Genomic DNA, 49164 nt, shown 5'->3' with positions numbered 1-49164 from the left:
TGCTTTCTTACGTTCTACCTTGGTGGTCCAGTTGATGGGCGTATCCTTACCCAACTGGCCGATACCGATTGGCAGCACGATAACGGTATTGGTGCCTTTCGGGTAGTAATAGAGACGCATTTCGGCGCTATTGATAACAATCCCTTCATGCACAGTATCCGGCAGGATCAGCTGTTGCGGGATGTTCATCACGGTACCGCCTTTCGGCAGATAGGCGTCGATACCCGGGTTCGCTTCCATCATGTTGGAGAGGCCCATCTGGTATTGCGCAGCGAAGTATTCCAGCGGCTGAGTGTTGTTTTCAGGAATGGTAATAACCTGATTTTGCCCTACCAGACGGCTGCCATCGGTCGGCAGAGGGTAGGTGACAGCAGACGCGGTTTTGCAAAAGCCCACGACGGCAAAGGCCGCCGCCAAAAGCGTTGTTAATTTCATTTTCATGTTGTGCGAGGTTCGTGCCACTGGCCGTTGGGTTAATGATACATTCTACGAATGGGAGCGCATTATATGTGCATTCCCGCGCACAGGGAATTCAGATGTGTACGAAATCACATTTTTTTCCCGCTGCACTCAGTTTAGCCCTTCGTTTCGGGGCAAGAATCTAATTCGGAATTGTGGCATAATAGGATGTTTGTCACACATTTCAGGATATCTCCGTGTTAGTTACCAGCAACGTCACCATGCAGTTCGGCAGCAAGCCGCTGTTTGAAAACATTTCCGTCAAATTTGGCGGCGGCAACCGTTACGGCCTGATCGGCGCCAACGGGAGCGGTAAATCCACCTTTATGAAAATTCTCGGCGGCGATCTTGAACCGACGCTGGGCAACGTCTCCCTCGATCCTAACGAGCGCATCGGTAAGCTGCGCCAGGATCAGTTCGCGTTTGAAGCCTTCACTGTCCTGGATACGGTTATCATGGGCCACGTGGAACTGTGGGAAGTGAAGCAGGAGCGCGATCGCATCTACTCTCTGCCGGAGATGAGCGAAGAAGACGGCTATAAAGTGGCCGATCTCGAAGTTAAATATGGCGAAATGGACGGCTATTCTGCCGAGGCGCGCGCAGGCGAGCTGCTGCTGGGGGTGGGTATTCCGCTGGAACAGCATTACGGCCCGATGAGCGAAGTGGCCCCCGGCTGGAAACTGCGCGTGCTGCTGGCTCAGGCGCTCTTCTCCAACCCGGATATCCTGCTGCTCGATGAACCGACCAACAACCTGGACATCGACACCATCCGCTGGCTGGAGCAGACGCTGAACGAACGCGACAGCACCATGATCATCATTTCCCACGACCGTCACTTCCTGAACATGGTCTGCACCCATATGGCGGATCTGGACTACGGCGAGCTGCGCGTCTATCCGGGCAACTACGACGAGTATATGACCGCCGCGACCCAGGCCCGCGAACGTCTGCTGGCGGACAACGCCAAGAAAAAAGCGCAGATTGCTGACCTGCAATCCTTTGTAAGCCGCTTTAGCGCCAACGCCTCGAAGTCTCGTCAGGCCACCTCCCGCGCTCGCCAGATTGATAAAATCAAACTGGAAGAGGTGAAAGCCTCCAGCCGCCAGAACCCATTTATCCGCTTCGAGCAGGATAAAAAACTGTTCCGCAACGCGCTGGAAGTGGAGTCGTTAACCAAAGGCTTTGACGAAGGTCCGCTGTTTAAAAACTTCAACCTGCTGCTGGAAGTCGGGGACAAAATCGCCATCATCGGCGCCAACGGCGTGGGTAAATCCACCATGCTGAAAACCCTGGTCGGCGAGCTGGAACCGGACAACGGCACCGTGAAATGGTCAGAGAATGCGCGCATTGGCTACTACGCGCAGGATCACGAGTACGAATTTGAAAACGACCTCACCGTTTTCGACTGGATGAGCCAGTGGAAGCAGGAAGGCGACGACGAGCAGGCGGTGCGCAGTATTCTCGGGCGTCTGCTGTTCAGCCAGGACGACATCAAGAAGCCGGCGAAAGTGCTCTCCGGCGGCGAAAAGGGCCGGATGCTTTTCGGCAAGCTGATGATGCAGAAACCCAATATTCTGGTGATGGACGAACCCACCAACCACCTGGATATGGAATCTATCGAGTCGCTGAATATGGCGCTGGAGATGTACCAGGGGACGCTGGTGTTTGTCTCTCACGACCGTGAATTCGTGAGTTCGCTGGCGACCCGCGTCATTGAGATCACGCCGCAGAAGGTCATCGACTTCTCCGGTAATTACGAAGATTACCTGCGCAGCAAAGGCATCGAGTAATGTTCTGACGCCTTCCCCGGCACGGGGGAGGCGTTTTTGATTAAACGTTAAATGGCTTTTGTCCTATTTCCCTGGGGCAGGACTTAGGTATACTGTTTTGACGTGTAGGATGCACGCTGTAATAAACACAAGGAGCGTATCGTGATGGAAAGGAATATCCTCAAAACATTTATTATTCCCGTCATTATTTTTATTTATGCTTTATGGCAATATTCGCGCGTAAGCTATCTGGTGAATTTCGCTTTCTATTACCAGGATAGCGCCATTATTTTTCGCTATAGCATGTCCTGCCTCGCGCTTATCTTTGCTCTGCTCGCCGCCGTAACGATTATCTATGCGATGGGGCTGTGTTATTTTAGCGCCCGCGCCGCACGTAAATCGCAGGATATATTAATCACCAAATTTTCCCGTTGCCGCCGCCTGTTGCCCTTTTTAATGGTGGGCGAAATGGTCTTTTGCGGGCTGGCGATAGTGTGCGTGGCGCTGTCGGAAATAGCCTGGTTTACTGATAATTTCAGAATGAACGGCGGCGGGTTAAAAATTGTCCTTATCGCGTTGTTTACGCTTCTGACTATTCTCTGGATGCTGTTTAAAGGCATTCTGTCTATTAAAAAATGCTTCTCTCTTTTTCAGCATGACGACTCGCATATTTATGGGGTGAATGTTTTACGCGACGATGCGCCAGAGCTCTGGTTGTGGATCGAGGCGCTGGCGCAACGGGCCGGGCTTATCGTGCCGGACAATATCGTTATCGGTTATTTCGATTGTTTTTACGTTACCGCGAACGCTATTCAGCTGGAGCAGGGGGCCAGGCTCACGGGCAATACGCTCTATTTGCCGTTGGGCTACGCCGCGCTGATGGATAAAGACGAGATCGCGGCGGTAATCGGCCATGAATTAGGCCATTTTACCGGTAATGACACACAGTACAGCCTGCGTTTCGCGCCGCTTTACGCCGGTATGACCAGCAGCCTTCATGAGATAGCGACGGGGGCGCAGGTTGGTTCCTGGGTCGATAAAATCGTGCTTATGCCGTCGCTGGATATGGGGGCGTGGTTTCTTGAACGCTTTCATGAAACGGTGAGCCACTGGAACCGTATTCGTGAATATGCCGCGGATGAAGCGGGGGCGAGAGCGGCGTCGCCCGCGGCGCTTGCCAGCGCGCTGCTGCGTATTACCGCGTTAAGTCAGGTGGTGGATAAACATACTACTGCGGCGGTGAGCGGCGACGTCTCGCTGGTGGGTTGGGTTGAAAATCTGCTCGCCGATCGGCAGAGCGCCGCGCCGCTTTCGGTAGAGGCGGGGCTGGAAACGGCGCTGGAACACCCTATGGACAGCCATCCCGCGACCCGGGCGCGAATCGAGAAGCTTGGCGTCCCGCTCGATGCTACGCTGTTCGAACAGGCGGCTCGCCCGGTAACGCAGGATGGCTGGCGGTCGCTCTGCGCCATGTTCAATGACCTCGCGCAGCTGTGTCTGCCGCTGGCGCAAACGGTCGAGGCGGAAATTAGCCAACAGAACACGGCCTGGCGAGAGACGCTGGAAACCCAGGTGCAGCGGTCTCAGGCAACGCTCGAATTTTGGGGAAATAAGGCCGGGGCATGGTTCTCACTGATATTAGGCGGCCTGTTTGTCTGTGGCGCGCTGGGAATGCTCTTTTTATCGTTATCCCACACCGAGGCCTTTTTTTCGCTTATCGGCCTCATCCTGCTTTTACCCGGCTCGCTGTTGCTTTTTGCAGGCAGAAAGCAGCTCAAACTGGCGGCGCACCCTCTCTTTTCTTTAAGCGAGGGGCATATTGATAGCCATTTAATCGCCAGCCCGCTGCCGCTGTGTAAGGTGGACTCTTTCCAGGTGCGTGGGTCCTCGGAAACGTTGACGGTGGAGCTCCGTCTGTGCAGCGAATATACACCGGATATTACAACGAAACGCCTGATGCAGCCTATTCGTTTCGACCCGAATAAGCATGCCGTGATCATGATCCTGGGCGGGAATTTTGTCCAGAGCGACGAGAACGGCAAAACAAAAATGGCCTGCTCGCAGGTTGCCGAGCGCATCGTGCAATATCTTTATGCAAGCAGTGCGCGGGACGAGCTGGCGAAATTACAGGAAAGTCATTAAGCCGATGACATCGGTAGGGTCAGCAACGAAATATATTCAGTAAATGAAATGTTAAGCGTTGCGATTGCCTGGAGCAAAGGGAAATGAAACGTATTATCCGCATTTTTGGTTTTTCTTTATTAATTTTACTGTATGGGTTTTGGCAGTGTTTTCGCAGCTTTTCCGGCGTCATGTCAGGCGGGAAAATGGTGCGCTTTATACTTTCGGAATTAGGCATGGCGGCAAGCGGCATGGCTATTGTCATCGGCATTAGCGCGCTGTTGCTCTGTTATCTTTGTGCAAAACTGGCCCGGCGTTCACAAAATACCCTGATTTTTCTTTTTACGCTGTGCCGAAGGTTATTGCCTTTCATGATGGTGGCGATGATTATTTTTGGCGGGCTGGCCTTCATCGCGATCGTTCTCTCTGAGCTAATCTGGTTAGCGACGACGGTCAACCTCCACAGGAGCAGCGGAAAAGCCATTATTTTCGCCCTGTGTATTATAGGTTCAACGCTGTGGCTGCTGTTTAAAAGCGTTGGCGCCTTGCGGAAATGTTTTGCTTTATTTAAAGCCAGCGCCTCAGAAATTGACGGACATAACATTACCGAGCAGCAGGCGCCATTGCTATGGCAGTGGATTCGGCAGCTTGCAAAGCAAGGGCAGGTGGTTACCCCTGATAATATCGTCATTGGCTTTTTCGACTGCTTTTACGTTACGGCGAATGACGTCCGTCTGCGCAACAGTGGGGAGCAACTGAAAGGCAATACGCTCTATTTTCCGTTAACCTTTGCCGCCATGATGAGCCGGGAGGAAATTGCTGCGGTTATCGGCCATGAGCTGGGCCATTTTACCGGAGACGATACGCAATACAGCTTACGCTTTGCCCCGCTTTATGCCGGCATACAAAACAGTCTTGATCAAATCTCACGGACTGCGCGAGGTGTTTCCTGGATCGATCGCGTTGTGCTCTATCCCGCGCTCGAAACCGGCCTGTGGTTCCTGCGTTCATTTCATGAGACCGTGCGATACTGGAGCAGGATTCGCGAATTCGCTGCCGATACTGCTGGCGCACGGACCGCATCTCCAGAAGCGCTGGTTAGCGCCCTGTTACGTATCTCCGCGCTGGATGATGTCATAAACGACTGTTTAGAAGATGTGCTAACCGGCAAAGCCAAAGACAACGATATTCTCGCTGGACTGGTGGCGAGCGCCAGTAACTTGCCTGCCCTGGATGTGCGCCCCTTTATGGAGGAGGCGCTCACCCACCCGACTGACAGCCATCCCCCGACAAGCCAACGTATCGCCGCGCTTAATGTGACGGTAAGCGAGAGGCTGTTAAACAGTGCCGCACGCAAACCTGACGCGCGCGATCATCAGGCCTTAATGGCTTTGATAGCGTCTGATGAAGGGAACATTGTGGCTTCTATGGCGCAGAACCTGATTCAGCGGGTTAAGCAGCACAGGGAAGCCCTGCGTGCCAGGCTTGAAACGGAGGCCGCGCAGCCCTCTGAAACGAAGATGTTCTGGATACGGACAAAGGACACCTGGTTTTTTCTGGCGATAGCCATCATTTTGTTTGCCGCAGGCGGCTTTATTACTCTGACAGCGCGTGGCGGGTTCGAATATATCGGCTGGGGAATGGTGGCGTTCAGCGTCATGTTTAGCTTGCTGGCGAGAAAACATTACGTTGACTCGCGAAAGCCGCTCTATCTGTTTAGTGAACAGGGTATTCAGTGCCAGAGTGTTGACGGCATATTTAAATGGACCTGGATGGAAGACGCGTTTGAGTTCGAGGAGATGCTGGGGTCGCTCTGTATTGTATTCCGTTGCCATTCCCATGTGCCGCTGCCAAAGGTCCTCAGCCGGAAAAGCGGCATCAGGCCCGGTAAAAACAATACCTATATCATCACTATCCCTGACCCCATGTTCACGGGGGAAAGTGATAAGCGCTTAAAAATCAAGGAACAGGAATTTATCGATCATTTCCGCCAATACTATGATTCCGCCTGCGCCCGGGAAGCATTACAGGAATTTTAGTTGCGATGCTTACGGCGCATCGACAGCACGCGCCGTAAGCATCATTGTTTTCAGGCCATTCCCAGCGCCCGCCGGCCGTGAATATTCAAATCCGCCAGCGTAAAGCGTCCTTCCCAGTCGGTTTCGTAATCTTCACGCGGGAAATCGCCGGGCGACGCGCCTTTTTCCAGCGCCGCTTTCACCTTGTGGGCGTAAGCCAGATTCTTTTCGCACAGCGGCGCGGCGGGAATATACATCACGTTTCCCCAGCCCTGCTGATTATCGACCGGGGCGACAGAGTGAATCACGTCGCAATGCCACCAGACGGAATCCCCGGCCTCCAGCGCCGGAATGCTGGTCAGCGCCTCAATGAGCAGGGGGTGCCATTGCTCTGAAATCGGCAGAACCCGCCCTGGCGCAACGCCGCACAGTTCGTCTTCCGGTACGTCGTCAAGCAGCGGTCGCAGCAGAATGTAGGCCATCGCCTCCGGGATGGGAACGACGTGCAGTAGTCCCTGACCGGGGATCATATCCGACAGAGCCGTCCACCCCTGGAAGGTGCGGAACACCGAGCATTTGGTGGTGTTCTCCACGCTGTACTCTTCAACGTCCGTGCGATGCGCCGCATCCCACGGATCCCAGGCTTCGACGTTGCCGTTAAAGATGCTGCCGAAGACCTGCTGGTAGGCGGGGAGCAGCCAGCGCTCCAGCGCGCCGGAGTCGGTATGCGCGCCCAGTCCTTTCGATGTCGTTCCCGGCGGGCGGCGGCGAATACGGTCCGGGTAAATAACGCTGACATCAGGGTCGAACCAGCGTTTACCGTCGCTTTCAAAGCGCCATAAGCGGTTGAGGAAAGACTGCACGGCAGCCATTTCCTCACTCTGGCGCGCCTGCATCTGCGCCTGCGACCAGTAAATAGGGAAAATTTCAGGCCGGGAGGCGCTCAGGGTGCCGAAGAAGTTATCGCCCGGCCCTTTATACACCTCATCAAAGCGATTGCGATCCAGGTAATCCAGCATCGACTGGTCCCACGCCAGCGCCCGTTCACGTCCAAAGTGGCCTTTGATGACCGCGCAACCGCGTTCTTTAATCAGAGCGCGTTGCGCATCGCTGACTTTGCCCTGCTCAATATCGGTAAAGGGGATAACGGGCCAGACCGGATCGCCCTGCGCTTTTAAGGCGTTGATTTGCGCCACCCGCTGGCTAATACGGGCATGAAGTTTATCAAATGCTCCCTGCACATCGCCGATTTGCTGGCGCAGTTCCTGTTTCAACTGGCGAATTGCCGCCTTGTGGTCGGCAGGCAGTGCCTGGCTGCTGAATGTCATAACGACCTCGCTATCTTTCATTCGAAACTTAATTAACTTACATATGTTAATTTAAGTGAAAAAAAGGTTAATGCAAGTTTAAAAACTTGAGGGCGGACACAAAGCAGGAAGAAAATGAGCCGGAGCGCGCGCTCCGGCCTGGCTCTTAGCAGAAGGGAGGGGTCTGATCCAGTACCGCCTGAATGACATTCAGCGCGCCCTGGTGGTTGTTATCATCGGTGCGATGGCGGGCAATCTGTTTAATCGCGTCGCCGGCGTTGTCCATGGCGAAGGACCACGGCGTCATACGCAGCATCTCCGCATCGTTGCCGCTGTCGCCAATAGTGACGCAATTCTGCGGCGACAGCTTCCAGCGTTTTAACAGGCGCGTGATACCGTTGGCTTTGTGCAGGCCGGGGATAATCAGGTCGACAAAGCCAAAGCCGCTGGTGACCGGCTTCATAATCCCATCCAGCGAGACGTGGAGCCTGTCGATAAGCTGCGGGATATCGCTGTCGGGTAAATTGAGGGAGAACTTAAACAGCGTATCGTCAATTTTGTGGTAATCATCGATGCGTGCCAGCCGGTGGTAGTGTTTCGCCATCAGATCAACAAACGCCTGGGGGGCATTTTCGCTGATGTAGGCGCTCTGCAGGCCACAGGCGACAAAGTTCAGCCCCTTATCCTTTAGCAACTCGCCAATGACCACCTGCGCTTCATGGCGGGTAAGCTCACCGTGAAACAGCTGCTGACCGTGTTCATATACCAGGGCGCCGTTTTCCGCGACGAACGAGATCTCGTTTTTAATTTCAGGGAAGAAAGAGATGAGCTGGTAATACTGATTTCCGCTGGCGACCACGAATTCAATATCGCGCGCTTTGAGTTCGGCGAACTGCGTCAGGAAACGATCGCGGTCATACTGCTTGGCGTCGTCGAGAAAAGTTCCGTCCATGTCGGTGACGATAACTTTTACGGTCATACTTTTGCTCCTGGATTATAAACAACCAGCAACATTGTAATAACAGTGTGACCTGAAGCACAAATTTATTTCATTCGAAAGCAAAAGCAAAACGGCGACGCGAGTTGCCGTTTTTAGTGTTTGCACCCTCTCCCTGTGGGAGAGGGTCGGGGTGAGGGCAAAGCCGCATGCTTTAAAGCGTATGCTCGGTCCTGGCGATAATGTCATCCTGCGTGTCCGGCGACAGGGCAGTGAAGAAGGCGGAATAGCCCGCTACGCGCACTACCAGATCGCGATACTGATCGGGATGTTTTTTTGCCTCCAGCAGCGTTTCGCGCGACACGATGTTGTACTGAATATGCCAGCCTTTATGCTCTTCGAAGAAGGTGCGCAGCAGTATCATCAGCTTCTGCTTGTCGGACTCATTCGCAAGCGTTGTCGGGTTCAGCTTCTGGTTCAGTAGCACGCCGCCGAGAATCGATCCGGTAGGCAGTTTACCCACGGAGCCGATAACCGCCGTTGGCCCCAGGTGGTCGGTGCCGGAAGCCGGGCTGGCCCCTTCCGCCAGCGGAGCATGCGCTTTGCGTCCGTCCGGCGTCGCCATTGTCGCCGCGCCAAACGGCACGTTGGCGGAAATCGACGACGTTCCTGCATAGTAGTTGCCGCCGATCGGACCACGACCGTAACGCGGGTTATGATACAGCTTAATCTCGTCAATATAGGTCTGATAGGCCCGGGCCAGCAGGGTATCAACGCTATCGTCGTCGTTACCGTATTTCGGCGCGCCGTTGATAAGCCGCTGGCGCAGCTGCTCGTGGGTGAGCCCTTCGAAGTCGTCAGCCAGCGCGGCGGCGAGCTGCTGCTGGCCGATGACGCCCTGTTCAAAGACCAGCTTTTTCACCGCCGCCAGGCTGTTGCCGAGGTTGGCGATGCCGACCTGTAAACCGGAAACCCAGTCATATTTTGCGCCGCCCTGCTTGATGCTTTTCGCCCGTTCGATGCAGTCGTCTACCAGCGCCGAGCAGAGAATATCGTGCACGTTCTCTTCCAGCATGGTATCGACCACATACTCAATTTCGATCGATTTACGGGTGTAGTAGCGAATCTGGGTATCCCAGGCCGCCATCACTTCATCAAAGTTATTAAAGTTACCGGCAGAGAGCGCCTTCTCCTGCGGCAGGAACACCTTGCCACTGGTGGCGTCGCGGCCGCCTTCCAGCGCCGCCAGCATGACCCGGGCGAAGTTAATAAAGCTCATCCCGGTGCAGCGGTAGCCCCATTTGCCGCCGACGGCGGTTTCAATACAGCCGATGGCCGCATAGTCGTAGGCATCCTGCGGCTCAATGCCCAGCTTGATAAACTCAGGGATGACAATCTCGTCGTTGTTGAATGCCGGCATCCCGAAGCCGCAGCGGATCACCTGTACGCAGGCGTCCAGGAAGTCGTTGCTCATTCCGGCGTGATAGCGCACGCTCAGGTTCGGCTGGGTGGAGCGCAGGCGACCACAGGATTCCAGGATCGCATAGGAGAGCGGGTTGACCGCATCCATCGGCTTACCGTTGACCAGGTTCTGGCCGCCAATGGTGACATTCTGGTACAGCGGGCTACCCGCAGAGGCTTTGGAGTGCGAGCCGGAGCGGATTTTATTGACCTCCAGCAGCTTCAGCCAGCAGCTGTGCAGCAGTTCAATAGCATGCTCGCGATCCAGCGTCTGATTAAGTTCCACATCGCGGCGGTAGTAGGGATAGAGATACTGATCCATACGGCCAAACGATACCGAGTGGCCGTTAGACTCGATTTGCAGAATCAGCTGGATGAAGTAGCACAGCTGCAACGCCTGCCAGAAGGTCTGCGGCGGCTGATGGGCGATAACATCGCAGTTTTCCGCGATAGTCAGCAGCTCATCCCGGCGGGTTTCGCGCGGCTCTTGCGCCGCCATCGTGCGGGCCAGGTCGGCAAAGCGCTTGATATGCAGGCTCACGGCATCCAGTACGATATCAATCGCTTTCAGGAACTGCTCGCCGTGCAGGTCATCCAGTACCGTCAGGTTGATACGTGAACGGCGCTCCGCGACTTTTTCGCGCAGGCCATCCAGCCCTTTTTCCAGCAGCAGCGGGAAGTTCACCGCCAGATGGGCGTCACCGGAGGTCATATTGCCTTCGGCCTTGATGATGCCGGTTTCCAGCAGGCCTTTTTGCTCATCGGTAAACATGCCGTAGCAGCGGTCCTGCACCGTCTGGCCGCGCCACCACGGGCAAATCTCATGCAGCACGCGCTTATTCTCTTCGCTCACCGCAAACCCCGCGCCCGGCCTGTCCGCCAGGTCATCGATCTCTTTTTCAATCCACGAGACGGTATATTCCGGGAAGATAGGCGCCGCGCGCACTTCACTGGCCTGGTTGCCAACGATCAGCTCGTCGTGCTTGATCCAGATAGTGCGCTCTGCAAGATGATGCGCCAGCGCCAGCGCGCGGCGTACCGGAATCGGCTTATCCAGATGCTGCCGGTACATGGCGGTATAGTGCTGAGCGCGTTCGGTGCACACCGGCGGTTTGACAATATGCACCAGCGCGGTTTTGTGCGCTTTGATGCGATCGCTAAGCGTATCCAGTTTCAGTTGGGTCATGGCGTTATCCTCGTAATATCGCGGTCAAACCTTTCTTACAGGCGTACTCTTGCGCGAAGTCCAGCAGCGCAGGGGCGTCCAGCGGTTTGTCCGGGGCGTGATAGGGTTGGCTGAGTAAGGTGTATTTGTTCATGCCCAGCGTGTGGTAGGGCAGAAAATGGATCTCGCTGACGTGGAGTTCGTCAGCGGCAAAATCAGTAATGGCTTTGACCGCCTCTTCATCGGCATTAAAGCCCTGGATCAGCGGCACGCGGATAATCATTTTTTTCCCCGCCGCCGCAAGCTTCTTCAGGTTGTCCATCACCCGGGAGGCGCTGCCGTCGGTCCACTGTTTAAAGGGGGCGTCGGCGACATGCTTTAAGTCGGCAAGGAACAGATCGACATGCGGCAGTGACGGTTCGATATATTTCCACGGGACGTGCAGGCAGGTTTCGACAGCGGTATGAATGCCTGCCTCGTGGCTGGCTTTAAACAGCGCGGCAGCATACTCCGGCTGCATAAACGGTTCGCCGCCGGAGAGGGTGATGCCGCCGCCGCTGCGGTCATAAAACGGCTTGTCGCGCAGAACGGTAGCCATAACCTCTTCAACGTTTTTAACTTCGCCGCACACGGTCAGCGCCTGGGTCGGGCAGCAGTTGGTCAGGGCATCCAGAAGAGGGGCATCAAGCCTGTCGCGCGCAATCAGCAGGCCATCCAGCGTGCGGTGAATGGCCTGTGGCGCAGCCTGCTGGCAGAGGTCGCACCCGGCAAGACAAAGACGGGCATCGAACAGCACATCCCGTTGCCGTTCGCGGCTCTCCGGGTTCTGGCACCAGCGGCAGCCGAGCGAACAGCCTTTCAAAAACACCACGGTGCGAATACCGGGGCCGTCATGGGTGGAATAACGTTGAATATTAAAAATCATATGCGGGCCTCATCTTGCATATGAAGATTAAATAACTTTCGAATGAAAGTTAGATTGATAAAAATCAACTCTGAGAAGGGTTGTTGGCCGCAAAGGGAAAAGTTTGCGCAATCTCACACTTTGCGTAGCGGGCCGCATACAGGCGTGTCGCTTACATGAGGGAGGTAAAATGGCTGGATTACCCCTCGCATTCGGGCGAAAGCGAAAGTGCTGTCTTCACCTGAACGGAGCATAGTCAGCTCAACGGACTTTTCAGGTGAGGGAGCACCATGGCAAAAAAGAGAACCTCAACGCCTCATGACGCGGTGTTCAAGACATTTTTACGGCATCCCGCCACCGCGCGTGATTTTCTGGAAATTTATCTGCCGCGCCCTTTGCGGGAGATTTGCAATCTGCAAACGCTAAAGCTGGAGGGCAGTAGCTTTATTGAGGAAAATCTTCGGGCGTGCTATTCGGATGTGCTGTGGTCGCTTAAAACGCGTCAGGGTGACGGGTATATTTATGTGCTTATTGAGCACCAAAGCAGGCCTGATGCCCATATGGCGTTCAGGCTAATGCGCTATGCTATCGCGGCGATGCAAAATCATCTCGATGCCGGGCATCGACAGCTTCCGTTAGTGGTGCCGATGCTTTTTTATCACGGTATGGATAGCCCCTATCCGGGATCGCTATGCTGGTTCGATGAGTTCGCCTCTCCTGGACTGGCGAAACAGCTCTACAGCGCCGCGTTTCCGCTGGTGGATATCACGGTGACGCCGGACGATGAAATTCTCCGTCACCGCCGTGTCGCGATGCTGGAGCTGGTGCAAAAGCATATTCGTCAGCGAGATATGATGGATATTATCGACCGGCTGGCGGCAATTTTGATGACGGGTTTAACTAATGACTCTCAGTTAAAAACGCTATTTAATTACATACTTCAGTTTGGGGACGCAGCGCAATTCAGTCTGTTCATCAGCGAGTTCGCCAGCCGCGTACCGCAATATAAGGAGAGCTTAATGACCATTGCAGAACGACTACGGCAGGCAGGCTGGCACGAAGGCCAGCAGCAAGGCATGATACAAGGAATAGAGCAGGGGCAAAAGGAGGGGCAACAGCAGGGACGCCACGCGGAAGCGTTGCGCATTGCCCTTAACATGCTGGCGGACGGTATTGACCGTGAGCTGGTGCTGAAAATAACCGGAATCGCCGAAAGCGAGCTGCCGTTGCCAGGCCATTAAGCCGCCCGCTATCGCTTAGCGGGCCGTCTGGTGGTCTCCGCAGACTTCGCAGGCGCGGTCGCGCGCGAGTTTCATTTCGCGAAACTGGCAGGTCATGGCGTCATAGAGGATGATTTTCCCTGCGGCGGGGGTACCGTAGTGTGTCAGTACCTTAATCGCCTCCATGGCCTGCAGCGAACCGATAATGCCCACCAGCGGCGCCATGACGCCAGCCTCTACGCAGCTCAGGGCATTTTCCCCAAACAGGCGGCTCAGGCAGCGGTAGCAGGGTTCGCCGTCACTCCAGCGAAAGACGCTGATTTGCCCCTCCATTCGGATGGCCGCGCCGGAAACCAGCGGCGTTTTACTGGCGAAGCAGCCCGCGTTGAGCTGGTTGCGAATGGCTACGTTGTCGGTACAGTCCAGCACCAGATCGTGTCGGGCAATCAAGGCGCAAAGGGCGGCGTCATCCAGCAGGGCATTCACCGTGGCAAGGGCAATATGCGGGTTGATACGGCTGAGGGCGGCTCGGGCGGAGTCCACTTTCGGCTGGCCTAACGTGGCATCGCTGTGCAGCGTCTGGCGCTGTAAATTCGACAGCGCCACGGTGTCAAAGTCGAGCAGCGTCATCTGCCCGACGCCGGCGGCGGCAAGATATTGCCCGGCGGCGCAGCCGAGGCCGCCAAGCCCTACCACCAGCACGCGGGCCGCTTTCAGGCGCTCCTGACCCTCAAAGTCGAAACCGCGCAGAATAATCTGCCGGTTATAGCGCAGCATCTCTTCGTCGCTCAGCGTATCCTGCACCTCAACCTCCAAACAGATGATTGAACATCTCTACCTCAACCCATTCACCTGCCTCGACGTTGCCGCGCTCGCGCTCCAGCACGATAAAGCAGTTCCCCTGGCTAAATGAACTGAAAATATGCGAGCCCTGCGGGCCGGTAGAGCTGACCACCAGCTCGCCGTTTTCATCCCGCGCAAGCCTGCCGCGCTGGAAATCAAGACGCCCCGGCGATTTTTTCAGCCGGGTAAGCGCACGGGCGCGCAGCCGCAGCGGGAGGGGGCTGGCGCTGCTGCCGCTCAGTTTCGCCAGCAGCGGCTGCACCAGTTGGTAAAAGGTAAGCGCCGCGGAAACCGGATTGCCCGGCAGGCCGCAGAACCAGCTATGAGGCAGCTTGCCGAAGGCGAAGGGTTTACCGGGTTTGATGGCCAGCTTCCAGAAGGTGATTTCGCCCAGCTCATCGAGCAGCGTTTTGGTGTAATCGGCTTCGCCAACCGATACTCCGCCGGTGCTGATAACCACATCCGCCTGCTGGTCGGCGCGGATAAAAGTCTCCCGCAGCAGTGCCGGGTCGTCAGGTATGATGCCAAGGTTAATCACCTCGCAGCCAAGCTGCTCCAGCATCAGGTGCACCGTCAGTCGGTTGGTGTCGTAGATTTGCCCCTCGTCCAGCGGCTGCCCCGGCAGGCGAAGCTCATCGCCGGTAGAAAAGAGCGCCACCCGCACCTTGCGTACAACCGAGACCTCCGCAATGCCTAATGAGGCGAGAACGGGCAGTTCGGCGGCGGTAAGTTTTTGCCCGGCGCGATAGACGGCGGCCCCGGCGCGGATATCTTCCCCGGCCCGGCGAATGTGCTGGCCTGCCCGTACCGGCGCAATAAAGCGCACCCCGGCGTCGCTCTGCTCCGTCTCTTCCTGCATGACCACCGCCTCGCAGCCCGGCGGCACCGGCGCGCCGGTCATGATCCTCACGCAGCTTCCTGCCGGCCACTCGCCGCTAAAAGGCTGCCCGGCGAAGGCTTTTCCGGCGACAGGCAGCGGCGCGTTAGCCACCAGGTCGGCCAGCCGCACGGCGTAGCCGTCCATTGCTGCGTTATCGAAGCCGGGGACATTCAGCGGCGAGACAATATCCTGCGCCGCCACGCGACCAAAACAGGCCAGCAGCGGTAAGGTTTCGCACGCGGTAAGCTTAGAAACGCGTGACAGCATTTGCTCCAGCGCCGAGTCCAGCGGGATCAGGCCTGCGGTATGGTCCATAATTTCACTCCAGCATCGCAACAAAGCGCCATTATGGCAGAAAAAGCCACCTCCCTGCATGTACTCCTCAAGTACCATTACCCTTCGTCCGCTTTACATCACTGAAACGACTTTCTATATTCAAAAATCGTATGAAGCTGTCGTCACAATAATGATATCTATAGAAAAAGCAGCAGGCTTCCCTTACCGGGCGATAAAAAAATGACAAAAGCAGTTATTGCGATACACGGCGGGGCAGGGGCAATTGCCCGCGCCCGGCTTAGCCCGGAAACCGAGCGGCAGTACATTGCCGCGCTCTCTACCATTGTCGAAACCGGCCAGCACATGCTGGAGGCAGGTGAGAGCGCGCTGGATGTGGTCACCGAAGCGGTGCGTTTACTGGAAGAGTGCCCGCTGTTTAATGCCGGGATTGGCGCGGTATTCACCCGTGATGAAACCCATGAGCTGGACGCCTGCGTGATGGATGGCTATTCGCTGCGCGCAGGGGCGGTGGCCGGGCTCAGCCGGGTGCGTAACCCGGTACTGGCGGCGCGTCTGGTGATGGAGCGCAGCCCGCACGTGCTGCTGGTTGGCGAAGGGGCGGAAAACTTTCTCTTTGCCGAAGGGGTAGAGCCGGTCGAAAAGGATCTCTTTTCGACCCCGGCGCGCTATCAGCAGCTTGTTGAAGCCCGGGCGGCGGGTGAAACAACCCTCGATCACGGTAGCGCGCCGCTGGACGAACGACAGAAGTTCGGCACCGTAGGTGCGGTGGCGCTGGATAAGCATGGCAATCTGGCGGCGGCGACCTCCACCGGCGGCATGACCAATAAACTGCCGGGTCGGGTGGGCGACAGCCCGCTACCCGGCGCAGGCTGCTATGCCAATAACGCTAACGTCGCGGTCTCCTGTACCGGAACCGGCGAGGTGTTTATTCGCGCGCTGGCGGCGTATGACATCGCCGCGCTAATGGAGTACGGCGGATTCAGCCTCCATGAAGCTTGTGAAGCGGTGGTGATGGAAAAACTCCCGGCGCTGGGCGGCGAGGGCGGGCTTATCGCCGTCGATCGTGAAGGCAATGTGGCGCTACCCTTTAATAGCGAAGGGATGTATCGCGCGTGGGGCTATGCGGGAGACGCGCCCAGCGTGGGAATTTATCGTGAATAAGGAGAGCGACGTGTCGCAGCGCCCTGAAACTGACGGCGACGTAGTACTGGATGTCCGTCATTTAAATGTCGCGTTTCGCCATGAGAAACAGCTTACTCAGGCGGTGCGCGACCTGTCGTTCACCCTAAAGCGAGGCGAGACGCTGGCGATTGTCGGCGAATCCGGCTCGGGGAAGTCGGTCACTGCGATGTCGCTGCTGCGGCTGCTTGAGCAGTCCGGCGGCGATGTCAGCTGCGATCGTATGCTGCTGACCCGTCGGGATAAGACCACGGTCGATCTGGCGAAGCTTAGCGCGTCCCGTCTGCACAGGGTGCGCGGCGCGGATATCGCTATGATTTTCCAGGAGCCGATGACCTCCCTTAATCCGGTCTTTCCGGTAGGGGAGCAAATTGCAGAGTCGATTCGGCTCCACCAGGGGCTGGGCAAAGAGCAGGCGCTGGCCGAGGCGCGGCGGATGCTCGACCTGGTACGTATTCCCGAGTCGCAAACGATCTTATCGCGCTACCCCCATCAGCTTTCCGGCGGTATGCGCCAGCGGGTGATGATTGCGATGGCGCTCTCCTGTCGTCCGGCGGTGCTGATTGCCGACGAGCCGACAACCGCGCTGGACGTCACTATCCAGGCGCAAATTCTGCAGCTTATCGCCGTGCTGCAAAAAGAGATGGCGATGGGGGTTATCTTTATCACCCACGATATGGGGGTGGTAGCGGATATTGCCGATCGCGTGCTGGTGATGTACCAGGGCGAAGCGGTGGAAACCGGTACGGTAGAGCAGATTTTTAACGCGCCGCAGCATCTCTACACCAAAGCGCTGCTTGCCGCCGTCCCGCGCCTGGGGGCGATGAACGGCAGCGATCTGCCACGGCGCTTCCCGCTGATGTCGTTACAACATCCTGAGCGCCCGGAACCGGCCACCGAGCAGGATACCGTGGTGCCCGGCGAGCCAATTCTGCAGGTGCGCGACCTGGTGGCCCGTTTTCCGCTGCGCAGCGGCGTTCTCAACCGGGTAACGCGGGAAGTGCACGCCGTGGAAGGGGTCAGTTTTGACCTCTGGCCGGGCGAAACGCTGGCGCTGGTGGGGGAGTCCGGCAGCGGTAAATCCACCACCGGGCGCGCGCTGCTGCGGCTGGTTGAGAGCCAGAGCGGCGCCATCACCTTTCAGGGGGAGCGAATCGATACGCTTCCCGCCGGTAAACTGCAGCATCTGCGGCGGGATATTCAGTTTATTTTTCAGGATCCTTACGCCTCCCTCGATCCGCGTCAGACCGTGGGCTACTCGATTATTGAGCCGCTTCGCGTACACAAAATCATGGGCGAGGAGGAGGCGCAGCGGCGGGTGCTCTGGCTACTTGAGCGGGTCGGATTGCAGCCGGAACACGCGTGGCGTTATCCGCATGAGTTTTCCGGCGGTCAGCGGCAGCGTATTTGCATTGCCCGGGCGCTGGCGCTTAACCCGCGCGTGGTGGTGGCGGATGAGTCCGTCTCCGCGCTGGACGTCTCCATTCGCGCGCAGATCATCAATCTGCTGCTGGATCTGCAGCGGGAAATGGGGATCGCCTTTCTCTTTATTTCACATGATATGGCGGTAGTGGAGCGCATCAGCCACCGGGTGGCGGTGATGTATCTCGGGCAGATTGTTGAAATTGGTCCCCGTCGGGCGGTGTTTGAAAACCCGCAGCACCCGTATACCCGCAAACTTATGGCTGCCGTGCCGGTGGCCGACCCGTCGCACCGCAGGGCGCAGCGGGTGTTACTGTCGGATGAACTCCCCAGCAACATCCACCCGCGCGGCGAGGCGGTGCACCGCGTGCAGTTGCAAAACGTCAGCCCCGGCCACTTCGTCGCCCGTACGACGCCGGGCAATACACAATCGCGTTTTTAGAACAGACAGGGATACTCAGGAGAACATTATGACACCATCAGTATCACGTAAGTGGCGGGTCGCGTTTGCCGTAGCGGCCGCACTCGCCGCCGCGCCTGCAATGGCCGCCAAAGATGTCGTTGTCGCCGTGGCGTCGAATTTCACCACCCTCGACCCCTATGATGCCAACGATACGCTGTCGCAGGCGGTGGCGAAATCGTTCTATCAGGGACTGTTTGGCCTTGATAAAGACATGAAGCTGAAAAACGTCCTTGCCGAGAGCTATACCGTTTCTGATGACGGCCTGGTGTATACCATTAAACTGCGCAGCGGCGTCAAATTCCAGGACGGCACCGACTTCAACGCGGAGGCGGTAAAGGCGAACCTCGATCGCGCCAGCAATCCGGAAAACAGCCTCAAGCGCTACAACCTCTATAAAAATATCGCCAGCACCGAGGCGGTGGATCCGACCACCGTCAAAATCACCTTAAAACAGCCGTTCTCGGCGTTTATCAATATCCTGGCCCACCCGGCGACGGCGATGATCTCCCCCGCGGCGCTGAAAAAATACGGCAAAGAGATTGGTTTTCACCCGGTCGGCACCGGCCCGTATGAGCTGGAGACCTGGAATCAGACCGATTTTGTTAAGGTGAAAAAATTCGCGGGCTACTGGCAGTCTGGACTACCGAAGCTGGACACCATCACCTGGCGTCCGGTCGTGGACAACAACACCCGCGCCGCGATGCTGCAAACCGGCGAGGCGCAGTTCGCTTTCCCGATCCCCTATGAGCAGGCGGCGGTACTGCAGAAAAACAGCAAGCTGGAGCTGGTGGCCAGCCCGTCAATCATGCAGCGCTATATCAGCATGAACGTCACCCAGAAGCCGTTCGACAACCCGAAAGTGCGTGAAGCGATTAACTACGCCATCAACCGCCAGGCGCTGGTCAAAGTGGCCTTTGCTGGTTACGCCACGCCAGCGACCGGCGTCGTACCGCCTTCGCTGGCCTTTGCCCAGAGCTATCAGCCGTGGCCTTACGATCCGGCCAAAGCCCGCGAACTGCTAAAAGAGGCGGGCTATCCGAAGGGGTTCAGCACCACGCTCTGGTCATCGCACAACCACAGCACCGCGCAAAAAGTGTTGCAGTTTACCCAGCAGCAGCTGGCGCAGGTGGGGATTAAAGCGCAGGTGACGGCGATGGATGCCGGGCAGCGCGCGGCGGAAGTGGAAGGCAAAGGGCAGAAGGAGAGCGGCGTAAGGATGTTCTACACCGGCTGGTCGGCTTCAACCGGCGAAGCCGACTGGGCGCTTTCGCCGCTGTTCGCCTCGCAGAACTGGCCGCCAACCCTCTTCAACACGGCGTTTTACAGCAATCCTCAGGTAGACAAAGACCTGGCGGATGCCCTTAAAACCACCAAAGAGGATGAGAAAGCCCGCCTGTACAAAGAGGCGCAGGACCTTATCTGGAAGGAGTCGCCCTGGGTGCCGCTGGTGGTGGAGAAACTGGTCTCCGCGCATAACAAAAACCTGACCGGTTTTTATATTATGCCCGATACCGGCTTTAGCTTTGACGATGCCGACCTGAAATAACCAGCTCATTTCCCCTCTCGGCCAGAGGGGGGAGTGAGGGAAGAAGACATGCTGAATTATGTTTTGAAACGCCTGCTGGGACTTATCCCGACGCTGCTTATCGTGGCGGTGCTGGTGTTTTTATTTGTCCATCTGCTCCCCGGCGATCCGGCGCGGTTAATTGCCGGGCCGGAAGCCGACGAGCAGGTGGTGGGGCTGGTACGCCAGCAGTTAGGCCTCGACAGGCCGCTCTACGTGCAGTTCTGGCACTACATCACCAGCGTGCTGCAGGGTGATTTCGGCGTCTCGATGGCGTCGCGTCGCCCGGTGTCGGAAGAGATAGCCAGCCGTTTTATGCCCACGCTGCTGCTGACCTTCGCCAGTATGATCTGGGCCATGCTGTTTGGCCTCGTGGCGGGCATCGCGGCGGCGGTGTGGCGCAACCGCTGGCCGGACAGGCTCGGCATGGCGCTGGCGGTAACGGGCATCTCCTTTCCCGCCTTCGCGCTGGGCATGCTGCTGATGCAGGTCTTTTCGGTGGAGCTTGGCTGGCTGCCGACCGTCGGCGCGGACAGCTGGCGGCACTATATTCTGCCGTCGCTGACGCTGGGGGCGGCGGTGGCGGCGGTTATGGCCCGCTTTACCCGCGCATCGTTTGTTGAGGTGCTGAATGAAGACTACATGCGTACCGCTCGCGCCAAAGGGGTGCGTGAACGCGGGGTCATCCTCAAGCATGGCCTGCGCAACGCGCTGATCCCGGTGGTGACGATGATGGGGCTACAGTTTGGCTTTCTGCTTGGCGGCTCGATTGTCGTCGAGAAAGTCTTTAACTGGCCCGGCCTTGGTCGTCTGCTGGTGGACTCGGTCGACATGCGCGACTACCCGGTTATCCAGGCGGAAGTGCTGCTCTTTTCGCTGGAATTTATTCTTATTAACTTAGTGGTGGATGTGCTCTACGCCGCCATTAACCCGGCTATCAGGTATAAGTAAGGATGCGATTGTTAAACTGGCGTCGACAGGCAATCTTAAAGGCCATGCCCGGGCTGAAACCGGAGCAGGTACGCGCTCCCTGGCATGAATTCTGGCGGCGTTTTCGCCGTCAGCCGCTGGCGATGAGCGCCGGGCTGTTTGTGCTGTTGCTGATTGTGGTGGCGGTAATCGCCCCGTGGATCGCGCCGTTCGACGCAGAGAACTATTTTGATTACGACCGCCTTAACGAGGGGCCGTCGATGATGCACTGGTTCGGCGTGGACTCCCTCGGGCGGGATATCTTTAGCCGGGTGCTGGTGGGCGCGCAAATCTCGCTGGCGGCAGGGGTGTTCGCGGTGCTGATTGGCGCGGCTATCGGCACCGTGCTGGGGCTGCTGGCAGGCTATTATGAAGGGTGGTGGGACCGTATCATCATGCGCATTTGCGACGTGCTGTTCGCCTTCCCCGGCATCCTGCTGGCGATTGCGGTGGTGGCGGTGATGGGCAGCGGCATGGCGAATGTGATCATCGCCGTGGCGGTCTTCTCCGTCCCGGCCTTCGCCCGTCTGGTGCGCGGCAACACGCTGGTACTTAAGCACCAGACTTTTATTGAGTCGGCGCGCAGCATCGGCGCGAGCGATGCGGCCATCATCTTTAACCATATTCTGCCGGGCACGGTGTCATCGATCGTGGTCTATTTCACCATGCGTATCGGCACGTCGATCATCTCGGCGGCAAGCCTCTCTTTCCTGGGCCTTGGCGCACAGCCGCCAACCCCGGAGTGGGGAGCCATGCTCAACGAAGCGCGGGCCGATATGGTGATGGCCCCGCACGTAGCGCTCTTCCCGGCGGTGGCGATTTTTCTGACCGTGCTGGCCTTTAACCTGCTGGGCGACGGGCTGCGGGACGCGCTGGACCCCAAAATTAAAGGGTGATTAACGCTTCGCTCAGGGCCTTGAGAAACACCGGCAGCACCGGGTTTGGATTGGCCTTCGAGTAGACCAGAAAATTGTGCGCCTGAATATTCACCCCTTCGATATTCATAAACGTGACGTTGGGCATCCCCAGCGTGCGTGAAGAGGCGGGGACGATGGCGCACCCCAGCCCGGCGTTGACCAGCCCTAAAATAGTGTGCGTCTGCGCCAGCTGGTATTTGAAATCCGGCGTGATGTCGTTAAAGGCAAACAGGTCGGTGATGCGGTCGTAGAAATGGCGCGCTTCGTTGGGGCTGTAAAGAAAAAAGGGCTCGTTGTTAAAGGCGCTCAGGGAGATTTTGCGCTTGCGCGCCAGCGGATGGTCGCAGTGAAAGGCGGCGACAAAGGTCTCTCCCTGCAACGGCAGCCACGCCAGCAGCGGATTGGGTGGGACATGGCGCACAAAACCAACGTCAATACTGTTGTTTTCAATCGAGCTAATTTGTTTATGCGACACCTGCTCAAATAACTGAAAATTCACCCCCGGCAGTTTTACCGTCAGCTCTTTGAGCAGTTGCGGAATAAAATTCCACGAAAATACCGCCGTAAACCCCATCGCCAGCGTCCCGGTTTCGCCGGAGGCGCAAAGCTGGACCGATGATTCCAGTCGGTCGGCTAATTTAAGTATTAATCGTGACTCCGTCAGCAAATGTTTGCCCATATGGGTGAGCTGCACATGACGATTATTTCTTTCGAACAGCGCGCCGCCAAGGCTTTTTTCCAGCAGTTGGATCTGGCGGCTAAGCGGCGGCTGCGTCATATGCAGCCGGGCTGCGGCGCGTCCGAAATTCAGCTCTTCGGCCACGGCGATAAAACAGCGCAACTGGTGTAAATCCATAATTCAATTCTTATATTAATGAATACCGCATTTATATTAGACATGAATTATTCCCCTGTCCATCATCAACTTAATTTCAACTCGATGGAAAAAGATGATGTTTAATAATTCCGACAAGCCTAAAAATCACATTTTATTAACTCAGCCGGTACCGGATGCGATTGATGAAATATTGCTGCGCGATTATCACGTGCACCGTCTGTATCAGGCGAGCGACAGCCAGAAAATGCTTGCTGATATCGGCCCGCAAATCGAAGGGGTGGTGACGGGCGGAGCGAAAGGGCTGTCGCGGGAGATGATGGCCGCGCTGCCGGCGCTGAAAATCGTCGCGGTGAGCGGGATCGGCACCGATGCGGTTGACCTGCCGTATGCCGCCGGGCGCGGTATCTTTGTGACCACGACTCCCGGCGTGCTGACCGACGACGTGGCGGACATGGCGCTGGGGCTGCTGATCTCTACCCTGCGGCAGATGAGCGAAGGGGAGCAGGTGGTGCGTTCAGGGCGCTGGCCGCAGACCAACCTGCCGCTGGCGCGTAAAGTCACCGGCGTCACGGTCGGCATCATTGGCATGGGACGCGTTGGCCAGGCTATTGCCCGCCGCGTGAGCGCGTTCGACACCCGTATTCTCTATACCGATCTCGCCGCCATTCCGACGCTCGATTACCCCTTCGTCGCGGATCTCCATGCGCTGGCGCAGGAGGTGGACGTGCTGATACTCGCCGCCTCTGCCGACAGCGGCAACGTCATCATTACTGAATCCGTGCTGCAGGCGCTTGGCCCGCAGGGGTATTTCATCAATGTGGCGCGCGGCAAGCTGGTGGATGAGAAAGCCCTGCTCGCGGCGCTGACGGAAAAACGCATCGCCGGGGCCGGTCTGGATGTTTTCGCCAGCGAACCGCATGTGCCGGAGGGCTTCTTCACCCTCAACAATGTCACCCTTCAGCCGCACCGGGCCAGCGCCACGCTTCAGACGCGGCTGGCAATGGGCAACATGGTGCTGGAAAACCTGGCGGCCTGCTTTAGCGGCGCGCTGCCTCCCCATCGGGTGTAATCATTTCTGTATCCTACAAAAAATAAAAGCGAGAACATTATGAGCAAACAAATGGATGTTTCTCTGGAGCAAACCAGACGCGTGGGGCACCATCGCTACTGGGTGCTCGGGCTGATTTTCATCATTACCGTTATCAACTATGCGGACCGCGCCACCATGTCCATCGCCGGGACGTCGGTCGTGAAAGAGCTGGGGCTTGATCCGTTGATGCTGGGGATGATCTTCTCCGCTTTTGCCTGGGCCTACGCGCTGGGGCAAATTCCCGGCGGCTGGCTGCTCGACCGCTTTGGCGCAAAGAAAGTGTACGGCATGAGCCTGGTGCTGTGGTCGGTATTCACCATGCTGCAGGGAACGGTGGGCTGGATTGGCCTCACCGGCAGCCTGGCGGCGATGACCTTGTTTCTGATGCGCTTTATGCTTGGCCTGGTGGAGTCGCCCGCCTTTCCGGCGAACTCGCGTATCGTCTCCAGCTGGTTTCCAACCCGCGAGCGCGGCGTGGCTTCGGCGCTGTTTAACTCCGGGCAGTATATGGCCGTGGTGGTCTTTACGCCGATCATGGCCTGGCTGACCCACGCCTGGGGCTGGGAGCACGTCTTTTTGTGGATGGGGGGCGTAGGGCTGGCGCTGGCGGCGCTGTGGTTCGCCTGGTATAAAGAGCCGCATAAGGACCCGCGCCTGACAGAAGCAGAGAAAACGTTGATGCGCGAGGGCGGGGCGCTGGTGGATCTCGACAGCGAAGGCGCGGGTAAAAAGAAAAAGACCGCGCTGCGCGACGTGAAATGCCTGTTCAACAGCCGTAATCTGTGGGCCATTTACCTCGGCCAGTACTGCATTACCGCGCTGACCTATTTCTTCATCACCTGGTTTCCCATCTACCTGATTCAGGGACGCGGCATGACCATCATGCAGGCGGGCTGGGTCGCCGCGCTGCCCGCTATCTGCGGTTTTACCGGCGGGTTGCTGGGCGGCTACCTTTCCGATGTCCTGATCGGCCGCGGAGTACACCCCTCCCGCGCCCGTAAAACGCCCTTTGTGCTCGGAATGGGGCTGTCGACTATGCTGGTTTTCGCCAACTTTGTGGATACCAATAGCGCGGTGATCTTCCTGATGGCGCTGGCCTTCTTCGGTAAAGGGTTTGCGGCGGTGGGCTGGGCGGTGCTGTCGGATGTCGCGCCGAAAACCATGATTGGCCTGTGCGGCGGGGTATTTAACGGGATTGGTAATATTGCTGGTATCGTTACGCCGCTGGTGATTGGTTATGTGGTGACCGTCACCGGCTCGTTTAACAACGCGCTGTGGTTTGTGGCGGCGCATGGGGTGCTGGCGGTAATAAGCTACCTGGTGATTGCCACCCGCTTTGAGCGTGTTGGGGAGTAATAAAATCGCCGCCTGAATCCAGGCGGCGGTGTTGTCTTAGACGCGGGTGCCCCACAGGTCGTACTCATCCGCGTGCTCTACCTTCACACGAATCACATCGCCGGGTTTCACTTTTGTCTCACCGTTCAGGTAGACGGCGCCGTCGATTTCCGGCGCGTCGGCCATGCTGCGGCCAATGGCGCCTTCTTCGTCCACCTCATCAACGATAACCACAATCTCGCGGCCCACCTTCTCCTGCAGACGTTCAGCGGAGATCTGCTGTTGCAGCTGCATAAAGCGGTTCCAGCGCTCCTCTTTCACCTCTTCCGGCACCTGATCCGCCAGTTCGTTAGCGGTCGCGCCTTCCACCGGGCTGTATTTAAAGCAGCCGACGCGATCCAGGCGCGCTTCTTTGAGGAAGTCGAGCAGCATCTGGAAATCTTCTTCGGTTTCGCCAGGGAAGCCGACAATAAAGGTGGAGCGCAGGGTCAGCTCAGGGCAGATTTCGCGCCACTGCTTAATGCGCGCCAGTTGACGATCAACGGAGCCGGGGCGCTTCATCAGTTTCAGAATGCGCGGGCTGGCGTGCTGCAGGGGGATATCCAGATAGGGAAGGATTTTACCCTCTGCCATCAGCGGGATGACATCATCCACATGGGGGTAAGGGTAGACGTAGTGCAGGCGCGTCCAGACGCCGAGCTTAGAGAGCTGTTCGCACAGGCCGACCATGCTGGTTTTAACTGGTTCGCCGTTGTGAAAACCGGTGCGGTGCTTCACGTCCACGCCGTAGGCGGAGGTATCCTGAGAGATAACCAGAATCTCCTTCACCCCGGCGTCCACCAGCCGTTTTGCCTCGCTTAGGACATCGCCAATCGGGCGGCTTACCAGATCGCCGCGCATTGACGGAATAATGCAGAAGGTGCAGCGATGGTTGCAACCTTCGGAAATTTTCAGGTAGGCGTAGTGACGCGGCGTCAGCTTAACCCCCTGTTCCGGCACCAGGCTCAGGAACGGATTGTGCTGCGGTTTTGGCACATAGTGGTGCACATGCTCAAGCACCTGCTCGTAGCTGTGCGGCCCGGTGATCTCCAGCACTTTCGGGTGCACTTCGCGGATCTGATCTTCCTTCGCGCCAAGACAGCCGGTTACGATAACCTTGCCGTTTTCATTCAGCGCTTCGCCAATGGCTTCCAGCGACTCCTGTACCGCGCTATCGATAAAGCCGCAGGTATTAACGATAACCATATCGGCATTGTCGTAGCTCGGCACCACGTCATAGCCTTCGGTGCGCAGTTCAGTCAGGATGCGCTCGGAATCGACGAGGTTTTTCGGACAGCCAAGGGAGACAAAGCCGATTTTCGGCTGCGTGGTGACATTGCTCATAGTTTAAAAAATAATCAGTTATAGGAGGTTCAGGGCAGGGATTGTACAGAGATTAGCAAACGAATTACAGGGATAAGTTTGGCGGCGCTGATCTGCGGGGCGGCATAAGCGTAGGCGCATCCGCCGCTGCGCGGGCAAAAAAAGCCGCCCGGACTGGACGGCATATTCCACACAGGTGACTGGTAGGAAACATAATGGTTTACGTCCTAAATAGTAGCCTGCTAATCATCGGTTGTCAGCTATTTTCATGGCAATTCATAACGAAGCGGTAACAACGTGATTCTCATCACACCGCCATGAGGCACCATTACAGTGCGCTGCCTCATGGTGGCTCCCCAAAATGGCAACAGCGCATTGCTTTTTTCATTAACTTATTGAATTTACTGAAATGAAAAACTGGCACACCGCTTGCACTGTTGCTGTGGCAGTGCAACACACAATTTGCAAATAGCTGGCTAGGGTTCCGGTTCGCCTTCAGGCGAACGGCTGGTCCAAGAGCTGGCGACCTCTGAGAGGTTACACGGCGGGACAAAAACCCGGGAGACAGCAGCACCAGTGGGTGTCGCGCTGCCCCTAATTTTTGTGCCAACCAGAGGTCCATAATGAAGACATCGTCATTTATCCGCTCTCTCGCGCTGTCGCTGGTCATCCTGACCACCTTTCCAGCCGTTGCCGCTGTAAAAAAAGAGTTCAACGTCTGCTGGACGATTTATGCGGGCTGGATGCCGTGGGGCACCATCAGCAACAGCAAAATCATCGATAAATGGGCCGACAAGTACGGCATCAAAATCAATATCGTCCAGCTCAACGACTATATCGAATCCATTAACCAGTACACCGCAGGGCAGTTTGACGGCTGCACCATGACCAATATGGACGCGCTGACAATCCCGGCGGCAGGCGGCGTGGACACCACGGCCTTGATCCCCGGCAGCTATTCCGAAGGCAACGACGGCGTGGTCATGAAGGGCAAAGGTAAAACCCTGGCCGATCTGAAAGGGCAAAAGATCTACCTGCCGGAGCTTTCGGTCTCCCACTATCTGCTGGTGCGCGGGCTGGAGAAGGCCGGGCTGGCGGAGAAAGATGTCACCGTGGTGAACACCTCCGATGCCGATATCGTATCAGCCTTCGCCACCGATAGCGTGCAGGCCGCCGTGGCATGGAACCCGCAACTGTCGGTGATTAAAGCCACCCCGGATACCAGCGAAGTGTTTAGCTCGTCGCAGGTGCCGGGGGAACTTATCGACATGATGGTGGTGAACACCCAGACCCTGAAAGATAACCCGGCGTTGGGGAAAGCGCTCACCGGCGCCTGGTTTGAAATGATGGCGAAGATGAAGGCGCAGGATAGCGCGGCGCTTAATGCCATGGCGGCGGCCTCCGGCACCGATCTGGCGGGCTACCAGGCGCAGCTCAAAACCACGCATCTTTTTTATACCCCGGCGGAAAACCTCAAGTTTATGACCGCGGCCGATCTACCAAAAACCATGCAGCGCGTGGCGCAGTTCTCCTTTGATAAAGGGCTGCTGGGCGACGGCGCGCAGAGCGCGGCGTTTATCGGGATGGCATTTCCGGGCAACGTCACCCAGGGGGATGCGAGCAACGTGAAGCTGCGCTTTGACGACAGCTTTATCAAGATGGCCGCTGAAGGCAAGCTCTGAGCCAGAAGGAACTGACGCCATGCGACTTATCAATCGCCACCCGAACCGGGGCATGCGGCTTGCGCTTGTTCTGCTTCCGTTCGCTATTTTACTGGCGGCCTATTTTCTGGGCTCTGCGGTACGCCTTGAGGCCAACCCGCAGGATAAGCTCCTGCCCGGCCTGCAGCAGATGCTGGACGCGGTAGCGCGAATGGCGTTCACCCCGGACAAACGCAGCGGGGAGTACCTGCTCTGGGCTGACACCCTGGTCAGCCTGACGCGTCTGCTGACCGGGCTGCTTATCGCCTCGCTGGCGGGACTGTGCCTCGGCATCGCCGCCGGGGTCTTCCCACTGTGGCGCGCTTCCCTGTCGCCGCTGATGACCGTGCTGTCGATGATCCCGCCGCTGGCCATTTTACCGGTGCTGTTTATTGTCTTCGGGCTGGATGAATTATCGAAAATCATGCTGATTGTGATTGGCATCACCCCGATGCTGGCGCGCGACCTGGAACACCGCGCCTGCGAAATCCCTTCGGAAATACTCATCAAGGCTCAGACGCTTGGTGCCTCAAGCTGGACGCTGGTGCTGCGGGTGGTGCTGCCGCAGCTGCTCTCCCGGCTGCTCACCTCGCTGCGCCTGATGCTGGGGTCGGCGTGGCTGTTTCTTATTTCGGCGGAGGCTATCTCCTCTACCGCCGGTCTCGGCTACCGCATCTTCCTCGTGCGCCGCTACATGGCCATGGACGTCATCATCCCCTATGTGGTGTGGATAACCCTGCTGGCGTGGCTGATGGACCTGGCCCTGCGCCAGCTGCATAAGGCCTGTTTTCCGTGGGCGCAGGGAGGGCGGGCATGAGCTTTATCGAGATCAACAATATCTGGCAGGAATACGGCGATCACGTCGTGCTGGAGCGCATCAACCTGCAGGTCAATGCCGGCGAGTTCTGCTCGATGGTCGGCGCGTCCGGCTGTGGGAAGTCGACCTTTTTGCGCCTGCTGCTGGGCCAGGAAGCGCCGAGTCGCGGCACTATCCTGCTGGATGGCAAACCGCTGCAGGCCGAGCCGGACCGCAGCCGGGGCGTGGTGTTTCAGCGCTACTCCGTCTTTCCCCATCTGAATGTGCTGGACAACGTCACCATCGGCCTTGAACTGCCGCAGGCTCCGCTGCTGGGCCGCCTGTTCGGCGCGCGCAAGCGCGAGGCGCGGGAGCGGGCGCGGCTGATGCTGGAGAAGGTCGGGCTGGGTCAGGCGCTGGATAAATACCCGGCGCAGCTCTCCGGCGGTATGCAGCAGCGCCTCGCCATCGCCCAGGCTTTTATGATGCAGCCGCGTGTGCTGCTGCTTGACGAGCCTTTCGGCGCGCTCGATCCGGGTATCCGTAAAGATATGCACGCGCTGCTGCTCCAGCTCTGGAGCGAGACGCGGATGACGGTCTTTATGGTGACCCACGATCTCTCCGAGGGCTTTAACCTCGGCACCCGGCTGCTGGTCTTTGACAAGGTGCGCATTGACCCGCATGCCCCGAACGCCTGGGGGGCGCGCATCACCTATGACATTCCGCTTAATGAAGCGCGGCTGGCGCAGCTTACCGGGCCGCAGCCCGACAACATCTATGCGTTAAGGAGTTCACGATGACTTTATTCGACAGCGCCGCAGACACCCTGCATGAAGAGACCGTCCCCGGCGGCGGCCATCGCTCATTTATCCTCAGGCGCGGCCAGCTTTTACGTATGACCGACAGCGAAGGCGGGGCCAACGTCAGCATGATGCTGTTCAATGCCCATGAAAAAAGCGAGCGGCTGAACCTGCCGGATACCCTGAAAGGCCAGCACACCGCCCGCCTGACCACCGGCCACTGTCTCTATTCCGATATGGGGCGCGTGCTGGCGGGCATTGTGGCCGACACCTGCGGCTGGCATGACCCCTTTGGCGGCGTGCTCAACGCGGCCGAAGTGGCGGAAAAATACGGTCAGGGCCGCTACCAGGAGCGGCGCAACGCTTTCTACCGCAACGGTACCGACAACCTGCTGGTGGAGATGGGCAAATGGGATCTCAACCTTGAAGACCTGCTGATGGTGGTGAACTTCTTTAGCAAGGTCACGGTGGACGCGAGCGGGCGTTTTACTTTTCACGCCGGCCACTCCCGCCCCGGCAGCTACGTCGACCTTTTCGCGCCGATGGACACGCTGGTTGTCTTAACCGCGCTGCCGCATCCGCTGGATCCCTCAGCGGAATATGCGCCCAGACCCGTCCAGCTTGCCTGGCGGCAGGCGGCCAGCGAGCAGGCGGCTATCGATGCATTGTTAACACGCCCGGAAAACGACCGCGCTTTTACTAACACGCGTCTATTCGCCCTGTAAGGAGCCGCAAATGAGCCAGCAAAAACTACCCGAAGATGCCGTTTTTCGTCATGTGATCCCGGCAGGCGAACCGTACCTGTTTGAGGTGAAAAAAGGGCAGACCCTGCGCCTGCTCGACCTGGAGGGCAACCAGGCGGTGGACACCCTGTTTTATAACGCCGACAACCCCCGCGAACGCTACGATCCGCAGCGCACCCTGCGCCGCCAGGGGAACGCCTACCTGACCACCGGCAGCGTGCTGTGGTCAAACATCGGCAACCCGCTGCTGACGATTGTCGACGATACCTGCGGCCGCCACGACACCCTCGGCGGCGCCTGCGCCCAGGAGAGTAACACCGTGCGCTACTCGCTGGATAAACGCTATATGCACAGCTGCCGCGACAACTTTATGTGCGCCTGCCTGCACGATGGCCGACTGCGCAAGCGCGATATCGGCGCCAATATCAACTTCTTTATGAACGTGCCGGTGACCCCGGAGGGCGGGCTGACCTTTGAGGACGGCATCTCCGCGCCGGGGAAATACGTGGAGCTGCGCGCAGAATGCAACGTCATCGTGCTTATCTCCAACTGCCCGCAGTTGAATAACCCCTGTAACGGCTGGAACCCAACGCCTGCGGAGGTGCTGGTATGGAACTGAGCCGTTTACGCGCCCTGATTTACCGTCTGTTCGCAGTACGGGCAAACCGTCTGACCACAGAAAAACAGCCGCCGCGCTAAGCCATACGGCCTTATGGACGACCTTAAGGCGAACCGATTTTCAGCGGGACGACCCGCCCCGATTGGGTTAACTCTATGTTTAGCAAACTCCTTATTGCCAACCGCGGGGCCATTGCCTGCCGTATCCTGCGCACGCTGCGCGCAATGAATGTCGCAGGCGTTGCCGTCTGGGCCGACGCCGACGCCAGCAGCCTGCATATCCGCGAGGCGGATGAAGCCATAAGCCTGGGCGACGGCCCGGCGGCGCAGACCTATCTCGCCGTTGAAAAAATCATCGCCGCGGCAAAAGCGTGCGGGGCGCAGGCTATCCATCCCGGCTACGGCTTTCTTTCCGAAAACGCCGCCTTTGCTGAGGCCTGTGAAGCGGCAGGCATTGCTTTCGTCGGGCCAACCGCGCAGCAGCTGCGGGTTTTCGGCTTAAAACACACGGCGCGCGCGCTGGCGAAGGCCCACGGCGTGCCGATGCTGGAGGGCACGGAGCTGCTGGCGAATCTCGACGACGCGCAGCAGGCGGCTGCGCAGGTCGGCTTCCCGGTGATGCTAAAAAGCACCGCGGGCGGCGGCGGCATCGGCATGCGCGTCTGTTACAGCGCCGGGGAGCTGGCCGAGGCCTTCGACGCGGTGGTTCGGCTTGGCAAAAACAATTTCAGCGACGCAGGCGTCTTTATTGAGAAGTACATTGAGCGCGCCCGCCATCTGGAGGTGCAGATTTTTGGCGACGGCGAGGGGGAGGTGATAGCCCTCGGCGTGCGCGACTGCTCGGTGCAGCGACGTAACCAGAAAGTGCTGGAAGAGACGCCCGCGCCAAACCTGCCGGCAGGAATGGAAGCCTCCCTGTGCCAGGCGGCGGTGCAGCTTGGCAGGGCGGTAAGCTACCGCAGCGCGGGCACCGTGGAGTTTGTCTACGACAGCGACGCGCAGCAGTTTTATTTCCTTGAAGTGAACACCCGCCTGCAGGTGGAGCACGGCGTCACCGAGCAGGTGTGGGGCGTGGATCTGGTGCGCTGGATGATTGCGCTGGCGGCGGGGGAGTTGCCGCCGCTGGCAAGCCTGGCGGCGCAGCTGGCCCCCCGGGGCCACGCCGTGCAGGCGCGCGTCTATGCCGAAGATCCGGGCCGCCAGTTTCAGCCCTCGCCGGGCCTGCTGACCGACGTCGCTTTCCCGGCGGATGACCGCCGCGCCTTGCGTATCGACAGTTGGGTAGAGGCGGGGTGCGACGTGCCACCGTACTTCGACCCGATGCTGGCGAAAATCATCACCTGGCAGCCGACCCGCGAGCAGGCTATCGCCAGCCTCGACGAGGCGCTGGCGGCGACCCGTCTGTACGGCGTGGAGACCAACCGCCAGTATCTGCGGCAGATCTTAGCGTTTGCGCCGTACGCCGATGGCCACCCCTGGACCCGCTGCCTGGAAGGGCTGCGCTATGAGGCCTCGACCGTGGAGGTGCTGAGCGCGGGCACCCAGACCACGGTGCAGGACTATCCGGGCCGCCAGGGCTACTGGGCGGTGGGCGTGCCGCCCTCCGGGCCGATGGATGACCGCGCGCTGCACCTCGGTAACGCGCTGCTGGGCAACGACACCACGGACGCCGCGCTGGAGATAACCCTGAGCGGTCCGACGCTGAAATTTAATACCGATAGCGTTGCGGTGGTGACCGGGGCTGAAATCAGCGTCACCCTGGCGGGGGAACCGCAGGCGATGAACCGCGTCTTTGCCATTCGCGCCGGGATGACCCTGCAGCTGGGCGACGTGGGGGAGGCGGGCGTGCGCAGCTATCTCTGCCTGCGCGGCGGTATCAGCGTGCCGGATTACCTGGGCTGCAAAAGCACCTTTACCCTCGGGCAGTTTGGCGGCCACGCCGGGCGGGCGCTGCGCACCGGTGACGTGCTCCATCTTCCCGCGCTGGTCGACACAGCGTGCGGGGCGCAACTGCCCGCCGCGCTGCAAACCCGCCTGCCAGCGGTGCGTGAGCTGCGGGTCATCTACGGCCCGCACGGCGCGCCGGAGTATTTTAGCGAAAGTTATATCACCACCTTTTTCGCCACCGCCTGGGAGGTGCATTTTAACTCCAGCCGTACCGGTATTCGTCTGATTGGGCCGAAGCCGGAGTGGGTGCGCGACAGCGGCGGCGAAGCGGGGCTGCATCCGTCCAATATTCACGACAACCCCTATGCCATCGGCGCGGTGGATTTCACCGGCGATATGCCGGTTATTCTCGGCCCTGACGGGCCAAGCCTGGGCGGCTTCGTCTGCCCGGTAACGGTGATAGAAGCGGATCTCTGGCAGCTTGGGCAGCTGAAAGCGGGCGATCGGGTGCGCTTTACGCCCGTGGATGTGCCCACGGCCCGGCGGCTGGCGCAGGCCCGCGCGCAGGAGGCGCAAACCCTTGAGGCAGTGACGTGCGACTGGCAGCCCGTGGCGCTGGCGTCTCCCGTGGCGCTGACGGTGGGCGAGGGGGAGCGGCGACTGGTGGCGCGGCTTTCCGGCGACACCCATCTGCTGCTGGAAATGGGCGAGCCGGAGCTGAACCTGGTGCTGCGTTTTCGCGCCCACGCGCTGATGCAGGCGCTTGAGGCGCTGGCCCTGCCTGGCGTTATCGACCTGACCCCCGGCATTCGCTCGCTGCAGGTGCATTATCAGCCGGAGCGCCTGCCGCTGGAATCGCTGCTGGCGACGATAAGCGCCAGCTGGACGACGGTGTGCGAAGAGGAGAACCTGACCGTGCCGTCGCGGGTCGTCTGGCTGCCGCTCTCCTGGGATGATCCTGCCTGCCAGAAGGCGATTGAAAAATATATGACCACCGTGCGCCGCGACGCGCCCTGGTGCCCGAGCAACCTGGAGTTTATTCGCCGTATCAACGACCTGGCGAATATCGATGAGGTCTACAAAACCGTCTTCGATGCCAGCTATCTGGTCATGGGGCTGGGGGATGTCTACCTTGGCGCGCCGGTGGCAACGCCCCTCGACCCGCGTCATCGCCTGGTGACCACCAAATACAACCCTGCCCGCACCTGGACTGCCGAGAACTCGGTGGGCATTGGCGGCGCTTACCTCTGCGTCTACGGTATGGAGGGGCCGGGGGGCTACCAGTTTGTTGGCCGCACGCTGCAAATGTGGAACCGCTACCGGGAAGTGGCTGACTTTGGCGGTAAACCCTGGCTGCTGCGCTTTTTCGATCAGATCCGCTTCTACCCGGTCTCGGCCGATGAGCTGCTGACCATCCGCCGCGATTTCCCGCTGGGGCGTTACCCGCTGCGCATTGAACCGACCACCCTTGAACTGGCGCAGTATCAACAGTTCCTTGCCGAAGAAGCCGAGAGCATCGCCGCCAGCCGCGCCCGTCAGCAGCAGGCTTTCGCCGCCGAGCGCGAGCGCTGGATAGCCAGCGGCCAGGCCCATTTTGACAGCAGCGATGTGCCCGTCGATAACGGCGATGACGCGCCGCTCAGGGCAGGCGAGAGCGGTATCGACAGCCCGGTTTCCGGCAACCTGTGGCAGGTGAGCGTCGCCGAAGGCGCAACCGTGAAAGCCGGGGACACGCTGGTGGTGCTGGAGTCAATGAAGATGGAAATCCCCCTGACCGCGCCCCACGACGGCGTGATCGCTCAGGTTCGGGTGCAGCCGGGATCGTCGGTACGCGCCGGACAGTGTGTAGTAGTAATGGAGAAAGCCTGATGCAAACCGTTGATTTACGACTCGATACGCTGGCCGCGCAGTACCGTAGCGGCACCCTTACGCCGCGCGCGCTGGTAGCCCGGCTGCGTGAACGGGCCATTGCCCTCAACCCGGAATATAACCTGTTTATCTCTATCCTCAGCGAGACCGAGCTGGAGCCCTACCTGGCGGCGCTGGAGACAAAGCGGCCGGATGAACTGCCGCTTTACGGCATTCCGTTCGCCATCAAAGACAATATCGACCTTGCCGGAGTGTCGACCACTGCGGCCTGTCCGGCCTTTGCCCGAGTGGCAGACCAGGACGCCACCATCGTACGGCAGCTGATTGCGCTGGGGGCAATCCCGCTGGGTAAAACCAACCTCGACCAGTTCGCCACCGGCCTGAACGGCACGCGCTCGCCTTACGGCGCCTGCCGCAACAGCGTCCACGCGGACTACCCGTCGGGCGGCTCCAGCGCCGGCTCGTCGCTGGCGGTAGCGCTGGGAGTCGCAAGCTTCGCGCTGGGGACCGATACCGCAGGCAGCGGGCGCGTTCCGGCGTCGCTGAATAACCTGGTGGGGCTGAAGGCGACCAAAGGGCTTATCTCCACCGCCGGGGTGGTGCCCGCCTGTCGCACGCTCGACTGCGTGACCTACTTCACCGCTACCGCCGCGGAGGCGAGCCGCCTGCTGGCCCTTACCGCCGTAAGCGATCCGGCGGATGACTACAGCCGTCGCAACCCTTCATGGAACGGCGCGCAGGCTTACGGCGCACCCCAGGCAGGCTTTCGCTTTGGCGTGCCGGAGCCGCTGGAGTTTCTGGGCTGTAAAGAGAGCGAAGCGCTGTTTGCACAGGCTAAATCACGGCTGATGGCGCTTGGCGGCGTGCCGGTGCCGCTTGATTTCACCCCCTTTCTGGCGGCGGCGAAACTGCTGTATGAGGGGCCGTGGGTGGCCGAACGCTATCACGTCGCGGGGGCGTTAATCGAACAGCAGCCGGATGCGGTGCTGCCGGTTATCCGCGACGTGCTGCAAAAAGCGCCGGGTACCGATGCGGTCAGCACATTTGACGGACTCTATCAGCTCCAGCACTACAAAGCCCGCTGCGACGCGCTGCTGGAGGGGCTGGACTGCGTGCTGACGCCCACTTATCCGCGTCCGGTGACGCTGGCGGAGCTGGCGCTGGAGCCGGTGAAACGCAATGCGGATTTAGGCTACTACACCAACTTTATGAACCTGCTTGATTATGCCGCGGTGGCGGTGCCGGTAGGTTTTATGGCGAACGGCCTGCCTTCTGGCGTCACCCTGTTTGGCCGCGCCTTTACCGACCAGTATCTGCTAAGCGTCGCCGACGCCTTCCAGCGGGCGCAGCCGCTCACGCTTCCCGGCGGCGGCAGCTTATCGGATGTGAAGCCTGCTCAGGCGGCAACCTCAGACCGGGCGCAGATTGTGGTGTGCGGCGCGCATCTGGACGGACTGGCGCTCAACGGGCAACTGCGTCAGCGTCTCGGCAGGCTGCTGGAGGCGACGCACAGCGCGCCGCGTTATCGCCTGTATGCGCTCTCAGACGGTAAACGTCCCGGCATGATCCGTGACGAAGCGGCTGGCGCAGCCATCGCCGTAGAGGTGTGGGATCTTCCCTCCAGCGAGCTGGGCTCTTTTCTAACCGGCATTCCCGCGCCGCTGGGGCTGGGCAAAATTGAGCTGGCCGACGGGCGCTGGCTGACAGGTTTTATCTGCGAGGGTTACGGGCTGGCAGGTTCGCAGGAGATAACCCAGTACGGCGGCTGGCGTGCCTGGCTCGCACGCGAAACGCTGTGAAGGGGCTGTTAACATTGTAAAGAATAATCGTCTACGGTTAATTATTGACCTTGCTCATTCTTTTGTACAAAAAACAGCCATATTATAACTTTACCCATTGGCTGACGAAGGAGGAACAACATATGACCGTTGATGAACGTGTTGACGACCTGCTGGAGAAGCTGCTGGATGCCAGCGATGCGCTTACCGTTTATACCCGGCTGCGCAAAGCGAAAGGATATATGGCGATAAGCGAGAACGACCGCCTGCGGGATGCGTTCTTCGAACTGGCGAAAGAGATCCGCCAGCATGACGACGCGCTGAACGCCCTTGCGAACCCTGAAGCGCGCGCGGCATGGGCTCGCGCCGGGGAAGCGCTCTCTTACGCGGCGGTCTGCCTGCTGAGCGGGCGGCATGACTGCCCGTCTTATATTGCGGTAAATCTCCATCAACTTGAGCGCGCCCGCCAGGCGCTCGCCACCAGCGCACGTTTTCTCAAAGCGCATGCGCCGCTCGCCGAAGCGTAAACCAGGGGGGAGGCGACTCCCCCTTTCCTGTTAAAGCTTTTGTAAAATTCCCGTCCCGCCAGGCGCTTCTGGCTACCCTTTATGCAGAACCAAATAAAGGAGCCCGTTATGCGCCGTACTGCCGGAATAGCTATCCCTGCGTTGTTCTTTGCCGCCGCTGCGGTTGCCGCCCCCACGCCGGTAAAGGTGGAAGTATTGCAAACGAAACTCGATCACCCCTGGTCGCTGGCTTTTTTGCCGGATAACCACGGTATGCTGATCACGCTGCGCGGTGGTCAGCTCCGTCACTGGCAGGCGGGCAAGGGCCTCTCCGATCCCATTACCGGCGTACCGAGAGTGTGGGCCAACGGGCAGGGCGGGTTGCTGGACGTGGTGCTGGCCCCGGATTTCGCACAGTCACGCCGGGTCTGGCTGAGCTATGCGGAGGTCGGGCAGGATGGCAAAGCGGGCACGGCGGTAGGGTATGGCCGTCTCAGCGACGATCTTTCCCGGCTTGAGGCTTTTCAGGTGGTGTTCCGCCAGCAGCCGAAGCTCTCCACCGGCAACCACTTCGGCGGCCGGATGGTGTTTGACGGCAAGGGCTATCTCTATATCGCCCTGGGTGAAAATAACCAGCGGCCCACCGCGCAGCAGCTCGATAAGCTACAGGGCAAGCTGGTTCGCCTGACCGAGCAGGGCAAAATTCCTGAGGATAACCCCTTTGTCGGTCGGCAGGATGCCCGCCCGGAAATCTGGTCTTACGGTATTCGTAACCCGCAGGGTATGGCGATGAACCCCTGGAGCGACGCCCTGTGGCTGAATGAGCATGGTCCGCGCGGCGGCGATGAAATTAATATCCCGGAAAAAGGGAAAAACTACGGCTGGCCGCTGGCCACCTGGGGTATTAACTACAGCGGGTTGCCGATCCCCGAGGCAAAAGGGGAGAAAGTGGCAGGAACCGAGCAGCCCATCTTCTACTGGAAAAAGTCGCCTGCGGTGAGCGGCATGGCGTTCTACAACGCGGACGTCTTCCCGGCATGGAAAAACAGGCTCTTTATCGGCGCGCTGAAAGATGAAGATGTGATTGTGATGAGCGTCAACGGCAACACCGTCAGCGAAGAGGGGCGCATTTTACAGGATCGCAAGCAGCGTATCCGCGATGTGCGGGTTGGGCCGGATGGCTACCTGTATGTGCTGACCGATGAATCAGAGGGTGAACTGCTGAAAGTCAGCCCGGCGCAGTAACACGCCGGGCAGGGCCGTCAGGTCACCGGGATCATCACCGTTTCAATAAAGGCGGGGCGCTGCGTCAGGCGCTGATACCAGCTCTCCAGATGCGGACGCGGCGTCCAGCTCAGACCGATGTTGTAAAGGTTATAAACAAAGGGCGCGACGGCGATGTCGCCGGGGCCAAACTCCTCCCCGGACAGCCAGGGCTGTTTAGCCAGCGCATCGTCGAGCAGGGCGAAGAGATCCTCGCAGGCGTTAATGCCCGCTTCGATAGCGGCGGTGTCGCGTTTATCGGCCGGGGTGCGCACCAGGCCAACCAGCAGAATGCCATGTTTTGGCGCCAGGGTGCCCAGCGCCCAGTCCATCCACTTCTCCCCCTGCGCGCGCCGGGCGGGGGAATCATTCCACAGCCGCCCCTGTCCATACTGCGCCACCAGATAGCGAACAATGGCGTTGGATTCCCACAGCACCAGGTCGGTTTCGTCATCCTGCAACAGCGGTACCAGGCCATTAGGGTTCATCGCCAGATATTCCGCTTCGCGATTAAGCCCATATGCCCCACCGGCCAGGATATGTTCATACGGTAATTCCAGCTCTTCCAGCGTCCAGCGTACTTTTTTGACGTTGGACGAGTTGTTCCTGCCCCATAACGTGATCATATAACCCCCTTGCTTTTGCAGCCTGTCAGATATTTTTCATGGTGGGACAAAGTTAACGTTCTGGCAACGATTTACAAAAATATCCGCGGTCAAAGCGCAACAATATGTTATTGCATAAACTTTACTTTTCTGCGCTTTTCTTCGCGTCGGTTATGCGCTATTACTCTCCGCTGAGTACGGCACGGTACGACGTTGATTTCAGAATGGATACCTGGGTGGCTTATATGATGCATTTTTCTCTCTCTCCACGCGGCCTGGCGGCAGGAGCCGCTCTGATCGTTCTCTTTTCACCTTCCCTGTATGCGGTCGAACAGACTCCGGCGGCCCCGGCCATTGAGGCCCGCGCGTGGATCCTGATGGATTACGCCAGCGGAAAAGTGCTGACGGAGGGGAATGCTGATGAGAAGCTTGATCCTGCCAGCCTCACCAAGCTGATGACCAGCTATGTGGTAGGCCAGGCGCTGAAAGCGGGGAAAATTCACCTTACCGATACGGTAACGGTGGGCAAAGACGCCTGGGCGACCGGCAACCCGGTGCTGCGCGGCTCGTCGCTGATGTTCCTGAAACCGGGCGACCAGGTTTCCGTGGCCGACCTGAACAAGGGCGTCATCATTCAATCCGGCAATGATGCCAGCATCGCTATCGCCGATTATGTGGCGGGCAGCCAGGACTCCTTCGTCAGCCTGATGAACGGCTACGCGCAGAAGCTGGGGTTGACCAACACCACCTTTAAAACAGTACACGGGCTGGACGCGCCGGGGCAGTTCAGTACCGCCCGCGATATGGCGTTGCTGGGCAAGGCGCTCATCCACGATGTGCCGGATGAGTACGCCATCCATAAAGAGAAAGAGTTCACCTTTAATAAGATTCGCCAGCCCAACCGCAACCGGCTGCTGTGGAGCACCAGCATGAACGTTGACGGTATGAAAACCGGCACCACGGAGGGGGCAGGCTATAACCTGGTGGCCTCGGCGACCCAGGGGGATATGCGCCTGATCTCGGTGGTGCTCGGCGCGAAAACCGATCGTATCCGCTTTAACGAGTCGGAAAAATTGCTGACCTGGGGCTTCCGCTTCTTCGAAACGGTCACGCCAATCAAACCCGACGCCACCTTTGTTAACCAGCGCGTCTGGTTTGGCGACCAGAGCGAAGCGAAACTCGGCGCGGGCGAGGCGGGTTCAGTCACCATTCCGAAAGGCCAGTTAAAAAACCTCAAGGCCTCGTACACCCTTAATGAACCGCAGCTGACCGCGCCGCTGAAAAAAGGCCAGGTTGTCGGCGCGATCGATTTTCAGCTTAACGGCAAGACCATTGAAAAGCGTCCGCTCGTGGTGATGGAAGATGTTGGCGAGGCGGGCTTCTTTGGCCGGATGTGGGATTTTGTGATGATGAAATTCCACCAGTGGTTCGGCGGCTGGTTCTCCTGATGCTGTCAGGCCGTGCCCCAGCGGGCACGGTCAGTACATCAGAGTCATGTTCTCGCTGGCGGCGACGTTCGCCAGCGTCTCATCAGGGCAGCGATCGCTGACAATCACATCAAAGCAGTTCAGATCCCCCATGCAGGCAGGGCGTACTTTACCGAACTTGCTGTGGTCGACCACTAAAACATGCCGCTGCGCGCTGGACATTGCCCAGTGCTTAAGGGGCAACTCCTCCAGGTTGAAGCAGGTGACGCCTTTTTCCGCGTGCACGCCCGCTGCCGAATAGAAGGCGATATCCGGGCGCAGATAGCTGAGGGTCTCTTTAAAGTTCAGCGGCTGGAAAATAGCGTTGCTGGCATGAAATTCGCCGCCGCTGAGAATAGCCCGGCAGAGCGGTTTTTCCTGCAGCGCCAGAAACGTATTCAAAGAGTAGCAAATGCCGGTGAACGGCAGCTCATTGTCGAGCGCTTCAATAATCCACGGGGTTGTGGTGCCGCAGTCAAAAAAGACCATCTGGTGTGGCTTCACCAGGGTGGCCGCCAGTTCACCCGCCCGACGTTTTTCATCCACCAGGCGGTTTTTTGATCGCTAAGCAGATAGTGGCTGGCGGTGCGGGGCTCCAGCACAATATAGCCTCCCAACAGCACGACCGGGGCGCTGTTGGCGCTAAGGTCGCGGCGAATGGTCATCTCAGAGACGCCCAGCAGCGCCGCCGCCTCTTTCAGATGCAGTTTATCGCTGCGCTTTAGCGCCGACAGAAGTTGACCTATCCGCTCGTCACGTCTCGTTTCCATAATTCCCCTGAATAAAAAATGCCCCGCATCAAGCAGGGCATTTATCTTACCGTCGCCGCCAGGCTTAGTCACGCACCCAGCCCATCCGAATGGGAATGGCGAAACAGAGGCGATACAGCTGCTGTAACAGACGGTGAAGCGGGGCGCCGAAAACGTGCCAGAGCATCTGCGCGCTCAGGCAGCCGCAAAGGGCGACAAACAGACCGCCGAGCATATCCAGCGGCCAGTGCACGCCCAGATAGACGCGGGACCACGCGATGGCCAGCGCGACGGCCATCATCAGCGCGCCGGACCACGCCCGGTGCCAGGCAATAAACGCCACCGCAAAGGTAAAGATGGCGGTGCCGTGATCGCTGGGGAAGGAGTCGTCCGGCGCGTGGTGCAGGAAGTTATAGCCAATATGGTCGACAAACGGCCTGTCGTGAGGGAAAGCGTGGCCGATAAGCCAGGAGACGCTCAGGCTGATTACCATCGCCAGCGCCAGTTTCACCACCAGCTGGCGCTGGGCGCTAAGCTGGTCGCGGGGGCCCCACAGCCAAAGCGCGGCCGCCAGCAGCGGAGCGAGGGTGATCAAATCTTTGGCGATAAACCGCGCGAAGGCGATAAGCCAGGCCGGGGAGGCGGGGGTGGCGTTAATCCAGGTGAATAGCGTGTAATTCAAACTCTCAAGCATACGTTGTCAGGCTCCTGGCGCATCCGGGAAAGAGTAAAGCGCTCACCTTAAAAGCGGGGCGGAACGCGGTAAAGTCGTTTTATCTTATTTGACGGAGAGTTAGACGATTCTTAAGACAAATATTTCAGTCGGATGACAGATTATGCCGCAATAATTAAGACAACCTTAAGAGGCGGCGTGGGTGGAAAAATGCTTTCTGCCCGGCAGGCTACATAAATCGCTATCGCTATGTCAGGGCTTTGATTACACTCGGCGCGATTTTTCCCGTTTTAAGAGCTTGCATGCAAAATCATTCCCTTTCTGGCCGCCGTCTGGGCCGCCAGGCGCTGCTGTTTCCCCTTTGTCTGGTGCTGTACGAATTTTCGACCTATATCGGCAACGATATGATCCAGCCTGGTATGCTGGCGGTGGTCGATCAGTACCAGGCCGGTATCGAGTGGGTGCCAACGTCAATGACCGCCTATCTGGCAGGCGGCATGTTTTTGCAGTGGCTGCTGGGGCCGCTGTCGGACAGACGCGGCCGCCGCCCGGTGATGCTGGCGGGCGTGGTGTGGTTTATCGTCACCTGCCTGGCGACGCTGCTGGCGCAGACCATTGAGCAGTTCACCGTCCTGCGCTTTCTGCAGGGCATCAGCCTGTGCTTTATTGGCGCGGTGGGCTACGCGGCAATTCAGGAGTCCTACGAAGAGGCGGTGTGCATCAAAATTACCGCCCTGATGGCCAACGTCGCGCTGATTGCGCCGCTGCTCGGGCCGCTGGTAGGCGCTGCCTGGGTGCATGTCGCCCCGTGGCAGGGAATGTTTGTGCTGTTTGCGCTGCTGGCGGCGGTGGCCTTTGTCGGTCTGCAACGGGCGATGCCGGAAACCGCCACCCGGCTGGGCGAGCCCCTCTCTATGAAGGCGCTGTGGCAGGACTATGCGCTGGTGCTGAAAAACGTCCGTTTTGTGGCGGGTGCGCTGGCGACCGGCTTCGTCAGCCTGCCGCTGCTGGCGTGGATTGCGCAGTCTCCCATTATTATCATCAGCGGCGAGCAGCTCAGCAGCTATGAGTACGGGCTGCTGCAGGTGCCGATATTCGGCGCGCTGATTGTGGGCAATCTGGTGCTGGCGCGTCTTACCTCCCGGCGTACCGTGCGCGCCCTGATTATTCTTGGCGGCTGGCCCATTGCCGCCGGTCTGGCGCTGGCGGCAGTGGCGACCGTGGCTTCCTCGCACGCTTATTTGTGGATGACCGCCGGGCTGAGCCTGTACGCTTTTGGCATTGGGCTGGCGAACGCCGGGCTGGTGCGGCTGACGTTATTCGCCAGCGACGTGAGTAAAGGGGCGGTTTCCGCCGCGATGGGCATGCTGCAGATGCTGATTTTTACCGTGGGCATTGAGGTAAGCAAACATGCCTGGCTGGTGGGCGGCAACGGCCTGTTCAGCCTTTTTAATCTGTTGAACGGCGTTGTCTGGCTGGGGCTGATGGTGATTTTCCTGCGCGATAAGCGGGTGGGTAACTCGCTGGAAGGGTAGGCCGCCTGTTACAGGCGGCCAGAAGCGTCGTTACGCCGACGCTGGCGAGGCTGGTTTTGCCACGGCTCTGGCGACCAGCGCGGCGATGATCATCAGGCTTAACACCACCAGCATGGCGCTGCGTAAGCCGTAGTGCTCCCCGAGGAAACCCAGCAGCGGCGGGCCGACCAGAAAGGCCAGATAGCCCGTGGTGGCGACCACGCTCACGCGGGTGGGCGCATCCGGGCCGGTATCGCTGGCGGCAGAGATAGTCAGCGGGAAACCCAGCGATGCCCCCAGCCCCCAGAAAATCACCGAGGCGCCGGCAATCCACGCGTTATCGACGAAAATAATCAGCCCGATCCCCAGCGCCCCCATCAGCGCGCTGGCCCGCACGACGGCCACCCGGCTGTAGCGGTCAATAAACCAGCCGCCGGTAAAGCGCCCGACGGTCATGCCGAGCGTAAAACCGGTATAGATAAGCGAACCTGACGTCGGATTAAAACCGTGCCCGTCCACCATTAGCAGCGGCAGCCAGTCGTTAGCCGACCCCTCGGCAAAAGCCATTGCCAGTACCACCACCCCAATGAGCAGTAGCTGGACGTCACGCCAGAAGGGCACCCCCTGACGGCCTCGCTGTTTATCTTCGGCGGAGTCTTTCCCGGTGCCCTCCGGCACGGCAGTGATGGCGATGAAAATAGGCAGGATAACCACCAGCGCCGCCAGCAGGATGTGAACATTCGCAGGCATACCCAGCGCCGTTAGCGTCATGCCCACGCCCGCCCCGGCCAGGGTGCCAAGGCTGTAAAAGCCGTGCATCATCGGCAGCACGGTTTTGTTCATCTCACGCTCGACTACCGCCCCTTCGACATTCATTGCCACTTCCCCTGCACCCAGGCTACCGCCGAAGACGGCGAGGCCAAGCGCAAACAGAATGGGCGAAGCCAGCCACAGGGCGAGGCTCATAACAGACATGCCCACCACGGAAAAGGACATGCAGGCGCGGATCACCTTGCGGGTACCGAAGCGCTTAACCAGCCAGCCGGAAGAGAGGATGCCGCTCATTGAACCTACGGAAAGGCCAAACAGCACCACGCCCATCTCTGCCGTCGATACGGAGAGAATATCGCGGATGGCAGGGGTACGAGAGGCCCAGGAGGCCATCAGCAGACCGGGTAAAAAGAAGAAGGTGAACAGCGCCCAGAGTCGGCGTTTCAGGGCATGACGATGTGAGGTAGCTGGCATAAGGTCGCATCCTGCAGGGAAAGTTGCAGACAACACTAGCAAGGAAGTGTACATTTGTACACATTCTGTTGAGAGGATTTATGAGCCGACGACCCAATGACTCGCAGCGGCGAGAGCGGATTCTGGATGCGACGCTTGCTACCATCGCCGAACACGGTATTTCTGCCGTCACCCACCGTAAAATTGCCAGCTGCGCCGGGGTGCCGCTTGGCTCCATGACCTACTATTTTTCCGGCATCGACGCGCTGCTGGAGGAGGCCTTTACCCGCTTTACCCGCCAGATGTCCGCCCAGTATCAGTCCTTCTTTGAGGGCGTTGAGAGTCCCGACATGGCCTGCGAGGCGGTAACCGCGCTGATTTTCAGCGACCAGGTCACCACGCCGCGTAATATGGAGCTGATGTATCAGCTCTACGCGTACATGAGCAAAAAGCCGACCCTGAAAAGCGTAACGCAAAACTGGATGTGCGCCAGTCAGGCCACCCTTGAGCAGTGGTTCGATCCGGTTACCGCCAGGGCGCTGGATGCCTTTATTGAAGGGATGACGCTGCATTTTGTTACCGACAGAACGCCGCTACGGCAGGAAGAGATTCACCTGATGGTGACGAGGATTGCGGGGGTATGAATCACAGGCAACAAAAAACCCATCAACCTTGAACCTAAGTGGCGGGGTTGATGGGCTCCACAAATTGGGGACATCAAAGAAAAGCAGTGGCACTAGTTATGACTGACGCTTACAAGAAAAGTTCGCCCCGCTGAAAACTTTTTCTTAACTTCGGAGTTATCCGAGGCCCGGCCAGATGATGATGATCAGCGTGCCCGCGAGGGTAAGCAGAACGTTGGCGATAGCATATGTCCCCGCATACCCCAGCGCCGGGATGTTACTGCGCGCGGTGTCGCTAATGATCTCCATAGCAGGTGCGCAGGTGCGCGCCCCCATCAGTGCGCCAAACAGCAACGCGCGGTTCATTTTCAGCACGTATGCGCCAAACAGAAAACAGATAACCACCGGCACCAGGCTGACGAGAAGCCCGGCAATCAGCATCTGGCCGCCTACCGCCCCCAGCCCGTGGCCGATGCCGCTACCGGCGCTTAAACCCACCCCGGCCATAAACACCATCAGGCCGAACTCCTTCACCATATTGAGCGCCCCCTGCGGAATGTAGCCGAAGGTAGGGTGGTTGGCGCGCAGAAAGCCGAGCATGATGCCCGCGAATAGTAAGCCTGCGGCATTCCCGACGCCAAAGCTGAACGAGCTGAACTGGAAGGTGATCATGCCGATCATCAGGCCAACAATGAAAAAGGCGCAAAACGCCAGCAGGTCAGTGACCTGGCTGTGAATGGAGATAAAGCCGATGCGGTCGGCGATGGTCTTCACCCGTCGCGTTTCACCGCTAATCTGCAGCACATCCCCTTTGTTAAGCACGATGTTGTCGTCAATGGGCATTTCAATCTGGCTGCGGATAACCCGGTTCAGGAAGCAGCCGTGATCGGTAAGCTTTAGCTGCGCCAGACGGCGGCCCACCACGTTATGGTTTTTAACCACCACCTCTTCGGTGACGATGCGCATGTCGAGCAGATCGCGATCGAACACCTCTTTACCGTTGCGGAAGCTCGGGTCAAGGCGGGCATGGGCATCCGGGTAGCCAACCAGTGAAATCTCATCCCCAACCTGTAAAACGGCGTCGCCGTCGGGGTTGGCAAGAATGCCGTTACGGCGGATGCGCTCAATATAGCAGCCGGTCTGGCGGTAAATGCCCAGCTCGCGCAGGTTTTTGCCGTCGGCCCATGCTACCAGCTCCGGCCCGACGCGATAGGCGCGGATCACCGGCAGGTAAACCTTACGATGGGAATCGGCGTCGAGGCCGCGCTCGCGGGCGATCTGCTGCGCGCTGGTTTGCAGATCCTGATGCTGCAGCTTCGGCATATAGCGGGCGCCGACAATCAGGCTGACCAGGCCAATCAGGTAGGTCAGGGCGTAGCCGAGGCTCAGGTTGTCCAGCGCGCGGGCAAGGGAGCCGCTCTCCATGCCGGAGTGGCGTAGCGTATCGCCCGCGCCAACCAGTACCGGCGTGGAGGTCATCGAACCGGCCAGCATGCCCGCAGTCAGGCCGATATCCCAGCCAAATAGCTTACCTAACCCGAGGGTGAGCAGCAGGGCGCTACCGACCAGCACCAGCGCCAGCATCAGATAATTTTTGCCGTCGCGAAAAAAAATAGAAAAAAAGTTGGGGCCCGCTTCCACGCCGACGCAAAAAATAAACAGCATAAAGCCTAAATTAAGCGCGTCGGTGTTAATGCTGAAATGCTGCTGACCCAATAATAAAGAAACGACTAAAACGCCAATGGAATTACCGAGTTGTACTGAACCCAGTCGTAATTTACCCAGGCAGAGTCCTAGCGCAAGTACGACAAATAATAACAGTATGTAATTCCCGTTTAACAAATCTGCGACGTTTATATTCACGGAGGCTAACTTCTTGTTTACTTGTAAGCTGTTGAAAGAAATGGTTATTTGGGCTAAGGTTTGCGCATAATCTTAAACGAGAAATGTGCTGTAACACATCAATATTCCCGGCAAACCATTAGCTGGCCGCTAGTGTAATCGTAATGAATAGTCGCGGCTAGCAAGAATGATCTCTATCGCACGGGGCTCTTGGGCAGGGATTGCCATGATGCTTTATCTGACCAGGTGTTCTTTTGTACGGATATGCAGTTTGATAGAGAAAATTCAGGAGGCTGGTTTGAAACATAAACACGGGTTAGCGGGAATAGCCTGCTGCTTTATTCTGTTCATCGTGGTGTGTCTATCAGTGGTAACGAATACGCAGGGCGCATTTCGTACCTCTGGCAACCCGGAGCTGGGGCTGCTTTTTTTCACCCTGCCTGGCGCGGTCGCCGGTATCTTTTCCCGGCGACGCAAGGTGCTGCTTCCGCTGTTCGGCGCAATGCTGGCCGCGCCGCTCTGCTTTATCATGATGCGCCTGTTTTTCACACCGGTTCGCTCCTTCTGGCAGGAGCTGGCCTGGCTGTTCAGCGCCGTGTTTTGGTGTGCGCTGGGCGCGCTCTGCTACCTGTTTATCAGCAATTTTTTCGGCAACGGCGCGCGCTAGCGCCGTTACGCCAGGCGGCCAAAATGCTTGCGGATATATTTCTCAAACTCCGCAAAGCTGCCGATATGCTGCTGGTCGATAAAAATTTGCGGCACGGTCTCTATTGGCTTGCCTGCCGCCTGCTCCAGCTGCGCGCGGGTAACGCCATCGGTGTGAATATCCACATAGCGCCAGTGAAAATCATCGCGCTTTTTCGCTATCTTTTCCGCCAGCTCTTTTACGCGCGCGCACTGCGGGCAGCCGGCGCGACCATAAATAACAGTTTCCATCGCTCCTCCTTAAACCAGACGGTGAACCCCTATCATAACGGCGATCTGCGGGTTTAACAGGCTGGTTATGCCTGTTGTGTTAATTCTCGCAACCTTTCAGCCGGGCCGTTGCGAATTCCCGTTCATCCTCCTCCCTGCTGCGTGTATGATACGCAGGCTTTTCCTGGTCTGGTCAGAGAGGTGCAGGGTGAAAATCGCCATATTGTCCCGGGACGGAACGCTCTATTCATGCAAGCGCCTGCGGGAGGCCGCAACGCAACGCGGCCACCTGGTCGAAATACTCGATCCGTTATCCTGTTATATGAGTATCGATCCGGCGGCGTCGTCGGTGCATTACAAAGGTCGTCAACTGCCGCATTTCGAGGCGGTAGTTCCCCGTATTGGCTCGGCCATTACCTATTACGGCACCGCCGCGCTGCGGCAGTTTGAGATGCTGGGTAGCTATCCTCTCAACGAGTCGGTCGCTATCACCCGCGCCCGCGATAAGCTGCGTTCGTTGCAGCTGCTGGCGCGCCAGGGCATCGACCTGCCGGTCACCGGCATCGCCCATTCCCCTGACGATACCAGCGACTTGATTGCCATGGTCGGGGGAGCGCCGCTGGTGGTGAAACTGGTAGAAGGCACCCAGGGTATAGGCGTGGTGCTGGCCGAAACCCGGCAGGCGGCCGAGAGCGTGATTGACGCCTTTCGCGGTCTTAACGCCCATATTCTGGTGCAGGAGTATATAGAAGAGGCGAAAGGGCGCGATATTCGTTGCCTGGTGGTGGGCAACGAGGTTGTCGCGGCCATTGAACGCCAGGCGAAGGAGGGGGATTTTCGCTCTAATCTGCACCGGGGCGGCGTGGCGACGGTGGCCAATATCACCCCGCTTGAACGCGAGATCGCGATTAAGGCAGCGCAAACGCTGGGGCTTGATGTGGCGGGGGTCGATATTCTGCGCGCCAGGCGTGGGCCGCTGGTGATGGAAGTTAACGCTTCGCCGGGGCTGGAAGGCATCGAAAAGACGACGGGCGTGGACATTGCCGGGAAAATGATCCAGTGGATCGAGCGCC

39 protein-coding genes, 1 pseudogene and 1 riboswitch are annotated in these 49164 nt (G+C 58.5%); of the genes and pseudogenes, 25 read left to right on the top strand and 15 right to left on the bottom strand.

Annotation, left to right across the window (positions count from 1 at the left end):
- Positions 1 to 441: transpeptidase (locus tag ENTHG_RS09090; protein WP_044178187.1), on the bottom strand; the 441-nt coding region annotated here is incomplete at its 3' end.
- Positions 442 to 656: 215 nt separating this feature from the next.
- Between ENTHG_RS09090 and ENTHG_RS09085 the strand changes: the two genes are divergently transcribed.
- The 3 genes from ENTHG_RS09085 to ENTHG_RS23720 all read left to right on the top strand — a co-directional run bounded on the left by ENTHG_RS09085 (position 657) and on the right by ENTHG_RS23720 (position 6388).
- The gene (locus ENTHG_RS09085; protein WP_044178184.1) at positions 657 to 2249 is read left to right on the top strand and encodes an ABC-F family ATPase; all 1593 of its coding nucleotides are present in this window, start codon (positions 657 to 659) and stop codon (positions 2247 to 2249) included.
- A 144-nt stretch (positions 2250 to 2393) separates the two neighbouring features.
- Positions 2394 to 4370 (top strand): M48 family metallopeptidase, encoded by a 1977-nt coding sequence (locus ENTHG_RS09080; protein WP_052332683.1) that lies wholly within the window; start codon positions 2394 to 2396, stop codon positions 4368 to 4370.
- A gap of 83 nt (positions 4371 to 4453) precedes the next feature.
- On the top strand, positions 4454 to 6388 hold the full coding sequence (locus tag ENTHG_RS23720) for a M48 family metalloprotease (RefSeq protein ID WP_052332682.1): 1935 nt from the start codon (positions 4454 to 4456) through the stop codon (positions 6386 to 6388).
- A 50-nt stretch (positions 6389 to 6438) separates the two neighbouring features.
- Here ENTHG_RS23720 and ENTHG_RS09070 read toward each other — a convergent pair whose 3' ends face one another.
- From ENTHG_RS09070 to ENTHG_RS09055, 4 genes are all read right to left on the bottom strand, one after another.
- Positions 6439 to 7695: a DUF1479 domain-containing protein gene (locus ENTHG_RS09070; protein ID WP_044179191.1), complete on the bottom strand. Its 1257-nt coding sequence runs from the start codon at positions 7693 to 7695 to the stop codon at positions 6439 to 6441.
- Positions 7696 to 7840: 145 nt separating this feature from the next.
- Positions 7841 to 8653 (bottom strand): Cof-type HAD-IIB family hydrolase, encoded by an 813-nt coding sequence (locus ENTHG_RS09065; RefSeq protein ID WP_044178181.1) that lies wholly within the window; start codon positions 8651 to 8653, stop codon positions 7841 to 7843.
- A 172-nt stretch (positions 8654 to 8825) separates the two neighbouring features.
- Positions 8826 to 11258, bottom strand: coding sequence for a formate C-acetyltransferase/glycerol dehydratase family glycyl radical enzyme (locus ENTHG_RS09060; protein WP_044178178.1), 2433 nt, complete (start codon positions 11256 to 11258; stop codon positions 8826 to 8828).
- A gap of 4 nt (positions 11259 to 11262) precedes the next feature.
- A complete protein-coding gene (locus ENTHG_RS09055) occupies positions 11263 to 12162 on the bottom strand; it encodes a glycyl-radical enzyme activating protein (protein ID WP_044178174.1) in 900 nt (299 codons plus the stop codon).
- Positions 12163 to 12431: 269 nt separating this feature from the next.
- Between ENTHG_RS09055 and ENTHG_RS09050 the strand changes: the two genes are divergently transcribed.
- Positions 12432 to 13382, top strand: a complete 951-nt coding sequence (locus ENTHG_RS09050) for an Rpn family recombination-promoting nuclease/putative transposase (protein WP_044178172.1) — start codon at positions 12432 to 12434, stop codon at positions 13380 to 13382.
- A gap of 15 nt (positions 13383 to 13397) precedes the next feature.
- Here the strand turns inward: ENTHG_RS09050 and moeB are convergent, their stop codons facing one another.
- Together moeB and moeA are read right to left on the bottom strand one after the other, a co-directional pair.
- Positions 13398 to 14165 carry a molybdopterin-synthase adenylyltransferase MoeB gene (gene moeB, locus ENTHG_RS09045; protein WP_071825853.1) on the bottom strand — a complete coding sequence of 256 codons (768 nt, stop codon included), beginning with the start codon at positions 14163 to 14165 and terminating at the stop codon, positions 13398 to 13400.
- A gap of 1 nt (position 14166) precedes the next feature.
- Entirely contained in the window at positions 14167 to 15399 is a 1233-nt protein-coding gene (gene moeA / locus ENTHG_RS09040) for a molybdopterin molybdotransferase MoeA (protein ID WP_044178170.1), read from the bottom strand.
- 201 nt (positions 15400 to 15600) lie between these two features.
- On the opposite strand from moeA, the gene iaaA reads away from it, so the two are divergent.
- From iaaA to gsiD, 5 genes are read left to right on the top strand one after another with little or no spacing between them, the layout of a single operon-like run.
- Positions 15601 to 16542, top strand: coding sequence for a beta-aspartyl-peptidase (gene iaaA, locus ENTHG_RS09035; RefSeq protein ID WP_044178167.1), 942 nt, complete (start codon positions 15601 to 15603; stop codon positions 16540 to 16542).
- Complete coding sequence (gsiA, locus tag ENTHG_RS09030; RefSeq protein WP_071825836.1) at positions 16502 to 18424, top strand: glutathione ABC transporter ATP-binding protein GsiA; 1923 nt, start codon at positions 16502 to 16504, stop codon at positions 18422 to 18424. The genes iaaA and gsiA overlap by 41 nt, the downstream gene beginning before the upstream one ends.
- Before the next feature lie 28 nt (positions 18425 to 18452).
- Positions 18453 to 19991 carry a glutathione ABC transporter substrate-binding protein GsiB gene (gsiB, locus tag ENTHG_RS09025; protein WP_044178161.1) on the top strand — a complete coding sequence of 513 codons (1539 nt, stop codon included), beginning with the start codon at positions 18453 to 18455 and terminating at the stop codon, positions 19989 to 19991.
- 48 nt (positions 19992 to 20039) lie between these two features.
- A complete protein-coding gene (gene gsiC, locus ENTHG_RS09020) occupies positions 20040 to 20960 on the top strand; it encodes a glutathione ABC transporter permease GsiC (protein ID WP_044178158.1) in 921 nt (306 codons plus the stop codon).
- Between the two features lie 2 nt (positions 20961 to 20962).
- On the top strand, positions 20963 to 21874 hold the full coding sequence (gene gsiD / locus ENTHG_RS09015; protein WP_044178155.1) for a glutathione ABC transporter permease GsiD: 912 nt from the start codon (positions 20963 to 20965) through the stop codon (positions 21872 to 21874).
- Here the strand turns inward: gsiD and ENTHG_RS09010 are convergent.
- Positions 21864 to 22751: a LysR family transcriptional regulator gene (locus tag ENTHG_RS09010; RefSeq protein ID WP_044178152.1), complete on the bottom strand. Its 888-nt coding sequence runs from the start codon at positions 22749 to 22751 to the stop codon at positions 21864 to 21866. The genes gsiD and ENTHG_RS09010 overlap by 11 nt on opposite strands.
- Positions 22752 to 22845: 94 nt before the next feature.
- Here ENTHG_RS09010 and ENTHG_RS09005 point away from each other — a divergent pair, with 94 nt between their 5' ends.
- Both ENTHG_RS09005 and ENTHG_RS09000 read left to right on the top strand, forming a co-directional pair.
- Positions 22846 to 23802 (top strand): 2-hydroxyacid dehydrogenase, encoded by a 957-nt coding sequence (locus ENTHG_RS09005; RefSeq protein ID WP_237567461.1) that lies wholly within the window; start codon positions 22846 to 22848, stop codon positions 23800 to 23802.
- 39 nt (positions 23803 to 23841) lie between these two features.
- Positions 23842 to 25179, top strand: coding sequence for an MFS transporter (locus tag ENTHG_RS09000; protein WP_044178146.1), 1338 nt, complete (start codon positions 23842 to 23844; stop codon positions 25177 to 25179).
- A 36-nt stretch (positions 25180 to 25215) separates the two neighbouring features.
- Here ENTHG_RS09000 and rimO read toward each other — a convergent pair whose 3' ends face one another.
- Positions 25216 to 26541 (bottom strand): 30S ribosomal protein S12 methylthiotransferase RimO, encoded by a 1326-nt coding sequence (rimO, locus tag ENTHG_RS08995; RefSeq protein ID WP_044178143.1) that lies wholly within the window; start codon positions 26539 to 26541, stop codon positions 25216 to 25218.
- A gap of 444 nt (positions 26542 to 26985) precedes the next feature.
- Positions 26986 to 27086: riboswitch (guanidine-I (ykkC/yxkD leader) on the top strand.
- Between the two features lie 57 nt (positions 27087 to 27143).
- Here rimO and ENTHG_RS08990 point away from each other — a divergent pair.
- From ENTHG_RS08990 to ENTHG_RS08950, 9 genes are all read left to right on the top strand, one after another.
- On the top strand, positions 27144 to 28202 hold the full coding sequence (locus ENTHG_RS08990; RefSeq protein WP_044178140.1) for a putative urea ABC transporter substrate-binding protein: 1059 nt from the start codon (positions 27144 to 27146) through the stop codon (positions 28200 to 28202).
- 19 nt (positions 28203 to 28221) lie between these two features.
- A complete protein-coding gene (locus ENTHG_RS08985; protein ID WP_044178137.1) occupies positions 28222 to 29037 on the top strand; it encodes an ABC transporter permease in 816 nt (271 codons plus the stop codon).
- Positions 29034 to 29816: an ABC transporter ATP-binding protein gene (locus ENTHG_RS08980; RefSeq protein ID WP_044178134.1), complete on the top strand. Its 783-nt coding sequence runs from the start codon at positions 29034 to 29036 to the stop codon at positions 29814 to 29816. Before ENTHG_RS08985 ends, ENTHG_RS08980 begins: the two co-directional genes overlap by 4 nt.
- The gene (locus ENTHG_RS08975) at positions 29813 to 30541 is read left to right on the top strand and encodes an urea amidolyase associated protein UAAP1 (RefSeq protein WP_044178131.1); all 729 of its coding nucleotides are present in this window, start codon (positions 29813 to 29815) and stop codon (positions 30539 to 30541) included. The genes ENTHG_RS08980 and ENTHG_RS08975 overlap by 4 nt, the downstream gene beginning before the upstream one ends.
- Before the next feature lie 10 nt (positions 30542 to 30551).
- A complete protein-coding gene (locus ENTHG_RS08970; protein WP_044178128.1) occupies positions 30552 to 31178 on the top strand; it encodes an urea amidolyase associated protein UAAP2 in 627 nt (208 codons plus the stop codon).
- A gap of 155 nt (positions 31179 to 31333) precedes the next feature.
- Positions 31334 to 34933: an urea carboxylase gene (gene uca, locus ENTHG_RS08965; RefSeq protein WP_044178125.1), complete on the top strand. Its 3600-nt coding sequence runs from the start codon at positions 31334 to 31336 to the stop codon at positions 34931 to 34933.
- Positions 34933 to 36732 carry an allophanate hydrolase gene (gene atzF, locus ENTHG_RS08960; protein ID WP_044178122.1) on the top strand — a complete coding sequence of 600 codons (1800 nt, stop codon included), beginning with the start codon at positions 34933 to 34935 and terminating at the stop codon, positions 36730 to 36732. The genes uca and atzF overlap by 1 nt, the downstream gene beginning before the upstream one ends.
- 122 nt (positions 36733 to 36854) lie before the next feature.
- A complete protein-coding gene (locus tag ENTHG_RS08955; protein WP_044178121.1) occupies positions 36855 to 37238 on the top strand; it encodes a biofilm formation regulator BssR in 384 nt (127 codons plus the stop codon).
- Positions 37239 to 37346: 108 nt separating this feature from the next.
- Positions 37347 to 38462, top strand: a complete 1116-nt coding sequence (locus ENTHG_RS08950; RefSeq protein ID WP_044178118.1) for a PQQ-dependent sugar dehydrogenase — start codon at positions 37347 to 37349, stop codon at positions 38460 to 38462.
- Positions 38463 to 38479: 17 nt separating this feature from the next.
- On the opposite strand, the gene ENTHG_RS08945 is transcribed toward ENTHG_RS08950, so the two are convergent.
- Positions 38480 to 39106, bottom strand: a complete 627-nt coding sequence (locus ENTHG_RS08945; RefSeq protein ID WP_044178115.1) for a glutathione S-transferase family protein — start codon at positions 39104 to 39106, stop codon at positions 38480 to 38482.
- Between the two features lie 224 nt (positions 39107 to 39330).
- Between ENTHG_RS08945 and dacC the strand changes: the two genes are divergently transcribed.
- Positions 39331 to 40533 (top strand): serine-type D-Ala-D-Ala carboxypeptidase, encoded by a 1203-nt coding sequence (dacC, locus tag ENTHG_RS08940; RefSeq protein WP_044179187.1) that lies wholly within the window; start codon positions 39331 to 39333, stop codon positions 40531 to 40533.
- 30 nt (positions 40534 to 40563) lie between these two features.
- Here dacC and deoR read toward each other — a convergent pair.
- Together deoR and ybjG are read right to left on the bottom strand one after the other, a co-directional pair.
- Positions 40564 to 41321, bottom strand: a pseudogene (gene deoR, locus ENTHG_RS08935) (DNA-binding transcriptional repressor DeoR).
- A 64-nt stretch (positions 41322 to 41385) separates the two neighbouring features.
- Positions 41386 to 41994 carry an undecaprenyl-diphosphate phosphatase gene (gene ybjG, locus ENTHG_RS08930; RefSeq protein ID WP_044178114.1) on the bottom strand — a complete coding sequence of 203 codons (609 nt, stop codon included), beginning with the start codon at positions 41992 to 41994 and terminating at the stop codon, positions 41386 to 41388.
- A gap of 281 nt (positions 41995 to 42275) precedes the next feature.
- Between ybjG and ENTHG_RS08925 the strand changes: the two genes are divergently transcribed.
- Positions 42276 to 43508: an MFS transporter gene (locus ENTHG_RS08925; protein WP_044178111.1), complete on the top strand. Its 1233-nt coding sequence runs from the start codon at positions 42276 to 42278 to the stop codon at positions 43506 to 43508.
- 30 nt (positions 43509 to 43538) lie between these two features.
- Here ENTHG_RS08925 and ENTHG_RS08920 read toward each other — a convergent pair whose 3' ends face one another.
- Positions 43539 to 44732, bottom strand: a complete 1194-nt coding sequence (locus ENTHG_RS08920) for an MFS transporter (protein ID WP_044178107.1) — start codon at positions 44730 to 44732, stop codon at positions 43539 to 43541.
- An 80-nt stretch (positions 44733 to 44812) separates the two neighbouring features.
- On the opposite strand from ENTHG_RS08920, the gene ENTHG_RS08915 reads away from it, so the two are divergent.
- Positions 44813 to 45355 carry a TetR/AcrR family transcriptional regulator gene (locus tag ENTHG_RS08915; RefSeq protein WP_044178104.1) on the top strand — a complete coding sequence of 181 codons (543 nt, stop codon included), beginning with the start codon at positions 44813 to 44815 and terminating at the stop codon, positions 45353 to 45355.
- A 156-nt stretch (positions 45356 to 45511) separates the two neighbouring features.
- Here ENTHG_RS08915 and ENTHG_RS08905 read toward each other — a convergent pair whose 3' ends face one another.
- Positions 45512 to 47197, bottom strand: a complete 1686-nt coding sequence (locus ENTHG_RS08905) for an aspartate:alanine antiporter (RefSeq protein ID WP_044178098.1) — start codon at positions 47195 to 47197, stop codon at positions 45512 to 45514.
- 277 nt (positions 47198 to 47474) lie between these two features.
- Here ENTHG_RS08905 and ENTHG_RS08900 point away from each other — a divergent pair, with 277 nt between their 5' ends.
- Positions 47475 to 47843, top strand: coding sequence for an inner membrane protein YbjM (locus tag ENTHG_RS08900; protein ID WP_044178096.1), 369 nt, complete (start codon positions 47475 to 47477; stop codon positions 47841 to 47843).
- Positions 47844 to 47848: 5 nt separating this feature from the next.
- Here ENTHG_RS08900 and ENTHG_RS08895 read toward each other — a convergent pair whose 3' ends face one another.
- The gene (locus ENTHG_RS08895; RefSeq protein WP_044178093.1) at positions 47849 to 48112 is read right to left on the bottom strand and encodes a GrxA family glutaredoxin; all 264 of its coding nucleotides are present in this window, start codon (positions 48110 to 48112) and stop codon (positions 47849 to 47851) included.
- A gap of 187 nt (positions 48113 to 48299) precedes the next feature.
- Here ENTHG_RS08895 and rimK point away from each other — a divergent pair.
- Positions 48300 to 49164: 30S ribosomal protein S6--L-glutamate ligase (gene rimK, locus ENTHG_RS08890; protein WP_044178090.1), on the top strand; the 865-nt coding region annotated here is incomplete at its 3' end.

The organism is Phytobacter massiliensis JC163 (assembly GCF_000321045.1).
Classification (GTDB): domain Bacteria; phylum Pseudomonadota; class Gammaproteobacteria; order Enterobacterales; family Enterobacteriaceae; genus Phytobacter_A; species Phytobacter_A massiliensis.
Note: the sequence above shows the minus strand (reverse complement) of the source record. Positions and strands in the feature narration are given on the sequence as shown.

Bases quoted from the DNA above. Each gene is read 5' to 3' on its own strand.
- ENTHG_RS09080 (WP_052332683.1), top strand. From the start codon at position 2,394: ATGGAAAGGAATATCCTCAAAACATTTATTATTCCCGTCATTATTTTT.
- ENTHG_RS23720 (WP_052332682.1), top strand. From the start codon at position 4,454: ATGAAACGTATTATCCGCATTTTTGGTTTTTCTTTATTAATTTTACTG.
- ENTHG_RS09070 (WP_044179191.1), bottom strand. From the start codon at position 7,695: ATGACATTCAGCAGCCAGGCACTGCCTGCCGACCACAAGGCGGCAATT.
- ENTHG_RS09065 (WP_044178181.1), bottom strand. From the start codon at position 8,653: ATGACCGTAAAAGTTATCGTCACCGACATGGACGGAACTTTTCTCGAC.
- ENTHG_RS09060 (WP_044178178.1), bottom strand. From the start codon at position 11,258: ATGACCCAACTGAAACTGGATACGCTTAGCGATCGCATCAAAGCGCAC.
- ENTHG_RS09055 (WP_044178174.1), bottom strand. From the start codon at position 12,162: ATGATTTTTAATATTCAACGTTATTCCACCCATGACGGCCCCGGTATT.
- ENTHG_RS09050 (WP_044178172.1), top strand. From the start codon at position 12,432: ATGGCAAAAAAGAGAACCTCAACGCCTCATGACGCGGTGTTCAAGACA.
- moeA (WP_044178170.1), bottom strand. From the start codon at position 15,399: ATGGACCATACCGCAGGCCTGATCCCGCTGGACTCGGCGCTGGAGCAA.
- iaaA (WP_044178167.1), top strand. From the start codon at position 15,601: ATGACAAAAGCAGTTATTGCGATACACGGCGGGGCAGGGGCAATTGCC.
- gsiA (WP_071825836.1), top strand. From the start codon at position 16,502: ATGCGGGAGACGCGCCCAGCGTGGGAATTTATCGTGAATAAGGAGAGC.
- gsiB (WP_044178161.1), top strand. From the start codon at position 18,453: ATGACACCATCAGTATCACGTAAGTGGCGGGTCGCGTTTGCCGTAGCG.
- gsiC (WP_044178158.1), top strand. From the start codon at position 20,040: ATGCTGAATTATGTTTTGAAACGCCTGCTGGGACTTATCCCGACGCTG.
- gsiD (WP_044178155.1), top strand. From the start codon at position 20,963: ATGCGATTGTTAAACTGGCGTCGACAGGCAATCTTAAAGGCCATGCCC.
- ENTHG_RS09010 (WP_044178152.1), bottom strand. From the start codon at position 22,751: ATGGATTTACACCAGTTGCGCTGTTTTATCGCCGTGGCCGAAGAGCTG.
- ENTHG_RS09005 (WP_237567461.1), top strand. From the start codon at position 22,846: ATGATGTTTAATAATTCCGACAAGCCTAAAAATCACATTTTATTAACT.
- ENTHG_RS09000 (WP_044178146.1), top strand. From the start codon at position 23,842: ATGAGCAAACAAATGGATGTTTCTCTGGAGCAAACCAGACGCGTGGGG.
- rimO (WP_044178143.1), bottom strand. From the start codon at position 26,541: ATGAGCAATGTCACCACGCAGCCGAAAATCGGCTTTGTCTCCCTTGGC.
- ENTHG_RS08990 (WP_044178140.1), top strand. From the start codon at position 27,144: ATGAAGACATCGTCATTTATCCGCTCTCTCGCGCTGTCGCTGGTCATC.
- ENTHG_RS08985 (WP_044178137.1), top strand. From the start codon at position 28,222: ATGCGACTTATCAATCGCCACCCGAACCGGGGCATGCGGCTTGCGCTT.
- ENTHG_RS08980 (WP_044178134.1), top strand. From the start codon at position 29,034: ATGAGCTTTATCGAGATCAACAATATCTGGCAGGAATACGGCGATCAC.
- ENTHG_RS08975 (WP_044178131.1), top strand. From the start codon at position 29,813: ATGACTTTATTCGACAGCGCCGCAGACACCCTGCATGAAGAGACCGTC.
- ENTHG_RS08970 (WP_044178128.1), top strand. From the start codon at position 30,552: ATGAGCCAGCAAAAACTACCCGAAGATGCCGTTTTTCGTCATGTGATC.
- uca (WP_044178125.1), top strand. From the start codon at position 31,334: ATGTTTAGCAAACTCCTTATTGCCAACCGCGGGGCCATTGCCTGCCGT.
- atzF (WP_044178122.1), top strand. From the start codon at position 34,933: ATGCAAACCGTTGATTTACGACTCGATACGCTGGCCGCGCAGTACCGT.
- ENTHG_RS08955 (WP_044178121.1), top strand. From the start codon at position 36,855: ATGACCGTTGATGAACGTGTTGACGACCTGCTGGAGAAGCTGCTGGAT.
- ENTHG_RS08950 (WP_044178118.1), top strand. From the start codon at position 37,347: ATGCGCCGTACTGCCGGAATAGCTATCCCTGCGTTGTTCTTTGCCGCC.
- ENTHG_RS08945 (WP_044178115.1), bottom strand. From the start codon at position 39,106: ATGATCACGTTATGGGGCAGGAACAACTCGTCCAACGTCAAAAAAGTA.
- dacC (WP_044179187.1), top strand. From the start codon at position 39,331: ATGATGCATTTTTCTCTCTCTCCACGCGGCCTGGCGGCAGGAGCCGCT.
- ybjG (WP_044178114.1), bottom strand. From the start codon at position 41,994: ATGCTTGAGAGTTTGAATTACACGCTATTCACCTGGATTAACGCCACC.
- ENTHG_RS08925 (WP_044178111.1), top strand. From the start codon at position 42,276: ATGCAAAATCATTCCCTTTCTGGCCGCCGTCTGGGCCGCCAGGCGCTG.
- ENTHG_RS08920 (WP_044178107.1), bottom strand. From the start codon at position 44,732: ATGCCAGCTACCTCACATCGTCATGCCCTGAAACGCCGACTCTGGGCG.
- ENTHG_RS08915 (WP_044178104.1), top strand. From the start codon at position 44,813: ATGAGCCGACGACCCAATGACTCGCAGCGGCGAGAGCGGATTCTGGAT.
- ENTHG_RS08895 (WP_044178093.1), bottom strand. From the start codon at position 48,112: ATGGAAACTGTTATTTATGGTCGCGCCGGCTGCCCGCAGTGCGCGCGC.